Below are 56,407 nucleotides of genomic sequence, written 5' to 3'. Positions count from 1 at the left end.
CTCCGCCGGCCGCTGCGCCAGGCTCGTGCCGGCCTGACCCTTCCAGCCGGCGGCCTCCAGGGCGACGTGGGCGTCGAGGGCGGGGCCGAGGGATTCGGGCGCGGCGAGGATCTCGAAGGTCACGGGCCCCGCCGCCTCGAGGCGCGCGCGGGCGCGGCGGAGCTTGCGGCGGCGCTGCCCGGAGAGGTGCCCGAGATAGGAGGCCCGCGCCTCCGGCCCGCGGCCGGTCAGGTCGAGCAGGCCGCGGTCGTGCGGCCAGTACGCGGCGCGGCGCCCGCCACACGCCGTCAGGAGTTCAGGCAGGGGGCCGTCGGTCGGAGCGTTCGGCAGGAGGAGGCGCGGCGGCAGGCCGAGGGCGCCCGGCGCGGCGAGCAGCCCCGCCAGGGCGGCCTCCGGGGCGGCGCCGTCGAGGAGCGGCGCCCCGAACGGGGCGTAGCCGTGGGTCCAGCCCACGAGCAGCGGCAGCGGCACGCCCCAGCGGCGGTGCGACGGCCGGAACGGCCAGGCGGCGAGGAGCCGGGCCCCGGGCGCCTCGGGGGGCCGGTCGGCGACGAGGAGGAGCCGGACGCCCGCCCCGAAGGCGTCGCGGGCCGCCAGGGCGTAGCCCGCCTCGTAGAACGGGTTGCGCACCAGGCTCGCCCGACCCAGGGCCCGCCAGGCCGGGACCCAGGGCGCCGCCCCGTCGAGGGGTCGGACCGCCGCCACGAGCCCGCCGGGAAGCGCGGCCGTGTCCGATGGGGTGTCCGACGCGGGGCCTGCCATCGCGGGACCGTCAGGCCGCGAGACGGTGACGGATCGCGCCGGCGAAGCCGAGCACGTCGTAGCGCCACGCCGTCACCCCGGCGGCGGCGGTGAGCAGGACGAGGCGCAGGGCCTGTCCCGGCGGCAACAGGCCGCCGGGGACCAGGGCGATGCCGGCATTCACCGCGCCGCAGGCCAGCGCGATCCCGGCGATGCCGGCCATGTCGGCGAGCGGCAGCGGCATCGTCGTGCCGGTCCGCCGGGCGCCGAGCACCAGCACGAGGCAGGCCGCGCTCTGGCCGCCCGCGAAGGCGAGGGCCGCCCCGGCGGCGCCGAAGCGCGGGATCAGCAGGAGCGACAGCGCGGCGACGGTGGCGAGGGTCGCGAACGCGGCGGCCGCCTCCAGGCCGCTGGAGCGGGCGAAGTAGATCACCTGCCCGAAATAGTAGGCGCGGAACATCATCAGGATGCTGGCCAGGATCAGCACCGGGGCGAGTTCCCGCGCCTCGGCCCGGTAGTCGGGCCCGAGCAGCACCGCCACGACCAAATCGTCGAAGCACAGGAAGAACACGGCCCCGAAGGCCGCGATCAGCGTCATGGCCCGGGCGGCGTCGCGCAGCACCCCGGAGGCCGCCGCCATCCCGCCCACCCGCGCCTCGCGCTTGGCGATCGAGATCAGCGACAGGGCGATCGCCTCGCCGAACACGATGAAGCTCTGCTTCAGGAAGTCGGCCAGGGCCCCGTAGGCGCCGAGCCCCGCCGGCCCCACCGTCTTGGCGATGATCAGCCGGTCGAGGCTCTGGGCGAGCGCCGCCGTCCCGAAGGAGAGGACGAGCGGCCAGCCGTAGGCGAACAGCCGCAGCGCCTCCGCGCGGCTGCCGCGGCCGGGCATCATCGGGGCGATCGTGGCCGCGGCCGGCAGGGAGGCCAGGGCGTTCGCGGCTGCCACCGCGAAGGCGAGGTGCAGGGGATCCTGCGAGAGGTGCAGCGCCAGGCTGCCGAGGGCCAGGATCAGGACGGCGCGGCTCATCACCGAGGCCGCCACCGCCCCGGCCCGCAGGCGGGTGCGGGCGATCTCGGTGGAGCCCTCGAACAGGGTGGTCCCGAAGGCCAGCGCCAGGATCGCGGCCGCCATCCGCGCCGGCATCAGGCCGAGGGCGGCGGCGAGCGCGCTGCCGAGCCCGGCGAGGAGCAGCGTGCCGCCCAGGATCCGCACCACGGTGCCGACCTGCGCGGGCTCGCGCGCCTCGTCGTAGAGGGCGAAGAACGCGAATTTCGGCCACTGGCAGGTCGCCCCGTAGAGCACCAGCGCCCAGGACAGGACGTACAGGTAGGTGCCGTAGCTCTCCACCGGCGCGAGCCGCGTGAACACCGCCACGGAGGCCATGTTCAGGGCGGCCGCGAAGCCCCGCGAGCCGACATAGATCAGGCTGTGCCGGGCGATCATGTCCTAGAACCGGTCAGACGCACCACGACCTCGCACCACGCTGGGACAGACCGGCCCGTGGCGGGAGGTAACGCAGGGACGGCGCGCATGACAGCCCGGGCTTCGCAGGCGGCGTGCCGCCGGCCCCGGCCCTCAGCCCTCGCCCCGCGGGCGGATCAGCGACGTGCCGGTCATCTCGGCCGGCTGGTCCAGTCCCATCAGGTCGAGGAGCGTCGGCGCCACGTCGGCCAGCCGTCCGTCGGCCAGGGTCACGCCGTCGACGCCGACGAGCGCGGCGGGCACCGGGTTGAGGGTGTGGGCGGTGTGCGGCTCGCCGGTCTCGGGATCGCGCATCATCTCGCAATTGCCGTGGTCGGCGGTCACCAGCAGCGCCCCGCCCTGGGCCGTCACCGCCTCGACGACGCGGCCGAGGCAGGTGTCGACGGTCTCCACCGCCTTCACGGCGGCCGCGAGGCTGCCGGTATGGCCGACCATGTCGGGGTTGGCGAAGTTCAGGATGATGAGGTCGTAGCGCCCGGAGCCGATCGCCTCCACGGCGCGGTCGGTGAGTTCGGGCGCCGACATCTCCGGCTGCAGGTCGTAGGTCGCGACCTTCGGCGAGGGCACGAGGATCGCGTCCTGCCCCGCGAAGGGCTCCTCGCGGCCGCCGTTCATGAAGTAGGTGACGTGCGGGTACTTCTCGGTCTCGGCCATGCGCAGCTGCGCGCGCCCGGCCCGGGCCACGGTCTCGCCGAGGCCGTTGGGCAGGTCGAGGGCCCCGAACAGGGTCTCGGCGAAGGCGTCGATCTCGACGCTGTACTGGACGATCCCCAGGGCGGCGGCGAACCGGACCGTGCGCGCGCGCTCGAAGCCCGCGAAGGCCGGGTCGAGCAGCGCCTCCAGGATCTGCCGGGTCCGGTCGGCGCGGAAGTTGAAGCTCAGGATGCCGTCGCCGTCCCGCATGCCGGCGTAGTCGCCGATGATCGCGGGCCGCATGAACTCGTCGGACACGTCCTGCGCGTAGGACGCGGCGACCGCCTGCCCGGCCCGCTCGAACCGGGTCCCGCGCGCCTCCGTGAGGGCGTCGTAGGCCGTCTGGACCCGCTCCCAGCGCCGGTCGCGGTCCATGCCGAAGTAGCGGCCGCACAGCGTCGCGATGCGGGCGCCCTTCGGGAGGGCGGCCGCGACGTCGGCGATGCAGGTGGCGGCCGAGCGGGGCGGCATGTCGCGCCCGTCGGTGAAGCCGTGGAGCCGGACCGGGATGCCGGCCGTCGTCAGCGCGCGCGCCAGCGCGACGGCGTGGTCCTGGTGCGCGTGGACGCCGCCGGGCGAGAGCAGGCCGACGAGGTGGCAGGTCCCCCCCGACGCGCGCAGCGCCTCGATGAACCGGACCAGGGCCGGGTTCCGGGCGAGGGAGCCGTCGGCGACCGCCGCGTCGATCCGCGGCAGGTCCTGCAGGACGACGCGGCCCGCGCCGATGTTGAGGTGGCCGACCTCGGAATTGCCCATCTGCCCCTTGGGCAGGCCGACATCGGCGCCGAAGGTCGTCAGCCGCGACCGGGGGCGCTCCCGCATCAGACCGTCGAAGACCGGCGTCCTGGCCTGGTGGACGGCGTTGTCGGCCACCGCGTCCCGCAGACCCCAGCCGTCGAGGATCACGAGCATCACGGGACGCGGGGTACTGTCGGGCACGGTCACAACTCTCCTGGGCTGCCCCGCGCGGCGCGCGGCCGGTCTCCGGGCCCTGACGCGGCCGGATCGTTGCGCGTGTCGATAATCGCCTTGGTCGCGCGAGACCACCGCCCCGAAGGGCTAATGGGCGACGGATGCGAGAGAGCGTCGGGCTTCTGACATGCCCCGGCCGCGCTCCGCACATGGCGGGGCGCGGCTGGCGGGGCGCGGCCGGAAAGGCGCGGCCGACGGGGACTCAGGCGGTCAGTTGACGCGCGCCGCGTCGGATCCCGGCGGGAGGCCGAGCAGGCGGCGCTTCCTTCGCAGGGCGGCCCGGAGCAGCGTCCGCCGGTAGCCCGGATAGGACAGGAACCCCGCCGCCCAGGACAGGTGCATGGTCACGGCCGCCGGGCCGCTCATGACCAGGACGGGTTCCCGCGCCTTCAGCGCCAGGGCGAGGCCGCTCAGGACGCAGCCCCCGGCATAGAGCAGCAGCGGGATCAGCAGGGCGGGCATCAGGGCCGCCAGCGGCAGGGCCGCGACGGCGTAGAGCAGGACCAGGGCCGGCAGGATCTGGCGGGCGCGCGGTAGGCTGGCGTGCTTCTCGAGGGTCCGCGCGCAGCCGCGCCCGTAGTGGAGGTACTGCCGGGCGAGGCTGCGGAGGCAGGCGCGCGGGAAGTACGTGATGGCGAGCTCGGCGGCGAGGTAGATCCGCCCGCCCGCCGCGCAGAGCCGCCGGTCGAGTTCGGCATCCTCGTTGTGGGTGAAGGTCTCGTCGTAGCCGCCGACCCGCAGGAACTCGCGCCGGTCGAAGGCCGCGTGGTGGCCGTGGGCGACGTAGCCCGAGATGCCGCCCTGCCGGTGGGCCGAGCCGCCGTTGCCGAGGCGGCTGTTCTGCGCCGCCGCGATCGCCCTCTGCAGCGGCGTGACCCCGACGGTCCGCAGCGGCACGACCACAGAGACGGCCTGGCGCAGGCGCATCGTGCCGACGAGGTTCTGCACGAATCCCTTCGGATAGACGGCGTGGCAATCGGCGCGGACAAGGTAGGCGGAGGCGGGATGCGCGAGTCGCGCGGCGAGGTTGATCGCCGCCGCCTGGATGCGGCGCTCGTTGTGGACGAGCCGGATGCGGGGGTCGCGGGCGCTCAGGGTAGCGACGATCGCGCAGGTGTCGTCGCGACTGCCGCCGTCCAGCACCAGCAGCTCGCAGGCGATGGCGTCCCGGTCGGGCAGCACCGACGCGATGGCGTCGGCGATGTGCGCGGCCTCGTTCAGGGCCGGCATGGCGATCGTCACGAGCGGAGCGCCGGCGGCGCTCACGGGGTCCTGCATGGCGGTTCTCCCGAAACCTGGTCCCGGTCGCCGGCCGATGAGGGCCGGTCGTCCCGGACGGGGACCGACGCCGCGTGCGGCGCGCCCCCGAGGTCTCATTTGTCGTGATTGGCTACGATTACGGTCGTTGATCACAACCACCACTTCAGTCGGCCGGACCGATACGACGAAAGGTGTAATTCGGACCGCCGCACCGCGATGATAGCCCGTTCCGGCGGGACGACCGGGCGGCACGACTTCCGATTCGCACCGGGTCCCCGAGCTCGACCACGGGCTCAGAGCGTCATGCGGGACCGCCTCGAATGATGAAATCTTTGGATGCGCTTGCCCTCGGCACGTCGGAACGCGGGCCGACCGAACAGCGGACCGACCCGTCGACGCTGCGGGTGACCGAGATCGCGCCCGACGACCGGATCGTCGCCTTCGACGCGGTCGGCCTCTGGCAGTATCGCGACCTGCTGCGCGTCCTGATCCTGCGGGACCTGAAGGTGCTCTACCGGCAGACCGCCATGGGCGCCTCCTGGGCGATTGCGCAGCCGCTCTTCACCGTCCTGATCTTCACGGTGATCTTCGGCCACTTCGCCAAGATCCCCACCGACGGCGCCCCCTACGCACTCTTCGCCGGCAGCGCGGTCGTCCTGTGGACGTACTTCTCCGAGGCGGTGCGGCGCAGCGCCAACGGCCTCGTGGCGGAGGCCGAGCTGATCCGGAAGATCTACTTCCCGCGGCTGGTCATCCCGCTGGCGACGGTGGTGTCGCCGATGGTCGACTTCGCCATCGCGCTCGGCGTGCTGCTGGCCCTGATGGCCTGGTACGGGGCGGTGCCGGACTGGCACCTCGTGCTGGCCGTCCCGACCCTGATCGTGACGGCGATGCTCGCCCTCGGCGTGAGTCTCTGGCTCGGGCCGATCAACGTCCGCTTCCGGGACATCAAGCACACGCTGCCGTTCGTGATCCAGATCTGGATGTACGCCTCGCCGATCGTCTACGCGTCGAGCATCGTGCCCGCCTCGGTGCGCTGGATCTACGCGCTCAACCCGATGGTCGGCCTGATCGAGGCGTTCCGGTTCGCCATCCTGGGCGGCACGCCGCCCGACGCCTTCGCGGTCGCCGTCTCGGTCACGGCCGCCTTCGCCCTGCTCATCAGCGGACTGATCTTCTTCCAGCGCATGGAGCGCTCCTTCGCGGATGTAATCTGATGTCGATGGCAATCAGCGTTCAGGATATCGGCAAGCAGTACTGGCGCGCCCCCCGCGCCGCGCACCAGAACTCGCTGCGCGACGCGCTCAGCGAGGGCGTCCGCGGCCTGGTGACCCGCCGCGCGGCGGCGCGCCCGTCGCAGGAGAGCTTCTGGGCGCTGAAGGAGGTCAGCTTCGGCATCCGGCACGGCGAGAATGTCGGCATCATCGGCCTCAACGGCGCCGGCAAGAGCACGCTCCTCAAGCTCCTGTCGCGGATCGCCGCGCCGACCACCGGCCGGATCCGCCTCGAGGGCCGGGTCGGGGCCCTGCTCGAGGTCGGCACCGGTTTCCACCGGGAGCTGACCGGCCGCGAGAACATCTTCCTCTACGGCTCGATCCTCGGGATGGACCGCCGGGAGATCGCCGCGAAGTTCGACGCGATCGTCGCCTTCTCGGAGATCGGCGACTTCATCGACATGCCGGTGAAGCGCTACTCCAGCGGCATGTATGTCCGGCTGGCCTTCTCGGTCGCCGCGCATCTCGAGCCCGACATCCTGCTCCTCGACGAGGTGCTGGCGGTGGGCGACTACACCTTCCAGCGCAAGTGCATGGACTTCGCCCGGCGCCTCCAGGGCAAGGGTTCGACGATCCTGCTGGTCTCGCACAACATGTTCAGCATCAAGACCATGTGCGAGCGGGTGATCTACATCAAGGGCGGCCGCGTCGCCTATGACGGCCCCACCGACGAGGGCCTGACCCACTACGAGCGGGACAGCTACCTCGCCGACACCGCGTGGTTCCGCCCCGACACCGGCGACCTGCCGGTCCGGATCAGCGACGTGACGATCGCCGACGAATCCGGCGCGCCGCGAACGCTGTTCCGCCACGGCGAGCGGATGCGGATCCGAGCCCGCTACAGCGCCGCCGAGCCGATCGCCGACCCGCACGTCCTGTTCTCGATCACCCGGTCCGACGAGCTGCTCTGCTGCAATTTCAGCACCCAGGCGGACGGCACCGGCCTGACCGCCCTCGCGGGCGAGGGCGAGGTGGAGCTGCTGACGCCGCCGCTGACCCTGACCGCCGACACCTACACGGTCTCGATGGTGGTCCGGCAGCGCGGCTTCGAGCGGCTCCTCGCGGCCAAGATCGGCGGCCGCTTCCATATCGAGCACCCCGTCTTCGCGCCGGACGTCTTCGGCGTGTTCCACGAGGCGGGGACCTGGACAACGAACGGCGCCGCGTCGCAGCGCTGAGGCCCGGAGGGCGTGATGGTCAAAGGCGCGTTTGAACCCGTCCGTGACAGCGACGGCGAAACCGCGGGCGGGACGGCGTCCCGCGCCGGGCGGATCCGGTCGAACTTCGCGGCCTTCGATGCCCGGGTGCGGCACGCGGAGCGTCTCGCGGCGGCCGGCGATCAGGCCGGCGCGGCCGTCGAGACCGCCATCGCGGCGACCCTGGCGGCGCACCGGCACTGCGGTGTGTTCGCGAGCCCGCGCCTCGAACGGTTGATGACCGGGATCGGCCGGACCCTCGACGGCGGCGGCCCGGACGGCGCGCGGGCCGACGGGGCTCCGTACCGGCGCGTCCTCCACGTCTGCACGCAGCTCGCCCCGGTGGGCGGCCTCACCAAGATGCTCGCGCTCTGGATCGGCGCCGACCGCGACCGGGTCAACGGCGTCGCCCTGACCCAGCATCGCGGCCCGGTCGACGGGCGGATCACGGCCGCGGTGCGCGAGAGCGGCGGCGGGATCCACCACCTGAACCACCACAAGGGCGACAAGCTCGCCTGGGCGCGGGAGCTGCGCCAGATCGCGCGCGGCTACGACGTCGTCGTCCTGCACATCCACTGCGAGGACGTGGTCCCGCTGATCGCCTTCGCGGATCCGGCGAAGAGCCCGCCGGTCCTGCTCCTCAACCACGCCGACCACCTGTTCTGGATCGGGACGCGGATCAGTCACGCGGTGATCAACCTGCGCGAGGCCGCGCGCCGGCTCGCCGTCACGCGGCGCGGCGTCGATCCGGCCCGCAGCCTCCTGCTGCCGACCCTGATCACCCTGCCCGAGCGCCAGCGCGCCCGCAGCGCGGCCAAGCAGGCCCTGGGCGTCCCGGAGGACAGTGTCCTCCTGGTCTCGGTGGCCCGGGGGGCCAAGTACCGCAACGTCGGGCCGGTCACCTACGCGGATCGCCACGTCGACCTCCTCGCGGCGCATCCGCGGGCCCGGCTCATCGTGGTCGGCCCCGGCGAGCGGGCCGACTGGGAACGGGCCCGGGCCGCCACCGGCGGGCGCATCACGGCCCATCCCGAGCTGTCGGACCCGCGGGTCTTCTTCGAGGCGGCCGACATCTACGTCGATTCCTACCCGTTCGTGTCGTCGACCTCGATGCTGGAGGCCGCCGCCTACGGGCTGCCGCTGGTCACGCGGTTCGAGGCGCCCGCGGCGGCGGAGATCGTGGCGATCAACCATCCGGGGCTCGACGTCACGGCCCGGGTCGCCCACGACCAGGCCGCCTACGAGGCCCACCTCACGGCGCTCATCACCGACGCCGCGGCGCGGGACGCCGCGGGCGCCGAGAGCGCCGCCGCGGTCGCGGGCCTCTACGCGCCGACCGCCTGGCTGGCGGGACTCGACGCGATCTACGCGCAGGCGCTGGCCCTGCCCCGCCTGCCCCCGGAGGCCGGCGCGCCCGGCCCGGCCGAGGCGCCCCATCTCGGCGAGCCCGACCTGCGCCACCAGGACATGTTCGGCTCGGACTTCCCCGTGTCGGAGATGACCAAGAACTACATCGGCATGCTGCCGCTGCGCCAGCGTGTCGCCTCCTGGCTGGCCCTGCGCCGCGCCGGCGACTTCTCCGGCCTCTGGGAGCAGGTGCGGCTTCTCCTCCCGGAATGGCTGGTCCGCAACGTGAAGGACCGGTTCGGCCCGATGCGGCTCCGGGCGCAGATCCCCGGCGCCTGAGGCCGCCCCCGGGCCCGGGTGGCCGCGGATCGGTCACGCCGGACGGCGCGCGCGTCGCGGGAGGCCGGGTCGCCCGCCCGCGCCTCCACAGCCCTCACCGGTCCGCGTGACGAAGGCCCGCGCGCCGCCGCAGGGGCGGCGGAGCCGCCAGGACCGCGCGGAATCCTGGGCGGCCCGCCGAACACCACAGGGACAGCGCGAGCGCGCTCCGCGGCGCGGGCCCCGGGAGGGTCCGCGCCGCGGAGCGACAGCCTTGTCGGGCTCAGCGCGTCTTCGGCTCGGCCGTCAGCGGCCGGGCGGCCGGCCCGGTGGCCAGCGCCAGCAGGGCCGCGCGCACGCGCGTCGGCCGGAAGGCCTGCCGGATCGCCCGGTGCGGCATCAGGCGGACAGCCGTGAGGAACGCCCCCGCGGCGGCGCGGCGATCGCCGCGGGCCATGTGGGCCTCGGTGGCGTCCAGCAGGGCGTCGTAGTAGCCCTGCACAGTCCCGAAATAGAGCCGCAGGGCCGCGAGACGCGAGACGCCGAGCGCCGGCGCGTGGCGTCGGAAGACGAGGCGGGTGAAGTGGATCCGGCGGGCGATCAGGCGGTCGAAGGTCCCGGCCGGACGCTGCCTGAAATGCACGCAGGGCGCGGCGACGAAGCCGACGCCGTGGCCGCGGACGGCACGCAGCTGCCAGTCCCAGTCCTGATCGCCGAGCAGGGCCTCGTCGAACAGGCCGATCGCGTCCACGACGGTCCGGCGCACCACCGTCGCCCCGATCTGCGGGAAGTAGCCGCTCAGCATGCGGCGCAGCAGCGCGCCCTTGTCGGACGGAAGTTCCGGCGGCCAGGGGCCGTAGGTCGGCACGAGGTCGTGGTCGGCGGTGACGATCTGCCCGAACACGACCCCGAGTTCCGGATCGGCCTCGAACAGGCGCAGATGCTCCCGGATATGCGCCGGCTGCCAGACGTCGTCGTCGTCGAGGAACGCCACGTAGGGCGCGCTCGCCCGGGTCAGGCCGGCATTGCGGGCCGCGCCGGCGCCGGGCCTGTCGACGGGGACGTGGATCGCGCCGAACGCGGCGGCGACCTCGGCGGCGGGGCCCGCCGCGCCGTTGTCGCCGACGATGATCTCGAAGGCGAGGTCGGGGCCTTCCAGGGCGCGGATGCTCGCCAGGGCCTCGCGCAGGAAGGCGGGCCGGTTGCAGGTGGGCACCACGACGGAGACGCGGCGCTGCGCGGGTCGGTTCATACCCACTCCTCCCAGGCGTCGTAGGCGCCCCGGAGCAGGGCACCGAAGACCAGATCGTTGTCGAACTGCGTGACGAAGCTGCGCGCCACCGTTCCGGCGGGACGGGTCTCCACCGCCTGTGCGTAGACGATCCGGTAGCCCGCCTCCCGGGCCGCGTGGGCGGCCGCCCGCGTCCAGTTCGCCGACTGCCCCAGGGGTATCGCGAAGGAGTCGGGCAGGAGGCCGAGGCGGGCCCCGATGGCGCGCCGGGATTCCTCCAGCTCCTCGGCCGCCTCTTCCGCGCTGAGGCGCCCGAAATCCGGGTGGGTCACGGAATGGCTGCCGATCTCGACCCCGTTGGCCGCGAGCGCCTCGATGGCGCGCCAGCCCAGGATGCCCGGCGGCGCGCTCTCGGGCCGGTCGAGCCAGCCCGACACGATGAACAGGGTCCAGGGGATCCCGAGATCGCTGAGGACCGGCGCCGCCCCGCTGAGGACGCTGCGCCAGCCGTCGTCGAAGGTGATGGCGAGGTCCCGCGCGCCGCCGCGCCCTTCGGCGATCGTGGCCGCCGGCACGAAGCGGTAGCCGAGGCTGAGGGCGCGCTCGAGCTGGTGGCGGAAGCGCGCGGGAGAGACGTCGTTGACGCCGCATTCCGACTGGCCGACCGAGTGGTAGCAGAGGATGCGGCCGCCCGGCGCCGGGCGCCGGATCCGGGCGAGGGCGAGCGTCGTGCGCTCGCAGGCCATCCGGGCGGCGGCGACGCGCGGGCGCGTCAGGCCGACCGTCCGGGCGAGGCTCTTGACCGGTGCGGGGATCATCGCAGGGCGTCGCGCAGGCCGTCGACGACCTGGTCCTGCTCCGCCTCCGTCATCGCCGCGTAGAGCGGCAGCAGGATCGCGTGGTCGCGCGCCCGCTCGGATTCGGGCAGGGCGAACCGCCGCGGCGCCTCCGCGTAGGGCGGCTCCAGATGCGCGCACATGATGCCCCGGCGGGTGGCGATGCCCCGGTCGAGCATCGCCTGCATGACCGCCTGCTGGTCCGCGTCGTCCGGGAGGCGGACGCAGTAGCTCTGCCAGTTGCTGCGCAGCCCCATCGGCTCGGGCGGCGGCGTCACCCCGGGGAGATCGGCCAGCCGCGCGCGGTAGCCGTCGGCGAGGGCGCGGCGCCGGGCGATCAGGTCGGGCAGTCGCTTCAGCTGCTCCCGGCCGATGGCCGCCTGCACGTCCGTCATCCGGTAGTTGAAGCCCGCGATGGAGTACGCCTCGACCACCACCTTGGCGCTGCCGTGGCGGGCGATGTCGGAGACGCTCATCCCGTGCTGGCGCAGCAGCCGGAAGGTCCGGTCCCACGCGGCGTTGGCGGTGGTGATCATGCCGCCGTCGCCGGTGGTCAGCACCTTGCGCGGGTGGAACGAGAAGCAGGCGATGTCGCCCGCCGGGCTGCCGATCGGCCGCCAGACGTCGCCCTGGAGCCGCTCGGAGCCGATGGCGCAGGCGGCGTCCTCGATCACCGGGATGCCGGAGCGGCGCCCGATCGCGGCGATCGCCTCCAGGTCGCAGGGCATGCCCATCTGGTGGACGCAGACGATCGCCTTCGTCTTCTCGGTGATCGCCGCCGCGGCGGCGTCCGGGGCCATGTTGTAGGTCGCCGGGTCGATGTCGACGAAGATCGGCGTCGCCCCGCACTGGGCGATGGCGTTGGCGGTGGCGATGAAGCTGTGGCTCACCGTCACCACCTCGTCGCCGGGGCCGACCCCGACGGCGAGCAGGGCGAGATGCAGCGCGGTGGTGCAGTTCGAGACCGCGCAGGCGTGGGGCGCGCCGACGATCGCGGCGAACTCCGTCTCGAAGGCCGCGACCTGCGGCCCCTGGGTCAGCCATCCGGAGCGGACGACGGCGGCGGCGGCCTCGGCCTCGGGGGCGCCGACTTCGGGCTTGGCGATCGGGATCATGCGAGCGCCCGCCGCAGGTGATCCGAGCGGGACTCGTCCTGCCACCAGGCGACGAGGTCGGCGAGGCCCTCGGCCGCCCCGATCTTCGCCTCGAAGCCGATCAGCTCCTTGGCGAGGCTCGTGTCGCAGAGGCGCCGGGGCACCGGGTTCACGGCCCGCTCGGCCTCGTGGACCAGCGGCGTGCCGTCCCGGCCCATGATCCGGGTGAGGTGGCCGGCGAGGTCGACCAGCGAGGTCTCGACGCCGGTGCCGACGTTGAGCACCACGTCGGTGGCGGGCGAGATCGCCGACAGGATGTTGGCCCGGGCGATGTCGCGGACATGGACGAGGTCCATGGTCTGCAGGCCGTCGCCGAACACGATCGGCGACTGGCCCTCGGCCAGGCGCTGCATCCAGCGGACCATGACCTCGGTGTAGCGGCCGGTCAGGTCCATCCGCGGGCCGTAGGCGTTGAAGTACCGGAGCGCCACGTAGTCGAGCCCGTGCATGTCGTTGAACGAGCGCAGGAGGCCCTCGCCGAAGGACTTGGCGGCGCCGTACAGGGTCCGGTTGTCGTAGGGGTGGTGCTTCTCGGTCGTCGGGAAGACCTCCGCCATCCCGTAGACCGAGGCCGAGGAGGCCATCACGACCTTGGCGACGCCGGCCTCGACGCAGCTCTCCAGCAGGTTGAAGGTCGCGGCGGCCATCACCTCGAAGGCGTGGCGGGGCTCCGCGGCGCACTGCGTGATCCGGAGGGCCGCCTGGTGGAACACCACGTCGGTGCCCTTGACCAGCGTGTCCATCAGGGCGCGGTCGCGGATGTCGCCCTGGACGAGGCGGACGCGGCCGGAGCCGAGGGCGTCCCCGAGATTCTCGGGGCGTCCGCGGATCATGTTGTCGATGGCCACGATCTCGTCGCAGCCGGCTTCGACCAGCAGGTCGATGATGTGGGAGCCGATGAAGCCCGATCCGCCCGTGACCAGGATCCGGGTCCCGCGCAGGTCGCCGCTGAACCGGCTTCCCTTGGTGACCTCACGCAGCTTGGGCATCGGCGACCTCGCAGTAGCTGGCGACGGCCCGGCAGACGGTGTCGATCTGCGCGGACGTCATCTCGGGGAACATCGGGAGGGACAGGGTCCGGGCGGCCAGCCGCTCGGTGACCGGCAGGCGGCCGGCGCCGTCGTCGAGGTGGCTGTAGGCGGGCTGCCGGTGGACCGGGACGGGGTAGTGGATGCCGGTGGCGATGCCGGCCGCGTTGAGGTACTGGCGCAGGCCCTCGCGGTCCGCCGTCGACACGGCGTAGACGTGGAACACGTGGTCGAGGCCGGCGGGGGCCGGAAGCTCCAGGCCGAGGCCCGCGAGCCGCGCCCCGTACTCCGCCGCCACCGCCTGGCGGGCGCGGGTCCAGCCCTCCAGGTGCGGGAGCTTGACCCCCAGCACCGCGCCCTGGACGCCGTCCATGCGCAGGTTGAAGCCGTGGCGGACGTGGTTGTACTTGCCCTGCTGGCCCCAGTCGCGCAGGCAGCGGGCCGCCTCGGCGAGGTCGTCCCGGTCCGTGACGATGGCGCCGCCCTCGCCGTAGGCCCCGAGATTCTTGCCGGGATAGAAGCTGAAGCAGCCGAGATCCCCGATCGTGCCGGCCTTGCGGCCGCCGCGCTCGGCGAGATGCGCCTGGGCGGCGTCCTCGACGAGGGCGATCCCGTGGCGCCGGGCGATGGCGCCGAGCGCGTCGAGATCGGCCATCCGGCCGTGCAGGTGCACCGGCAGGATCGCCTTGGTGCGGGGCGTGATCGCCGCCTCGACCAGGGCCGGGTCCATGGTCCAGCCGACCGGGTCGATGTCGACGAGGACCGGAGTGGCGCCGGCGTACAGCACCGCCGCGACCGTCGCCACGAAGGTCGACGAGACCGTGATCACCTCGTCGCCCGGACTGATGTCGAGGGCGAGGAGGGCGAGGTGCAGGGCCGCGGTGCCGCTGCTGACGGCGACCGCGTGGCGGGCGCCGCAGGCTTCGGCGAAGGCCGCCTCGAAGGCGCTGACCGCCGGGCCGAGGACGAAGTCGCCGCTGCGCAGGACGTTGAGGACCGCGGTCTCGACGTCGCCGCCGATCGCCGCGTACTGCGCCTTGAGGTCGAGGAAGGGGATCACGAGGCCCTCGCAAGTGGCATGAGGTCGATGGGGGTGCCGTTCTGGCGCAGGGAGCGCATGGCGGCTTCGAGCATCTCGACGACGCGCAGGCCGCTGTGGCCATCGGTCATGGGCGCGGTGCCGTTCTCGATGGAGTCGGCGAAGTGCTCGATCTCGACGATCAGCGCCTCGCGGAAGGACAGGTGCGGCGACCACATGTCGCCGGTCCGGTAGGAGACCATCAGCTCGGTGATGTCGTCCGAGCCGCCGCCGACGGTGACGCCGCGGTCGTAGACCTTGACCTTCTCGATCGGGTCGAGGTCGTTGTAGACGATCATCTTCTTGCTGCCGCCGATCAGCGTCTGCCGCACCTTCACGGGCGCGAGCCAGTTGACGTTGATCTGCGCGACGACGCCGCGCGGGTAGAAGACGGTCAGGTGGGCCATGTTCTCGGGGCGGCCGCTGAAATGGCCGGTGCCGCTCGCCGAGATCGCCACCGGGGCGAGGTCCAGGATGTGGTCGAGGATGGCGAGGTCGTGGACCGCCAGGTCCCAGATCACGTTCACGTCGCGCTGGAACAGGCCGAGGTTCACTCGGGTCGAGTCGTAGTAGAACACGTCGCCGATGGCGTCGGTCGTGATGAGTTCATGGATCTTCTCGACCGCGCCCGTGTAGACGAAGGTGTGGTCCACCATCAGCCGCAGGTTGCGCTTGGCCGCCTCCTCGATCAGCAGCCGGGCCTCGAAGGCCGAGGGCGTGATCGGCTTCTCGATGAAGACGTGCTTGCCGGCCCGCAGCGCGTTGATGGCGATCTCGAAGTGCGAGCTCACCGGCGTCGCCACCATGACGGCGTCGATCGCGGGATCGGCCACGAGGTCGCGCCAGTCCTGATGGAGCTGGACGGCGGGGTAGCGCTTGCCGGCCCGGCCGAGCGCGGCGGGCGACTGGTCGGCGATGGCCACCAGCTGGCAGCGCTCGCTCTCCGAGGTGCACCGGGCGAGGTTCGGCCCCCAGTAGCCGTATCCGACGATACCGATCGAGATCATGACTGCATTCCCCTCAAGCAACCTGCAGAGGCTCGGCCGGCTCGGGCCGCGGCGACTGGACGGAACGGGCGCGCGCGGCGCTCTCGGCGCGCTTGGTGCGGGTGTCGCCGACGACCCGCGCGGGGCATCCGGCGACGATGGCGAAGGCCGGGACGTCCCGGGTGACGACGGCACCGGCGCCGACCAGGGCGCCCTCGCCGATGGTGATCCCCGCCACGATGGTGGCGTTGGAGCCGATGGAGGCGCGGGCCTCGACCACGGTCTCGACGAGCTCCCACTCGCCGTCCCGCTTCAGGCTCCCGTCCGCGTTGGTGGCTTCCGGGTAGAGCTCGTTGGTGAAGACCACGCCGTGGCCGACGAACACCTCGGCCCCGATCGAGACGCCCGCGCAGATGAAGCTGTGCGAGGAGATCTTGCAGCGCGGGCCGATCCGGCTGCCGCGCTGGATCTCCACGAAGGGGCCGATGCGCGAACCGCTTTCGATTCGACATCCATAAATATTGACTAGATCCGGGTAGAAGATCCCCACATCCGCCCCAATATCTGCATCGGTAATCGGCATACCCGCAGCTCCTTCCGCCGAACTTCTGTGCGTCAAAACTGCACAGAGCTGCGGACGGCCGGGAACCCAGGCTTTCGATGCGGTTCGTCCGTCGAAAGGCGAACGGCGCCCGTCCGGTGTGACCCCTCCCCGGCCCGGCGCACCGTTCGGGCCAGGGGGCCTACGTCGAAAGGCGAAGCCCCCGCCCCGGCAAGGATGCCCGCGCCCGCCATTTGGAGGAGTCCCGGCTGGCTCGGCCGTTACGCATCATGCCGTCTCAGCCCTCATGAGCCCGTGAGGCCGGCGCGGTCCTGCCGCTCGACCGCCGCGCCCGGGTTCCGAGGGCGAGCCTTAAGGGGACGATGCGTGTCGAAGATGTCGACGAAGACCGCGGGAAGACGCGCAACCACCCGCGCCGGCCGCGCCGGCCTCGCGGCGTGCCTGCTCGCCCTGTCGGCGCTGCCGGCGGCCGCGGAGTACCGCATCGGGCCCGGCGACACGATCGAGGTCACGGCCCTCAGCATCCCGACCTTCAAGCAGGAGGCGACGGTCTCCACCGACGGCACCGTCATGGTCCCGCTGCTCGGGGACGTGCCGGCCGCCGGGCTCACCGTCGCGGAGCTGCGCCAGAGCCTGCAGAAGTCGCTGCCCGCCAAGGCGGTGCGGCAGCGCAATTCCGAGGGCAAGGAATCGATCGCCGTGCTCGAGCCCGACGAGATCGGGGTGCGGATCTCGAAGTACCAGCCGGTCTACCTGAGCGGCGACGTGACCAAGCAGGGCGAGCACCCGTTCCATCCGGGCATGACCGTGCGGCAGGCCATCGCCCTGGCGGGCGGATACAACCTCCTGCGGTTCAGGATGGAGAACCCCGTCGTCGAGACGGCGAACCTGCGCGCCGAGTACGACAGCACCTGGGCGAGCATCCAGCGGGAATCCGCCACGATCTGGCGCCTGAAGGCGGTCGTCGCCGCGTCGCGGGGCGACAAGTCCCCGCCGCCGGCGGACGTCGCCCCGGGCAGCCGCGCGACCCCGGCGCAGAAGCTCGCCGAGCAGCAGCTCCGGGTGCAGATGACCGACATCGCCAAGGAGAAGGACCATCTGCAGCGCTCCCTCAACCGGACGCAGACGCAGTTCACCAGCCTCAGCGATCAGCAGGTCAAGGAGAAGGAGGGCGTCACCGCCGACGCCGAGGATTACGACACCGTGCGGGCGCTCTTCCAGCGCGGCGCCGTGGTCACGACCCGGCTGACCGACGCGCGGCGCGCCGTCCTGCTCTCCTCGACCCGCGCGCTGCAGACGACGGTCCAGCTCACCCAGCTCGAGCGCGACAAGAGCGACGTCGCCCGCAAGCTCGAGCGGGTCGACGACGTGCAGGCCATGGACGCCCTGGAGAAGCTCCAGGTCGCGGAGAACAACCTGGCGACGTACCGGTCGCGCCTGAACAGCATCAACGACAAGCTGGTCTATACCGGCGCCCTCCGGGCGCAGCTCCTGTCCGGAAGCCGCGCGCAGGCGGCGATCGCGGTCTTCCGGCAGAGCGGACCGGCCAAGACGCAGATCGACGCCGCCGAGGACACGGAGCTGCTGCCGGGCGACGTCGTGGAGATCGCGCTCAAGCCGGATCCCGCCATGCGGGGCGTCGGCGACGGGGCCGGCCAGAACTGACCCACCCGCCCCGGCTCGACGCGCCCATCGGGCCGAGCCGGCGTCCCCTTTGACGGATAGCGCCCCGAGGCGGTGACCGCCGCGGTGAGGAGAGATCCATGAACCGACACTCGACCAGCGCGTCCTTCCTGCCGATCGGTGCGACCCGCCCCGGTGGGACCGGAGCCTGGCGCGGCCAGCCCTTCTCGCCCGAGACGGAGTCCCAGGTCTCGATCCTGACCATCGCGCGGCAGAACTGGCGGTCGATCCTGGCCTTCGCGGCCGTCGGGCTGGTCTGCGCCGGGATCTACGTCGCGACGGCGCCGGCCATCTTCACGGCCCGGGCCCGCGTCTACATCGAGAGCCGCTCCAGCCCGGTGACGGCCCGCGACACGCCCAATGCCGGGACGCCGCTCGAGATCGCCGAGGTCGAGAGCCAGGTCGAGTACATCCGCTCGGAGAAGATCGCGCTCGCCGCCGTGCACCGGCTCGACGAGTCGGCCCTGAAGGATCTGGCGGCGCCGACGCACCCGCTCGTCGCGAAGGTCCGGGAGTTCGTGAAGGCCGCCAAGGCGCTGCCCCTCCGGCTGATCGGGGCCGAGCGGCCGGTCCAGGAACCCGCCCCCGTCAGCCCGGACCTGCGCCAGGCGCGGACGCTGCGCGAGAACGTCGAGGCCAGCCGCATCGGCGCCGCCTACGTGATCGAGGTCGGCTACAGCGCGGACAATCCCGCCACGGCGGCCGCCGTCGCGAACGCGGTGGCCGGGGCCTATGTCAGCACCGAGCTGGAGAACCGGGCCCAGGTCTGGAAGGTCGCCGGCGAGTGGATGCTGCCGCGCCTGAAGGAACTCCAGCAGCGCGCCAGCCAGGCCTCGCGCGAGGCCCAGACCTACAAGGCCGAGCACACCATCATCGACCTGGGCAAGCGCGGCCTCGTGGGCGAGCAGCAGGTCGAGGAGCTCAACACCGCGGTGGCCGCAGCCCGGTCCAAGACCGTCGACGCCCGCGCGGTGCGCGACCAGATCCGCGGGCTCCTCGATTCCGACATCGCCGATCCCGGGATCACCGAGGCCTTCAAGGACAGCGTCATCATCCAGCTGCGCCGGCAGTACGTCGACCTCGTGCAGCGCGCCGACGACCTGAAGCGCCGCCTCGGCCCCGACCACGAGGCGGTCCAGGCGATCCAGCGGGACATCCTGGCGGCCAAGCAGTCGCTGCGCACCGAGCTCGAGCGCCTCGCCGTGTCCCTCGACCACGATTACGAGGTCGCCAAGGCGCGCGAGGACAGCATGACGGCGGCCTTCGACGCCCTGATCTCGAAGACGCTGATCATGAGCAACGCCCGGGTCAAGGCGCGGGAGCTCGACCGCACCGCCGAGACCTACGACCAGATCTACACCAACCTGCTCCAGCGCTACATCGACGCCGTCAACCAGCAATCCTATCCGCAGCCCTCCGCCCACGTGATCACGCCCGCGACCGTGCCGGAATCCCCGAGCGCGCCCCGCGGCAGCCTGATCATGCTGCTCGGCCTCCTGGTCGGCACCGGGTTCGGCGTGAGCGGCGCCTTCGCGCGGCACTGGTTCGACCGGACGATCCGCACGCCCCGGCAGCTGACCGGCCACGGCCTGACCTGCCTCGCCGCCCTCCCCGAGCTGCGGCGCGAGCCCGGCTTCCGGGCGGCGCTCGCCCTGGCGCAGGCCCACGCCAACGAGGCGCAGCGTCCGGCCAGCATCGAGGCGTTCCGGGCGAGCGCCGTGCGGTTCATGCCGCAATCGGTGTTCGTCGAGCGCCTGCACAGCCTCAAGGCCCACGTCCTGGGCAGCGACCGCCGCGGCCCGGTCTTCGCGATCGGCGTCACGTCCGTGGGGGCCGGCGCGGGCAAGACCCTGTTCGCGAGCAATTTCGGCCAGCTCCTCGCCCGCGCCCGCGCGAGCTCCGGGCGGGTGCTGATGATCGACGCCGACGTCCGGCAGGGGACGCTCTCGCGGCTCAGCCAGGCCACCGAGCAGCGCGGCCTCCTCGACGTGCTCGCCGGCCGCTGCGGCGCCACCGAGGCGGTCCGCCCCCAGCCCGGCGAGGTCCGCCTGCTCGCCTGCGGCAACCGCCACCCGAACGATCCCCATTTCAGCGATCTGATGACCCCGGAGGGCGTCGCCGCGGTGCTGGGGGACGGACGCCCCGCCCTCGACCGCCCCGCCCTCGACCGCGTCGTCGTCGACCTACCCCCGGTGGACGAGCTCCCCACGCTCCGGCCGCTCCTCGACACGCTCGACGGCCTGATCATCGTGGTGGAGGCGGGCCGGACCAGCATCGACGACGTCGCCACCGCCGTGCACGATCTCGAGTCGAGCGGCAGCACCGTCCTGGGCGTCGTGCTCAACAAGACCAACGACGGCCAGACGGTCCGGCGCGGCGGATTCCGCGGCGCGCTGAGCCGCTGGACCGCGGCCCGGCGCAGCGCCCGCGGCGCGACCCAGGCGGCCTCGTGACCGGCCCGCGCGCCGAAGGTCTCGACCGGGTGGCGGCCTTCGTGCCGGCCCGGGCCGCCCCGACCCCGGCCTTCGCGGTTTCCGCGACCCCGCGCGGCCGCCGCGTCGCCTTCTTCGGGCACGACCGGGCCGAGCCCACGGTCCGGAAGCGGGTCGACGCCATCCGGGACGCCGGGTGGTCGGTCATCGTGTACGCCTTCGAGCGGGACCGCCCCGGCGCGGTGCCGGCCGAGGCCCCGGTGGCCGACGACATCGTCCCCCTCGGCCTGACCGTCGACCGCAACTACGCCCGCCGCCTGCCGCGCCTCGCCGTCGGCATCGCCCGGGCGCTGCGCCGCCGACGCGACCTGCGCGCGGCGGACGTGATCTACGTGCGCAACCTCGACATGGCCCTCGTGGCCTGGACCGCCGCGCGCCTCGCCGGGAGCCGCGCGCGCCTCGTCTACGAGGTGCTCGACATCCAGCGGCTGATGGTGCGGCCGGACGCGCCGGGACGGATCGCCCGCGCGGTCGAGCGCTGGATCCTCGGCCGCAGCGACCTCCTCGTCGTCAGTGCCCCGGACTTCATCGACCGGTACTTCCGGCCGGTCCAGGGCTTCGCCGGCGCGTGGCACCTCCTCGAGAACAAGGTCATGGGCCACCGCCTCGGCGAGGTGACGACCCGGCTCGACCGCACCCGGACGGCGGAACCGCCCTGGGTGATCGGCTGGTTCGGGACGCTGCGCTGCCGCCGGAGCCTGACGATCCTCGCCGCCATCGCGGACGCCCTCGGCGACTCGGTGCGGATCATCCTGGCCGGGCGCCTCTCCGAGGAGGACATCGCCCCGCGCACCCTGGCGGACACGCTGGACGGCCGGCCGAACATGTCGTTCCGCGGCCCCTACGCCAATCCCCGCGACCTTCCGGAGATCTACAGCGGGATCCACTTCAGTTGGGCCGTCGATTACCTCGATGATGGACTGAATTCGGACTGGCTACTGCCGAACCGGCTCTACGAGGGCGGCCTGTGCGGCGCCCTGACGCTGGCGCGCGCCGCGACGGCGACCGGACGCTACGCGGTGTCGGAGCGCCTGGGCTGGGCGTTTCCCGAGCCGCTCGCCGATTCGGTGACGGCGTTCCTGCGGACGCTCACGCCGGAGGCCTACGCGGAGCGACATGCCGGCCTGCTCGGCCGCGACCTCGGCACGTTCGTCGATGTCGGCGGCATGCGCGATCTCCTGGTCCGGCTGGACTAGAGCCGTGCCCGATCGCGTTGCGATCGGGCACGGTTCTAATCCTTTGTCTCGACGCGCTCTCTCACGCCGAACCGGTATCCACTTCGGCGGAGAGCGCTCTCGATCGCCGCCGCGGCGATTCCGGATCCCGGCAGGGATCCGCCAGTGATTCGCCCGTCGCGTCGGACGGCGCGCGGGGCGGCCTCTCCTCCCGCGGAGCGTGCCGTTTGGTACAGCGCCGCACCGATGAAATCAGTACTCGGACCCCAACAGGGTAAACAACCGAGTACGCATGTTGCCTTTTAGCCTCAGTCAGGTACAGCGGGCCCTCATACCTCGAATACTCCCGTCACGAATACCTACATCGCACCGAGATCATTGAATTGCCCTCGAAGTCCCACCGATACGACCACGCAACAAGTAGTTCCGAATAAGACAAAGTTTCGATATTCTTAAAACCGACATCTGAGCGACTACATTCGAAAAGATCTTGAATCGGACCACCACAGACGGCGAATGATCTTGCGAATGCATCTCTCCACCAGCACCGTCGTGCGCAATCAAACAAATCACTATGTACGTACGTAGTGCGCGATGATTGTATTTAGCCCTGCAATTTAAGGGTTAAGATTCAAATAGGGTATTTACAGACGATTTTACGAAAGCTAGCATTGTATCCGTGGTCATCGGCAATCGCCCCAAGGCGACCGGCGCCACCGCGTATCTCAGTGTCACGCCGTCGGCGAGCGCATTGGGTATCCCGTCATCGCTGACATTCGGCTTCCTTCGAAAGGAGGTAATTTTCTATGGCCAGTCTTGGTACTCGAGACGCGCTCACCCTCGTTGAGCGGGACACGGCCGAAAGCCGCCGCGGCTTTTCGGGTGCACATGCCGGTGACAACCCGGTCGTCGTCGAGCAACGGGACCAGTCCCGGGGCCGCGCCAGCCGCATCGTCATCATCGATCGACGCCAGCTCGTCGGCCGATGCCTCGCCGCCTCGCTCAGCGAGGCCGACCGGCAGACGTCGTTCGAAGTCTTCGCGGACATCGAATCGTGGAAGCGGCAGACGCCGTTCGTCGCCGCGAGCGTGGTCGTTCTCTGCCGGCCCGACGGCAACCTGACCGAGACCGAATGGACCGAGATCACGCGGGAACTGGCGTTCCTGCAGGGCGAGGCCGGCGCTCCGCCGGTGGCCGTCATCTCGGACGGCGAGAACCTCGACCAGATCGTGCGGATCATCAAGCTCGGCGTCAAAGGCTACATCCCGACGACGACCTCCGTGGACATCGCCCTGCAGGCGCTCCAGCTCGTGCAGGCCGGCGGCGTCTACATCCCGGCCGAATGCCTCCTCCCCCTGCTGGCCAACATCAAGGTGGACGAGCCGGTCGAAGCCGGGGACGACGACATCTTCTCGCCGCGGCAGCTCTGCGTGGCGCGGGCGCTCCGGAAGGGGACGCCGAACAAGATCATCGCGTACGAACTCAACATGTGCGAGAGCACCGTGAAGGTTCACGTCCGCAACATCATGAAGAAGCTCAAGGCCAAGAACCGGACCGAGGTCGCCTACCTGACCAACAAGTACTTCCTCCGGGAAGATTCCAGCCTGGCGAGCGTGAAGGCTCCGGCGGCCTGATCGCTCGGGCGCCGGCCCCGCCGCGGCGGAGCCGCCCTGGCAGAAATTCGGTCCGGCGCGGCCGGACGGAGCTTCGGGGTCTCCTCGTAGGTCGCCTGCCCGGGCGGCCCGCGAGGGGACCCGTTTCGCGTCCGACCGTCCCGCCAAGCGGTCGGCGGATCGGCGCGGCGCCACCGGCCCGGTCCCGACGCCGCGGATCGGCCTCCCCGTCCTCTCGCCCCGCGCGCCGGCGCGGTCCCCGCGGCCGGAGCGGCCGCGCGCCGGGTCGCTCGTACGGGGGATCGTCCAGCGGATCGGCGGGGCTTCCGTCCGCCGCCCTCATCGGCGCCGGGCGACGACGGGCCCGCATTCCGCGGGCCCGGCCGCGCCTCACGCGGTCCCGGCGACGGCGTCGGCGGGGGGCAGAGCCGGCGGGATCTCGGACTCGTCGCCGGGCTGGTCACCGGGTTCGTCAGGGCGGCCCACGCTGCTGTAGGCGAAGCCGTGCGCCCGGACGTCGGCGGCCCGGTAGACGTTGCGGAGATCCACGAGGACCGGCCGCTGCATCGCCGCCCGCAGCCGGTCGAGGTCGAGGGCCCGGAACGCGTCCCACTCGGTGACGAGGACCAGAGCGTCTGCGCCCTCGGCACAGTGGTAGGCGTCCTCCGCGAAGGCGACGCCGGGCAGGAGCGGGCGCGCCTGCTCCATGCCCTCGGGATCGTAGGCGCGGATTACGGCGCCGGCGTCCTGCAGGCCCGCCACGATCGCCAGCGCGGGCGCGTCGCGCATGTCGTCGGTGTTCGGCTTGAAGGTCAGGCCGAGGAGGGCGATCGTCTTGCCCCGCACCGACCCGCCGCAGGCCTTGATCACCTTGCGCGCCATCGCGCGCTTGCGCTGGTCGTTGACCGCCACCACCGTCTCGACCAGCCGCAGCGGCGTGCCCGCGTCCTGCGCGGTCTTGACCAGCGCCAGCGTGTCCTTGGGGAAGCACGAGCCGCCGTAGCCCGGCCCGGCGTGCAGGAACTTCGACCCGATCCGGTTGTCCAGGCCGATGCCGCGCGCCACCGCCTGCACGTCCGCGCCCACCGCCTCGCACAGGTCCGCCACCTCGTTGATGAACGTGATCTTCGCCGCGAGGAACGCGTTCGCCGCGTACTTGGTCAGCTCGGCCGTCCGGCGGCTCATCGCGACGATCGGCGCGGCGTTGAGGTAGAGCGGGCGGTAGATCTGCTCCATGACCGCCACGGCCCGCGGCTCGTCGGTGCCGACGACGATGCGGTCGGGGCGCTTGAAGTCGGCGATGGCCGCGCCCTCGCGCAGGAACTCGGGGTTCGAGACGACCGCGAACTGCGCCTCGGGGTTGGTCTCGCGGATGATGCGCTCGACCTCGTCGCCGGTGCCCACCGGCACGGTCGACTTGGTCACCACCACCGTGAAGCCGCGCAGCGCGCGCGCGATGCTGCGGGCGGCCGCGTAGACGTAGCTCAGGTCGGCGAAGCCGTCGCCGCGGCGGGAGGGCGTGCCCACCGCGATGAAGACAGCGTCGGCCTGACCGACCGCCGTCTCCAGGTCGGTGATGAAGGACAGGCGGTCCTGGCGGACGTTCTCGGCGACCAGGGCCTCGAGGCCCGGCTCGTAGATCGGCATCCGACCGGCATTCAGCGCGTCGATCCGGCCGCGATTGCTGTCGACGCACACGACCGTGTGGCCGAAATCCGCAAAGCACGCGCCAGAGACCAGACCGACATAGCCCGACCCGACCATCGTGATGTTCATGGAATCCTCGCCGCGATCGCACCGACGCTCGGGTCTACGGCGGCCCGACAGGGCCACCAACATCATATCTTAGGCGTACGCGGCTCTGCCGATCGGGCGTAGCGGCGACGATTCGGCCCGACCGGCCAGACCCCGCCGCGGCCCGTCCCGAACCGGCAGCCGGGCCGCCCCGAACCGCGCCTTACATCGCCATCCGGCCATGGCGGCGGCCGGCCGGCTACGCCATTCGGCTGATCCGGCGGCGCCGGTCGACGATCGCGCGAACATTTTCCCGGCGCATCACCCGAATTGTCAAAGACAGGCTGCTTTTTCCCGACCGCTTTGTCCGGGAGCGCGAACGGCTAAGATGCTAACACCGGTCTATAGAACTGAACTCCCCGAAGAGTTCCGGCGGAGGAGAACCCTGTTGGCTGCGCGTTTCTACTTCGAGATCGCAAATGCCGAGGAGACGATCCACGACCACGTGGGGGTCGAGGCCGCTGGCCTCGAGGAAGCCCTGATCGAGGCGCGTAGCGTGATCGCCGAGATGGCCGACGAGATTACGGGAAACGGCCGGGAGCCGCCCTGGACCCTCCTCGTGCGCAACGAGGAGGGCTGGCTGGTCGGCCGCCTGCCCATCCGGAAGTGACGGCCCGCGCCGCTCGGCCGGCGCGGGGGTGCGGCCATTAAGATATCGTTAACGGATCGTCCGGAGGATCGGCTGAGCCCTCGAACCGTGGCCATCCGGAATGCCCCTCTCCCAGAACGTCCCGCACGCCGCCCGCCAGGCGGACGCGATGGCTGCCCAGATGGCGCTGGCCGCCCACGCGCTGCGGATGCGCGGCGATGTCGGGACTGCCGAGTCGCTCCTCGCGATGGCGCGACACAACCGGATCCTCGCGCTCAAGCTGCGGATCGCGCAGGATCTGGCGCCGGGCCAAGACCGCGCCGAGCGCCGGGCCACCGCCGGCCGTTAACGCCGCGCGCGATCGGCCCGGGACGGTCACGGAGCCCGCGCCGCACGCGACGGGACGCGTCTCACCACCCGAGCCGGGCTCACCCGGACCGGCCTGCCGGCGGTCCGTTGATCACGGTGGCGAGGGTTGCTGGCGGGCGCAGCGCCCGCGCGCATCGTGTCGGCGCTCCGACCGCCCCGCCGGGGACCGGCCCACGGTCGACGGGAATCAATGCAGAATCCACATCACCGATCATCGGCGCGGTTGGCGCCGAATAAAGTCCGTGATAGTGTAAATAACTAACATCCGACAGGAAATTCAGTCGTCGTGTCGCCCCCGGACGCCGGACATTCTGAGGTCAGCACGACCCTGGCGCTGGACATGGTGGGGCGCGCCTACCTGGCCCTGGCGCTCCTCTACGAGACGGCCCATCCGGGAGAGTTCGTCGACGTCCAGCAGAAGATCCGCGCGTTCGTCGAGGACAATTTCCGCATCATCCAGGAGACGAGCCGCGACGAGAGCCTGACAACCGGTACAGTTGACGGCGCCCTTCACCTTGTGAACAGCGTTTTGGTCGAGGTCGAGACCAAGATCGCCACAATGATCCGGCCGACGCGGCAGCTCCGCGGCTAGACGAGACCTTGAATTGCCCCCCGCTATTCAGTGACTGTTGCAGTCGAGCCATGGCGCGCGGATAAACGGCCCCGCGCCATAGGGGATCGAAGATTGCAATGGCTCCCGACGTCGACAGTCTTAAGTGGGCATGTTACCCGGCGGACGGGGCAGCAATAAATTATCAAGCACGATGATGGGCAACGATGATTGCGATCGGGGGGCGCGCAGCGCGGATGTCGCGCTCGAGGTTCTCGTCCGAGCCTATCACGCTCTCGCGGTCGTCTACGAGTTGTCCAGTCCCGGTGCCTACACGGCGCTCCACGGCAAGATGATGCCCTACCTGCTGGACGGCTTCCGTCACGGCACGGCGCCGGACGCCGTCGATCCGGACCTGGACGCGACGGTCTCGACGGCCCTGGAGCGGGTCCGCAGCGCGCTGGACGAGGTCCGGTCCGACGTGGCGGCCGTGCGGGCGCGCAGGGAGGAGCGCGACCGCTGACGCGCCGCTGTCGGCCCGGCCCAGCGCCGGCTCAGCGCGCCGGCTCGAGGCGGCGCTCCGGTCCGAGGAGCAGGCGCGGACCGGTCTCCCGCTCCGGCACGGACGCGGGCACGAGGCGCGCCAGCTTGGCCGCCAGGGTCACCGACAGGATGTGGCGCCACGCCAGGGGCGTGCCGAGCAGCTCCCGCAGGGCCGCCGCGTAGCCCTGGGCGCGCCGCCGGTCGAGGACGCGCCGGTGCTGCCAGCGCCGCGCCGTGGCGACGCGGTGGGCCCGGAGGGCCGCCCGCGCCTCCGGGGCGAGACCCGGCCGGCCCAGCATGGCATCGTCGAAGGCCAGCATCGCCCCGAGGTCGTCCGTCCGGTGCTGCGCGCTCAGCGAGTTCGACCGCTCGACCGCGACGTAGCCGCAGGGCGCGGTCACGGCGAACACCGCCCCGGCCGCCAGCGCCTCGACGTAGAGGGCGTAATCCTCCCCGAGCCGCAGGCGCGCGTCGTAGCGCAGCCCCTGCCGGTCCAGGAAACCCCGCCGCATGATCGGCTTCAGGAAGCCGAGCTCGCGCCGGCTCGCGCCGGGACGGGGGATGTTGCCGCTCACGAAGGCCGCGAGGGTGAGCCGCTGCGGCCGCCCCGGTCCGGTGACGAGGCCGGCGGCGGAGGCCGCCTCGCGGCCGCGGACCATGACGATGTCGTCGGCGATCAGATCCCAGGTCCGGGGCGCGGAGAGGAGCCGGCCGAGCCGGCCCTCGAGGAAGTAGTCGTCGGCGTCGAGGATGCAGAGCAGCGGGGCGCGGGCGGCCGCGATGGCGCGGTTCCGGGCCTCGGCGGGTCCGACATTCTCGGTGAGCCGGATAATCCGCAGGCGGCCGGTACCGTCGTCGGCCGCCGCGGCGGCCGCGCCGGTCGGATCCGCGGAGGCGTCGTCCACCACGATGACCTCGGCGACCTCCGGCTGCCGGAGCGCCGAGGCGACGGCGGTCCCGATCGTGTCCGCGGCGTCCCGGGCCGCGATGATGACGCAGACCTCCGGGACGGGGGACGAGGCCTCTAAGCTGCGCACCGGACGACTCCGCGACTCTCCGGCCGGTCCGCGCCGCGGCCGGTCCGCCGGCACGGTAGGGCGATCCCGGCGCGGCGCGCGAGATCGTCCGAAAGGAGGGGGCCGGCCCCGGGCCGGATCGTCCGAATGATCCCCGGCCGGAGCCGCCCCCGCCGCTACGATGCGCGCCGCCGCGATCCTGCGGCGACTGGTTTGAGGACGTGCGCATGACGATCTGCTCCGGCCCGGGCCGCCGCCTCTGCGTGGCGGCGACGCTTCTCCTGCAGGCCTATCCCGCGAGCGCGGGCGAGACCGCCACGCCGCCGGCCGCGGCCCAGGCCGCCTCTCCCGCCGCGGCCCAGGCTGCCCAGGGCGGCGCATCCTTCGTGGAGCTGTTCAGCACCCTGAACGAACGCCGCTGGTACGTCTCGGACGGCTGGGTCAACGGCGACTGGCAGGGCTGCACGTGGTCGAAGCACCGCGCCCGGATCGCGACGCCCGGCGAACTCTCGCTGTCCCTGACGGACATCACCTACAAGGAGCGCCCCTTCAGCTGCGCCGAGATCCAGACCCGCGAGCGCTACGGCTACGGCACCTACGAGGTCCGGATGCGGGCCGGCACCGGGTCCGGCATGGTCTCGGCGTTCTTCACCTATAACGGCCCCGAGAACGGCGACCGGCGGACGAACGACGAGATCGACTTTGAGTGGCTCGGCAAGGACACGAGCAAGGTCCAGCTCAACTACTTCGTCGGCGGCGTCGGCGAGCACGTCAGCCTCGACGCCCTCGGCTTCGACGCCGCGACCACCACCGCGGACTACGCCTTCGAGTGGCTGCCCGACCGCCTGCGCTGGTACGTCAACGGACGCTTGCTGCGCGAGGTCGTCGGCACGCCCGACCGGCCGCTTCCCTCCCATCCGAGCAAGATCATGCTCAGCGTCTGGTCGGGACAGGGCCCGGACTTCGCGTCGTGGCTCGGACCGACGGAGTATTCGGGACAGCCGGTCACCGCGCTGTTCGAGCGGGTCGCGTTCACCCGGATGGGCGATCCGTGCGGCTTCAAGGAATCGATCGTCTGCCGCTAGCCGCACCGTCGGGCGGACGCCGCACCGGCGACCGCCCCGGGCATCGGACCACACATGACACCGCACCGGGCTCCGGACACCGGAACCGGACCCTGGAACCGGACCCGACTAAATCTTAACGTCTCCGCGCCAGGCTGGGCCCTCGAACGCGCCCGGAGCCACGCGATGCATTGGTCGAGCCTCGTCATCGCCGCGTACGCCGCCGGCTTGGTGGAGTTCTGGCGGCTCTGCCTTCAGGCGCCGGCCGCCGAGGAGGATCCGGCCTGACGTGTCCGCTTCGCCGCGCCGGGCCGCACCGGGCCCGGACGGCTCACCGCTCGTTGGCGATGGGCCGCAGCAGGGCGCCGAGCAGGAAGGCCAGTTGCCCGCAGACCAGCAGCGCCGTCCCGCGCCGCAGGCACGCGCCGGCGCTCAGGTTGTAGACGAGGAGGCCGTAGCCGACCTCGGCCGCGACGATCGGGACGAAGACCAGCAGCCGCCAGACCGAGCCGAAGCGGCCCAGCATCACGCCCAGCAGGGCGTTGAGCATCATGCCCTTCATCGGCGCGCTCCGCGGCGGGCGCGGCGGGCGCGGCGAGGCCGACCGGTCATGGCCCTAGCGGCTGCCGCGCTGGCTCAGCACGGCCGGAACCGTCTTGAGCAGGATGGCGAGGTCGCGGCGGAGGCTCCACTGGCTGGCATAGGCGCAATCGAGGGCGACGCGCTCGGCGTAGCCCGTGTCGCTGCGCCCGGAGACCTGCCAGAGGCCGGTCAGGCCCGGCGGAACGGAGAAGCAGGCGGTGAAGTCGGCGCCGTAGCGCACGACCTCGGCCTGGACGATCGGCCGCGGCCCCACGAGGCTCATCTCGCCGCGCAGCACGTTCCAGAGCTGCGGCAGCTCGTCGAGGGACGTCTTGCGCAGGACATGGCCCAGCGCCGTGACGCGGGGATCGTGGGTGAGCTTGAAGGACGCCTCCCACTCCGCCCGGGCCTCGGGATTCTCGGCGAAATGCCGCGCCAGCACCGCGTCGCCGTCCGCGACCATGGACCGGAACTTCAGGCATCCGAAGGGGCGCCCGTACCGGCCGAGGCGCTTGTGTCGGAAGATCGGCGACCGGCCGTCGCTGCCCCAGATCAGCAGGGCGATGAACAGCAGCAGGGGCAGAAGCAGGAAGAGCGCCGTCAGCGCGATCGTCGCGTCGAGGACGCGCTTCATCGCCCAGCTCGCCCGGAGGCCAGGGCCGGCCTGCCGCGGGGCCGGCAATGTCTTGACCAACGCCTCGTTCAGCGTCTCGACCATATCCTGCGGCGTCGACGACTCGATCGGCGTCGGGGTCCCAGCCGGGCGCAACATGTCGGCTCCTTGACTCGGGGTGAGACGGGATCGGAACTTGCGGAGCGACGTGCGCAGCCGGCCGGTTCGGCCAGCCTCGCCGCAGCCGGCTTCGGCGGCGCTCGGCCGGTCCGAAGGGGCGTCGATCGCAGGCGGAACCCTTGCGACAACACTGGGCCCACGACCGGTTCGGCAACAAGACGGCCGCCGATCCATCAATGGAGGTAAGGCGTTGCTGGTCGTGCTGGTGTTCGCTGCACTGATTGGAGGAGCGATCGGTTTCGCGGTTGTTCTACCGAAGGGGTTCCTGCTCGCGCTGCTGGCCGCCCAGGCCGGGGCGGCCGTCGCCGTCGGCCTCGTCGTCCTGCTCATCCGCCGCCGCTGACGGCCCTACCGGGCGGCGGGACCGCTTTCGGGGAGGTCCCGTCCGCCGATCGAGGTAAGGCCCCCCGCGCGGGGGCCGGTCTAAAACCGGGCTGCCCGGCCCTCCCGGCCGGACCCGGCCGCGCGGGCGCGTTCAGCCCCGGCGCGGCGCGGCCGATCACCGGACAGGACGCGCCGTGGCCCCTTCAGAGCGCCGCATCAACGGGTTCGACGGCCTGCGGGCCCTGGCGTTCCTGATGGTCTTCGTCAGCCACAAGGCGCCGAGCCCGAGGACCGAGGCCCTCGGCACGGCCGGCGTGTGGCTGTTCTTCGTCCTGAGCGGCTTCCTGATCGTCCGGATCCTCGCCGCGGCCCGCACGGCCGTGGAGGCAGGCGCGTCGACCCCGCTCGGCAGCCTCGGGCTGTTCTACCGGAATCGCGTCGCCCGGATCGTGCCGGTCTACTACGTCTTCCTGTTCGTGCTCTACACGGTCCGGCCCGGCGACCCGGCCAGTCTCGGCAACGACGCGTTCAAGCTCGCGACGTGGTTCTACGTCACCAACATCTACATCGAGCTGAACGGCTGGGGCACCGAGCTCGGCCATCTCTGGAGCCTCGCGGTCGAGCAGCAATTCTACCTGCTGTTCGCGCCGGCGGCCCTGTTCCTGCCGCGGCGCCACCTCGGCACGTTGTGCTGGCTCCTGGTCGGGATCAGCGTCCTGGCGCACGGTGCCCTGTGGCGGGCGGGCGCCGCGCCGCGGTGCTTCGACGTCGACACCCTGGCCAATGTCGGACTGATCGCGCTGGGCGGCCTCGCCGGCCTGCGCACCCGGCCGCTCCCGGCCTGGCTCGCCCGCGACGCCGCCCTGGCCGGCGTGCTGGCCCTGTTCGTGGCCCTGCCGCTCCTGATCGCGCCGACCGGCTGGTGGCTCGTTCTCGGCCGCCTCAGCGGCGTCCTGGTGGCGCTGCTGCTACTGCAGGTGGTCGAGGCGCGGGAGGGCCGCGCGGTCGCCCTCCTGGAGATCCCGTGGCTGCGCCGGATCGGCGTGATCAGCTACGCCGCCTACCTGTTCCACGTGCCGCTCCACGCGGAGCGCGTGCTGGCCCTCGTCGGCCTCGACGTCGCCGGACCGCGCTCGGTCTCCATGGCGCTCGACCTGATGCTGACGCTGCTGCTGGCCGAACTGTCGTGGCGGCTCCTGGAGCGGCCCGCACGCCGGCTGCTGCGGGCCCCGCGCCGGCGGGTCGGCGCCTCCGCGCTGGTCGGCCCGTAATCCGCTCGCGCGTCCCCGGCTCAGCCCTTGATCGGCACCCGGCCGACCTCCGCGCCGCTGGCGTCGCGCACGACGAGCGTCCACGCGCCGGCCGGTCCCGCGACCTCCAGTTCACCCGCCATTTCGTCGATCACGCTGCGGGCCTCCGCGAGCGCCTCGGCCAAGTCCGCGGCTTCCACGCCCTGCGCGTCGCGGATCGTCTCCTCGCCGTTCTCGATGTCGAAATAGAAGCGACTGGGCACTCATCTCCTCCCTGATTTCCGCCCTCGGGAGGGCCCTCGGATACTACCTACGTAGTTCGCCCACGTCCGACAATGCTCAGTAGGAGACATAAACCTTAACAAACATCAAAACTGTTTTCGTTGGTTGCGTTGCAATAATGTCGAGATTCCAGCCAAATAATCCATTATAGGTATCGCCGATCACCCTTGCGGCCGCTTCGGCGATGGCGGCGTGCGGTGACGGGTCTCAGGGGCGTTCGACATGGCAGCCTCCGGCGATTCGAGCCTCAAAAAAGATTCTCCTGCCTCGGCGGAGAGAAAACAAAAATTGCGCGCCCACGTCCGGACGATTCTGGCGAAGGGCCTCAGCGTCCGGAATTCCCGCCCCGCGGGCGACACAGCCCCCGACACGCACTGACCTGTTCCGGCCGTCGGGGCCATCCCCCGCAATGGGAGGGGATGGCGGCCGCCCTACGCCCTTTGAGCGTCGTGCGCGCCGATCGCTTCCGGCCAAAGTCGGGGGCGGTCTCGGAGGCCGCGCCCGGCGGCCCAGGAAGCGCGATGGCGGATCAACTCTTGTCCGATGCTCGGGGCACCTTCGTGGACGTCTCGTTCATCATGGCCGCGCACGACGCGGCGCCCTGGATCGAGACGGCCATCCGCTCCGCCCTCGCCCAGACCGGCGTCGCCGTGGAGGTGGTGGCGGTCGATGACGGCTCGCGGGACGGGACCGCCTCCGTGCTGGCGCGCCTGGCGGAAGCCGATCCGCGGGTCCGCGTCATTCCTCTCGCCGATGCCGGACCGGGCACGCCCCGGGGCCCGTCGAGCGCCCGAAACGCGGCGCTGAACGCCGCCCGGGGCCGGTGGATCGCGATCCTCGACGCCGACGACCTGATCCTGCCCGACCGCACCCGGACCCTGCTCGATCTCGCGCTCGCGGCGGATGCCGACATCGTCGCCGACAACCCGATCCCGTTCACCGACATGTTCGACCCGCAGGGTCCGGGGATGCTGGAGGGCGGCCGGGAGCCGTACCTGTTCGAGATCGACCTCGCCAAGTACATCGCCAGCAACCAGCTGCTCAGCCGGGTGACCAAGCTCGGCTACCTCAAGCCCATGATGCGCGCCGAGATCCTGCGCCGGCACGGCATCCGGTACGACGAGGGCGTCCGGATCGGGGAAGATTTCCTGCTGTGCCTGGAAGCCCTCGCGGCGGGGGCGCGGTTCGTGGTCACCACCTACGCGGGCTACGGCTACCGGCGCGGGCCCACCTCCCTGTCGCACCGGCTGCGCCAGGCCGACATCGCGCGCCTCGACGCGGCCTTCGCGGCCCGGGCCGAGCACGGCCGCCTCGCCGAGGCGCGGTCGCGCTCCGCCGAGATCCGCCACGGCAGCCGCGCCTACCGCGACGGCCTCGCGGTGACGCGGCTGATCGCCCAGGTCATCGAGGCGGCCCAGGCCGGCCGCTGGCGCGCGGGCGCGACCCTGGCGCTCCGGCATCCCCGGATCTGGCGGTTCCTGGCCGCGACGCTGCTGGCGGCGGCGGGCAAGCGCCTGCGGCCGCGGCCGCACGCCCACCCGATCGGACAGAGGTAAGACGATGCGCCTGTGCATCTGCATCTGCACCTGCGAGCGGCCCGTGGGGCTGGCGCGCCTGCTCAAGGCCCTTGACCAGCAGCGGCTCGGCAGCCTCGCCGAGACCGCCCTGCGCATCCTGATCATCGACAACGGGCGCAGCCGCGCCGCTGTCCCGGTGGTGGAGGCCTACCGGGCGACCGGCCGCTTCCCCGTCACCTACGCCCGGGAGGAGACCCGCGGCCTCGCCGCGGTCCGCAACCGCAGCCTCGCTGAGGCCTCCGCGGCCGGCGCCGACTGGGTCGCTCTGATCGACGACGACGAGTTTCCCGACCGCGACTGGCTCCACAACCTGCTCGAGACCGCCCTCGCCGCGGGCGTCGCGGCCTGCGTCGGGCCGGTCGTGCCGTTCTTCGACCGGGTTCCGCCCGCCTGGGCGGCCGCCGGGGGCTTCTTCGCCAAGCGCCTGCCGGTCCGCGACGGCTACGTGGAGGACGGCTACACCGCCAACGCGCTCCTGGACCTGCGGGTGATCCGGGCGCTGGGCCTGTCCTTCGACATGCGCTTCAACACGATGGGCGGCGAGGACACGTTCTTCTTCCGGGCCCTGATGCTCGCCGGGTACCGGATCGCCTGGGCCGAGACGGCCGTGGTCTACGACAGCATCCCGACGCACCGGATGCGGGTGCGCTGGCTGCTGGCGCGCTGGTACCGCAGCGGCAGCGTCGAGGCCTATCTCGGCCGGCTCCGCCCGGAAACGGTGGGCGGCCGGCTCGCCAACGCGGGCCGCGGCTTCGTGCGCCTCGGCGGCGGCCTTCTGCGGCTCGGGATCGCCGGCCTGTCCCTCAGGCCGGCGACCCTGATCGGCGGCGGCTACACGCTGTGCCGGGGAGCCGGCCTGCTCGCGGCCGTGATCGGCCTGAGCTACCGGGAATACCACCCGTCGCGCTATCGCTAGCCGCGCCGACCGGGCGCGCCCCGGTGCGGTAGCAGGAAGGGCTGGCCGTCCGGCGGCACCCGCCCGACCGGCCAGCGGACGCCGAAGACCCCGGCGATGAGGTCGTCGGTCAGGACCTCGGCCGGCCGCCCGCCGGCGACCAGCCGGCCCCCGTCCAGCACCAGCAGCCGGTCGGCGTAGGCGGCCGCGAGGTTGAGGTCGTGGAGGATCGCCACCACGGCGACGCCGGTCGCCGCCAGCCCGGCGGCGGCGTCGAGCAGCGCGCCCTGGTGCCGGAGGTCGAGGCTCGCGGTCGGCTCGTCCAGGAACAGCACCTGCCGGTCCGCCACCGTGCGGCCGGCCTCCAGCTGGCAGAGCACGCGGGCGAACTGCACCCGCGCCTGCTCCCCGCCCGAGAGGGTCGGGTAGGCCCGGTCGGCGAGATGCGCCACGTCGGCCCGCGCGAGGGCCCGGGCCAGGATCGCCGCCCGGTCGCGGGCCCCGAGGCCCCGGCCGATGCCGTCGAGGCCGATCCGGGCGACCTCGGCCGCCGCGAACGGGAAGGCGAGGCGCGCCGCCTGCGGCAGCACCGCCCGCGTCGCGGCGAGGCGCCAGGGTGGGATCGTCGCCACGGGCGCACCGTCATAGGCGACGCTGCCCCGGGTCGGGCGAAGGGCGCCGCTGAGCAGGCGGACGAGGGTCGACTTGCCGGCCCCGTTGGGGCCGACGATCACCTGCAGGGTGCCGCCCGCCACCGCCAGGGAGACGTCGCGCACGAGGTCGCGCCCCGCCACCGTGACGGTCAGGTCGCGGGCCGTGAGCAGGGCCGGATCAGACATTGTCAGACATCGTCAGACATCGTCCGGCCGCACCCGGCCGAGAAGCAGCCACAGGAAGACCGGCGCGCCGACCAGCGCCGTGACGATCCCGATCGGCAGCTCGGCGGGCGCGGCGACGCGGCGCGCCACCACGTCGGCGAGGACCAGGAAGGCGCCGCCGAGGAGTGCCGAGGCCGGCAGCAGCAGCCGGTGCCCCGGGCCGATCAGCAGCCGCAGGGCGTGCGGCACCACGAGGCCGACGAAGCCGATCACCCCCGCCGCCGCCACGCTGGCGCCCACCGCGACCGCCACCAGCACGATGCAGGCGCGCTTCAGCCGCTCCACCGGGACGCCGAGATGGAACGCCTCGGCCTCGCCGAGGACGAGGGCGTTCAGGCCGCGGCCGAGGAGCGGGACCGCGGCCAGCACCGGCAGGATCAGCGGCGCCGAGGCCGCGACCTTGGACCAGGTGGCCCCGCCGAGGCTGCCCAGGGACCAGAAGGCGAGATCGCGCAGTTGCCGGTCGTCGCTGACGAAGGTCAGCAGGCCGGTCAGCGCGCCGCTCAGCGCCCCCAGCGCGATCCCCGCGAGCAGCATCGTCGCCACCGCGGTGCGCCCGGACCGGGTGGCGAGGGCGTAGAGGATGAGGGTCGCGCACAGGCCGCCGAGGAAGGCTCCGGCCGGCAGCGCGGCGTAGGGCAGCGGCCCGGGAAGCCCCAGCCCGGCGAGGATCCGGTCGCCCAGGACGATGATCACCGCGGCCGCGAGCCCCGCCCCCGACGAGACCCCGACCAGCGCCGGATCGGCCAGGGGGTTGCGGAACAGCCCCTGCATCAGCGCCCCCGAGACCGCCAGCCCGGCCCCGACCAGCAGCCCCAGCAGGGTACGGGGCAGGCGGATCGAGAGGATCACCAGCCCGTCGCGGGCGCGGGCCGGATCGCTCCCCTCCCCGATCAGGACCGCGAGGACCCGGTCCGGCGGGATGGGGATCGCCCCGAAGCTCACCGAGAGCAGGGCGGCGGCGAGCACCAGGGCCGCCAGGACACCCAGCACCCAGGGCGCCGCGCGGCGGCTCACGCGCCCCGCCCGCCGCCGCGCGGCTCAGTCACGCGGCAGGTCCGGGTAGAGCGCCCGCATCAGGTCGGTGGCGGCCTCCGGCGTGCGCGGCCCGAACCCGAGGAGGTAGAGGCCGTCCATGGCCACCAGCCGCCCCCGCGCCGCCGCCGGCGTCTGGCCGAGGGCCGTGCCGGGGGCGAAGATGCTCTCGGGCTTCGGCGGCTCGGGACCGTTCTGCATCATCACCACCGCGTCGGGGGCGGCGGCCACGATGGCCTCGTCCGTCATCGGCTTGAAGCCCTCCAGGCCCGCGGCCGCGTTGCCGATGCCCGCCAGGGCCAGGATGCCGTCCGCCGAGGAGCCGGTGCCGCCGACGACGGTCCGGCCGCCCTGGATCGACAGGACGACGAGGGCCCGGGCCACCCGGGCGATCCGGGCGCGCCGGGTCGCGAGGTCGGCGAAGCGCGCGCGGACCTCGGTCTCGAGGGCCTCGGCCTCGCGCTCCAGGCCGGCGAGGCGCCCGACCGTCTCGATCTTGTCCAGCACGCCCTCGGGATTCGGCGGCTCTGTCACCGTCTCGACGCGCAGCCCGGCCTCGCGCAGCTGCGCCAGGACGGCCGGCGGCCCGGCCCCCTCGGCGGCGATGATCAGGTCGGGCTGCTGCGCCAGAAGGCCCTCGGCCGAGAGCGCCCGCAGGTAGCCGACACTCGGCTTCTCGCGCAGCGCCTCGGGCGGGTAGAGGCTGGTCGTGTCGACCGCGACGATCCGGCCGCCGGCGCCGAGGCGGTAGAGGATCTCAGTGACGGCCCCGCCCAAGGCGGCGATGCGGGTGGCCGCCTGCGCGGCGGCGGCGCGCGGGGCGAGCGCCCCGGCCGCCGCGGCGGCCAGGAGCGCGCGGCGCGACAGAAGGCCGGGGGCGCTCATCGGGTCAGCATCGGCGCGGCGCCGGCGGTCAACCGCAGGCGACAGGCGTGATCACCGTGGCGGTTGACGATCCCGCCCGCCGCCTCGGTACGCGCGACCGGCCGCGTCGCGCCGGACCCCGCGCGCGTGCCGCCCGGCACGCGGCGATGACCTTCTCCTTCGACACACGACATGGACCGGTCACTCCAGATCTGTTCTTTATAAATTTTCAAATGAGAGGATCGCGACGACAGAAACGCAGCGTATCGGCAATCGATCGCGGACGCCACCCCGCGAAAAGGTCACGGTTTTACTTCGCTGATCGGCCTGAAAAAGGGGCCTATGTCATTTTCCAGGCCAGGATATCGTCGCGCGCGTACCGGCAGCCGATTCCGGGCGGCGGACACTGGTACAGGCGGCTCCGGTCCACGGCTCCGGCGGCCCGCCCGACGGCGTGGCCGGGACGGAACGGGCCTTCGCTGTGCCCGCTCGGGCGGAGCGCGGCACGACGAGGTCCGACCCTCGTCCTGAGGTGACGCGTCGCGGCCTCGGCGGAGAGCTCCTTCGAGGCGGCCGCCGCGCGACCGCACCGCGGGATGGGGGAAGGATCGGACGATCCGGGTCGGCGGGCCTCGGAGCGTCCCCTCCCCGTTCGCTCAGCCGAGGCTGCCGAACCCGGCGGTCTCGCGCGTCCAGGCCAGCGCCTGCTCGCTCAGGGAGAGGCCGAGGCCCGGCCGGGTCGGCACGCGCATGCGGCCGTCCTCCAGCTCCAGCCGCTCGTTGAACAGCGGCTCCAGCCACTCGAAATGCTCGACCCAGGGCTCCCGCTGCAGCGCGGCGGCGAGGTGGATGTGCAGCTCCATCGAGAAGTGCGGCGCGATCGTCAGCCCGGCGAACTCGGCGAGCGCCGCCACCTTGAGGAAGGGCGTGATGCCGCCGACCCGCGGCGCGTCGGGCATCAGGAAGTCGGCGCCGCCCTGGCGGATGAAGTCCCAGTGCTCGGCGACGCTCGTCAGCATCTCGCCGGTGGCGACCGGCGTGTCGAGGGCGGCGGCCAGGGCCGCGTGCCCGGCGGCGTCCAGGCAGTCGAGGGGCTCCTCGATCCAGATCAGGTTGAAGCGCTCGAAGGTCCGGCCCATCCGCATCGCGGTCGGCCGGTCCCATTGCTGGTTGGCGTCGACCATGAGCGGGAAGGCGTCGCCCAGATGCTCGCGCACCCGCGAGACCCGGCGGATATCCTCGGCCCAGTCCGGCTGGCCGACCTTCAGCTTGATGCCGCCGATGCCCTTCGCCCGGGCGCGGTCGGTGTTGACGAGCAGCTCCTCCAGCGGCGTGTGCAGGAAGCCGCCCGAGGTGTTGTAGCAGCGCACCCAGTCGCGCTGCGCCCCGAGGAGCTTGGCGAGCGACAGGCCGGCCCGCCGCGCCTTGAGATCCCACAGGGCCACGTCGAAGGCGCCGATCGCCTGGACGGCGAGGCCGCTGCGGCCGGCCGAGGCGCCGGCCCAGGCGAGCGTGTCCCAGGCCTTGGCGATGTCGCTCGGATCCGCCCCGAGCAGCGCCGGAGCGATCTCGCGGGCATGGGCGAACTGGCCCGGCCCGCCGGCGCGCTTGGAATAGCTGATCCCAAGGCCGCGATGGCCCTCCCGGCTCTCGACCTCGCAGAACAGGATCGCGATCTCGGTCATCGGCTTCTGGCGGCCGGTGAGCACCTTGGCGTCGCTGATCGGGGTCCCCAGCGGCAGGGCGACGGACCGCAGGCGGATCCCGGTGACGGCGTCCTCAGCCATGGCTTCCTCCAGATCTTGTCCGCGCGGGCGCGCTGGAAGCCCCGGAGGCGGTTCTTGGCGGTGCCTCTCGGCGGCGACCGCGACGGCTCTCCCGGGGCCGGGCCCAGGAGTGGCGCAGGCCGGACGGCCTGTCCAACGTCATTGTTGGATCGATCGATGCGCACCTGACATCAATGGCCCCGAGGGGGACGGCCGGTCTCAGCCGGCGGCCGTCGCCGGAGGAAGCCGGAACGCCACCAGGGTCATGTCATCCCGCCGGGCCTCGGTCCCGCGATAGGCGTCGAGATCGGCCTCCAGGGCCGCGGTCTGGGCGGCGAGGGGCAGGTCGGCGTGGCGCAGGAGGCTGTCGGCCACGCCGCGCCGGCCGAGGAGCCGCGGCGCCCGGTCGGCCGCCGCGCGGCCCATCTGGTCGGTGATGCCGTCCGTCATCAGGTAGAAGGTGGCGCCCGCCACCGGAACGGCGATATCCGCGACGACGTCCTCCGGCTGCCCGTCACGGGCGGGGCGCGGGTAGCCGAGCCCTCGGCGGCCGCCGCGGACGCGCTCGGCCACGCCGTCCCGGACCACCGTGAGCGACAGGCCGGCGCCGGCGAAGTGCAGCGTCCCGGCCGCGCGGTCCCAGACGCACAGGCCACAATCGAGCCCGTCATCCGATTCGGCGCCGCGGCCGTCCTGGCGGAGCTGCGTGCGGACCATCGCGTCGAGCCCGGCCAGGATCGCCGCCGGCGCGCGCAGGCCGCGCTCGTGCAGCAGCCGGTCGAGGGCGGTCGCGACGATCAGGGTCAGGAACGCGCCGGGCACGCCGTGGCCGGTGCAGTCGGCCACTGCGATCACGCAGAGGCCGTCGACCTCCTCCAGCCAGAAATAGTCGCCGCCGACGACGTGGAGCGGCTCCCACAGCACCGCGACCTCGACCCCCGCGCCCGCCAGGGCGTTGCGGTCCGGCAGCACCGAATCCTGGATGCGCCGCGCGTAGCCGATGCTCTCGACCACTTGGCGGTTGGCGCGCTCCAGCCTGTCGTGGGCCTGCTCCAGCTCGACGAGGAGCTGCTTGGCGGCGTCGCCGCTCCGCAGGCCCTCGACCATGCGGTTGAAGGCCTGGCTGATGACGTCGATCTCGTTGCTCGGCCGGTAGGCGCCCCCGAGCTCCACGGTCGTCCAGCGCTTGTGCTCGATCTCCCGCATGGCGAGCAGCAGCCGCATCAGCGGCGCCATGACGTGGCGGCGCACGGTGGCGTGCAGGGTGACCACGAAGGCGATCATCAGCCCGACGCTGGCGCCGAGGGCGAGCATCACCTGCCACGCCGCGTCGTCCCGCAGCGCCTTCGTGGAGACCGTGACGGTCAGGCTGCCCGCCGGGCCGGCGCGGCCGGGCACCGACAGGTCGGCCTGGGCCGAGAGGGTGGACCAGCCCCGCGCGGGGGTCGCCGCGCCCGCCGTCCCGACGACGTGGCCCGTGGCGTCGCGCAGGACGGCGTGGGCGAAATCGGGCTCGGCGGCCAGGGCCTTGAGCGGGCCGTCGTAGGCGTCCGGGTCGCGCGCCCAGTCGGGCCGCGCGATCGCCGCGGCGGTGAGCCGGGCGAGGAGATGCGCCCGGCCGCCGTACAGCCGGAGCTGGTCGGTGTAGGTCACCCAGGCGATCCCGAGCTGGGTCAGCAGCAGGAGGGCGCCGATCACCGGGTAGATGCGCAGGAACAGGGTGTGGGACAGGCTGTCGAGGTCGCGGCCTCTGGCCGCCCCGCGCAGGGCGCCGGGCTTCATCAGCTCGTCCGCGGGCGCGCCCGCGGCCAGCACGTCGGCGAAGCCGCGCTTCGACAGGGGATCGCCCCGGCGGATCGGGCCGGCCCCGCGCAGGCCGCCCGCGCGCCCGGCGCCGCCGGCGGCCGGGACCGGATCGATGTCGGCGAAGCCGAGCCGCGCCAGGGCATCCCCGGTCCGCAGCGGTCGTGCGCCGCGGATCCCCCCGGCGGGACGCGGGCTGTCCAGGGCCGTGTCAGGTCCGCTCACGCGACGTCACTCCGTGTCACAGCGGTTCCGCTCCGAGGCCGGGCGCGCGGCGCCTCAGGTCAGGGACGCGCCCGGTTCGGCCGCGCAGCGCACGCAGTCGCGGCCGGCATGCTTGGCGGCGTAGAGCGCCGCGTCGGCCCGCCGGAGCGTCGCCGACATCGACTCGCTCGGGCCGAACGCCGCGAGGCCGATGCTCACCGAGATCGGCAGCGGGCCGTGCTCCAGGCGCACCGGCCGCTGCGCCACCGCGCGGCGGAGCGCCTCGGCGATGACTTGCGCCTCGGCCATCACGGTGCCGGTGACGAGGATGGCGAATTCCTCACCACCCATGCGGCCGATCACGTCGACCGCGCGCAGGCTGTCGCGGCAGGTCTCGACGAAGGCCTTGAGGACCGTGTCGCCCGCGCTGTGGCCGTAGCGGTCGTTGATCAGCTTGAAGCGGTCGAGGTCGAGCATCAGCACGCTGGAGGGCGTGTCGCCCGACTGGGTCCGGGCCCAGACCTCCTCGCAGATCTGCAGGAAGCGGCGGCGCGACAGGGCGTCGGTGAGATGGTCGGTGTCGGCGAGGCGGCGGAGTTCGGCCTCGAGGCGCGCCCGGTGCTCGATCTCCGCCGAGAGGGCGTCGTTGAGGTGTCGCAGGGCGCGCTGCTGCTCGGCCATCCGCTGGTTGACGCGGTGCAGGTCGAGCTGCATCCGGTCGCTCAGCCGCACCAGCCGGCGCTGCTCGTGGTAGCTGCGCCGGTAGGCGCCGGCGAGCTCCCGCACCCCGTCGCCGACCTCGGCGAGGCGGGCCAGCATCACCTCGGATCGGCCGAGAACGGCCTCCTCGGTGTCGAACAGGCTGAAGGCGTCCGCCGGCTCGGACAGGAGATCGTGGGCCGGCGCCCGGTGCGGGCTCACGCGGGGACACTCGCGATCATCTCGAACCGGGCATGCGCGAAGTCGGCCGCGAAATCCTCGCCGGCCTCCTGGATCACGTCGTCGTCGGCGCCGAACATCCAGCGGATCGTCACCGGGCGCCCCTCGGCGGCGGCGTCCTCCAGGGGCATGAACAGGTTCATCAGCGCCTTGGCGCTCGACGAGTTGAAGTAGGCGAGCGCGACGTCGAAGGTGATCGGGCTCGCCTCGGTCGCCGCGAGGTGGCCGCGCAGGGCCTGCAGCAGCGGGCCGAAGAATGCGGCGGCGTCCTCCGGGTAGGATTCGCCGCGCAGGACGAGCCGCCCCGACGCGAAGTCGAAATCGACCTCGGGCGAGCGCTCGGTCCGGGGCAGCGTGATGCGGTCCATGTCCGTGCGATCCTCAGATGAAGGCTTTGAGGCAGAACAGGCTGCGCTCCGCGCCCAGATCCTGGAAGTCGTACTCGACTGGGGCGCTCGACCGGCGGGCGATCTCGATCAGTCCGATGCTGCCGCCAAGGCTGCCCTCGTCCGGCGGCTGGCGCAGCTTCTCGCGGTAGACCTTCCTGAGCTCATCGCTCGACAGGGTGGCGATCTCGTCGAGCCGCTCGCGCAGCCGCGGCACCTCGGTCCTGCCGACCTCGTTGCCGCAGACCACGAAGAACCGCCCCTCCTCGGTGCCGACGGCGATCATGCCGGCGCTGACCCGGGCGGGGCCCGGCGGCTCGGCGGGCGCGACCTTGTCGGCCGAGTAGCGGATCACGTTCTGGGCCTGCTCGACGAAGATCGAGAAGACGCGCTTGGCGACCGCGGCGTCGGTCTCCTCGTGCCGCATGCGCAGCTTCAGCACTTCCCCGAGCGAGAACAGGATGTTCTCCGAGAGATCTCCGCCGAACGACAGGATCACGCCGCTGCGCTTCGACGCCTCGTGGAAGGATCGGAAATCGCTCGCGCGCAAGGAAGCCTCTCGACCGCTTCATCGCGGCAACACACCGCGTGTGTAGGGCCGACATTAATGCGGAAATAATCAAAGATTTCTTACCGGTACTGATCGCTTTCTGAGCAACATTGCCTGTATTGCGAGCAGTGCCGCAAGCTTTACGCTGGATCCTGTCGCGGACCGCGCGGCATCGCGCGCGAGGGTCCGGGCCGCCGGCTTCAGGCGGCCGCGCCCTGGCGGGCGCCCGCGTCCCACTCGGTGCCCCAGTCCTGCACGACGTGGCCGGGCGCGACCTCCCGGTAGAGGCGCTCCGGCGGCACGTAGTCGGGGGTCCGGATCGGGCTGCGGATCTCGTCGTCCGGCAGCGCGTGCCGCTCGCCCCGCCGGGCCGGATCCGGCACGGGCACCGCGGCGAGCAGCTTCTTCGTGTAGGGGTGCCGCGGATCGCCGAAGATCGCGGCCCGGGGGCCGATCTCCACGATCTCGCCGAGATACATCACCGCCACCCGGTGGCTGACCCGCTCGACCACCGCCATGTCGTGCGAGATGAACAGGTAGGCGAGGCCGAACTCCGCCTGCAGGTCGAGCATCAGGTTCACGACCTGCGCCTTCACCGAGACGTCGAGCGCCGAGACCGCCTCGTCGGCGACGATCAGGCGGGGGTTCAGGGCGAGCGCGCGGGCGATGCAGATGCGCTGGCGCTGGCCGCCGGAGAACTCGTGCGGGAAGCGCGCGGCGGTCTCGGGCGGAAGCCCGACCCGGGCGAGCAGGTCCTCCGCCCGCCGCCGGGCCTCGCGGGGCGCGGCGAGGCGGTTGATCAGCAGCGGCTCCGCCACCGCCGCACCGACGCTCAGGCGCGGGTCGAGGCTGGCGAACGGGTCCTGGAAGATCATCTGCATGCGCTGGCGGCGGCCGCGGAGGGTGCCGGCATCGAGGCCCGTGATGTCCTCGCCGTCGAGCAGGACCGAGCCCGAGAGCGGCTCGACGAGGCGCAGGATCGAGCGCCCGGTGGTGGACTTGCCGCAGCCGGATTCGCCGACGAGCGCCAGGGTCTCGCCGGCCGCGAGGCTGAACGAGACCCGCTCCACCGCGTGGACGCGGCCGGTCACGCGGCCGAGCAGTCCGGAGCGGATGTCGAACCGGGTGGTCAGGTCGCGCACCTCCAGAACCGGGCGCTCGGCGGCCCTGACGGTGTCGGGGGTCTCGGGCGTCGGCGCCGCCAGGCCGGTCGCCCGGTCGACAACCGGGAAGCGCATCGGGCGCGCCCGGCCCGCCATGGTCCCGAGGCGCGGGACCGCGGCCAGCAGCGCCCGCGTATAAGGCTCGGTGGGTTCGGAAAAAATCCGCGCGGTCGGGCCGGCCTCCACGGCGCGGCCCCGGTACATCACCACGGTGCGGTCGGCGATCTCGGCGACCACGCCCATGTCGTGGGTGATGAACAGGACCGACATGCCCTCCTCGTCCTGCAGGCTCTTGATGAGGTCGAGGATCTGGGCCTGGATCGTGACGTCGAGCGCCGTGGTCGGCTCGTCGGCGATGAGGAGCTTCGGCCGGCAGGCGAGCGCCATGGCGATCATCACCCGCTGGCGCATGCCGCCGGAGAAGCGGTGCGGGTACTCGTGCAGGCGCGACCGGGCGGCCGGGATCCGGACCTTGTCGAGGAGCCGGAGCGCCTCCGCCTCGGCGGCGGACCGCGACAGGCCCCGGTGCCGGATCAGCGCCTCGGCGATCTGGAAGCCGATGGTCAGGACCGGGTTCAGGGAGGTCATCGGCTCCTGGAAGATCATGGCGATGGAATCGCCGCGCACCCGCCGCATCTCGGCCTCGGGGGCGGCGAGCAGCTCGCGGCCCTCGAAGCGCACGCGCCCGCCGATACGGCTCGCGTCCCGCGGCAGGAGGCGCAGGATCGAGAGGGCGCTGACGCTCTTGCCGGAGCCGGATTCGCCGACGAGGGCCACGGTCTCGCGCGGGCCCACGTCGAACGAGACGCCGTGCACGACCTCGCGCCAGCGCCCGTCCGAGCGGAAGGAGACGGTGAGGTCTGAGACCGAGAGGATCGGGTCCACTGGATCCGTCATCGCTAGAGAACCCGTCGCGGGTCGAGGGCGTCGCGCAGGCCGTCGCCGATGAAGTTGATCGACAGCACCGTCAGGAAGATCGCGCCCCCTGGGAACAGCGCCCAGTGCGGGGCGACGTCGAGATGGTCCTTGGCGTCGAACAGGAGCCGCCCCCAGGTCGGGATGTCGGGCGGGAAGCCGAGCCCCAGGAAGGACAGGGTCGATTCCGCGATAATCGCGGACGAGACCTCGATCGAGGCCGCCACGATCACCGGACCGAGTGCGTTCGGCAGGATGTGGCGGCGCACGAGGTGCCCGGTGGTCGCGCCCTGCGAGCGGGCCGCCTCCACGAACTCCTTCTCGCGCAAGCTCAGGAACTGCGCCCGCACGAGCCGGGCGACCGGCATCCAGCGCAGACCGCCGATCACCGCGACGATCATCAGGAACACGCCGCCCTGGCTGCCGAACACGGCCTTCAGGCTGTCGCGGAACAGGTAGATCACGAGGAGCAGCAGCGGCAGCTGCGGCAGCGACAGGAACAGGTCGGTCAGCCACATCAGCACCGGGTCGAGGAACCGGCGCGACATGCCGGCGAGCGCGCCGACCAGCACCCCGATCAGGCTCGCCACCGCCATGGCGGCGAAGCCGACCGCGAGCGAGATCCGGCCGCCGTAGATCATCCGGGCGAGCAGGTCCTGGCCGAGATCGTCGGTGCCGAACGGGTGGTCCCAGGACGGGCCCTGGAGCTGGGCCGCGAAGTCGATGTCGTCGATGGCGACCGGCCAGAGCAGGCCGCCGAACACCACGCCGGCGACGAGGAGCGCCAGCACGCCGACGCTGGCGAGCGCCAGCCGGTGCCGCCGGAAGCGCCGCCACGTCTCCCGCCCCGGCGAGGCCGGCGCGCGGGCGACGGGCACCGCCTCATCGGAGGGCGATGCGAGGGTCGAGCCAGCCATAGAGCAGGTCCGCGACGAGATTGAACAGGATGACGAGGCCGGCGAACACGAAGGTCACCGCCATCACCACCGGCGTGTCGTTGGACAGCATCGCGTCGATCAGCAGCGAGCCGATGCCGGGGATCCGGAAGATCTGCTCGGTGACGATGGCGCCGCCGAACACCGCGGGGATCTGGAGGGCGACGAGCGTCACCACCGGGATCAGGGCGTTGCGGGCGATGTGCCGGCGGGTCACCGTGCCCTCGGTCAGGCCCTTGGCCCGGGCCGTGGTGACGTAGTCGAGCCGGGCGACGTCCAGCGCCGAGGCGCGCACGTAGCGTGTGTAGGAGGCGGCCTGGAAGAAGCCCAGCACCGCCACCGGCATGATCGCCTGCCGGACATTCGCCCAGACCCAGGGCAGGCCGGAGCCCGGCAGGTCGGCCTGGTAGACGAAGGGCAGCCAGCCGAGCTTGATCGAGAACAGCAGGATGAACAGCAGGCCGGTGAAGAAGGTCGGCAGCGAGAAGCCCACGAAGGCCAGCGTGTTGGCGACCTGGTCGGCGAGCGAGTAGGGCCGGCGGGCGGCGTAGAGGCCCACCGGCACGGCGATCAGCAGCGCCAGCACCTGGGAGGAGCCGACCACGAACAGGGTCGTCGGCAGCCGCTGCAGGATCAGCGTGTCGACGTTCACCCGGCTGGCGAAGGAGAAGCCCCAGTCGCCCTGCAGCATGGCGGTGAGCCAGTGCAGGTAGCGGGTGAGGATCGGGTCATCGAGGCCGAACTTGACGCGGAGCGCCGCCCGCACCTCCGGGGGCACGTTCGGGTTGCTGGCGAGCTCGCCGAACGGGTCGCCCGGCGCGAGCGCCAGGACGGTGAACAGGATCAGGCTGATGCCAAGCAGGCTCGGGATCGCGATCAGGAGCCGTCGCAGGATGTAGGCGCCCATAGCGCGGCGCTCCCGCTCAGGCCTCCCTGTACCAGTCGGGCAGGAACGACAGGTCGTTATCCCAGCCGCTGCGGGGCGCCGTCAGCGTCGCGCCCACCGCCGAGACCTCGGCGCGGTGGATCAGCGGCAGCACGTTCTCGGAGACCGCGAGGTCGTTGCAGGTGATCAGCAGCGCCGCGCGCTTGACCGGGTCGAGCTCGCTCTGGGCGGCGTTGTAGGCCTTGTCGTAGGCGTCGTTGCGCCAGCGCACGACGTTGCGGCCCTGCCACTTGTTGGCCTTCTGGGCCACCTCCCAGGAGGCGTACATGAGCAGCCAGATCGCCGGATCGGCCTGGGTCATGCTGTAGGCGTACATCTCCATGTCGGCGTAGAAATGCGTGCAGGTGTCGGGGTTGGCCGGGTCGGAGGAGAAGAACACCGAGCCGGTCACCGATTTCAGCTCGATCTCGATGCCGGCCTTGGCGGCCGCCTGCTTGATGATCGCCTGCGTCTTCTGGCGCGGGGCGTTGATCGAGGTCTGGAAGACCAGCTTGAGCTTCTTGCCGTCCTTGGCGCGGATGCCGTCCGAGCCCTTCTTCCAGCCGGCCTCGTCGAGGAGCGCGTTGGCCTTGGTCGGGTCGAAGGCGAAGCTCGTGTTCTTCGAGACGAAGCGCTCCGGGCCGTTGACCGTGTTGGCGGTGGGCTTGCCGGTGCGGCCGTAGATGTAGGTCTGGATCGACTTGCGGTCGACCAAGAGGTTCATCGCCTGGCACACCTTCGGGTCGGAGAAGGCGGGGTGCTTGGTGGTGATCGAGGCGCGCTCGCCGTCGACCTCGACGTTCGGGTCGGCGGCGTTGAGGAGCAGGAACTCGAGCTTGCCGCCGTAGACCACGTCGACCCGGCCCTTGCCGCCGGTCTCTAGGCGCTTCAGCACCTCGTCCTCGATCAGCATGTTCCAGGCGTAGTCGTACTCGCCGGTCTGGAGCACGGCGCGGGCGGCCGAGACCGCGTCGCCGCCGCCCTTCATCTCGACCGTGTCGAAATACGGCCGGTTCGGCAGGTGGTAGTCGGGGTTGCGCTCCCCGCGGACGATGTCGCCGGGCCGGAACTCCACGAACCGGTACGGGCCGGTGCCCACCGGGGCGAGGTTCTGCGGCGCGTCCCGGGACTTGGCGCCGCTGTAGGGTCCGAACAGGTGCTTCGGCAGCACCATCCCGACGATGCCCACGTAAGCGTCGCACCAGTAGGGCGTCGGCTTGTCGAACAGCACCCGGACGCTGAGGTCGTCGACCTTCTCGACCTTGCAATCCTTGTAGGAGCCGGCCGTCACCGCGGCGGTGGCGGGGTCGCGGGCGTATTCCCAGGTGAAGACGAGGTCGTCGGCGGTGAGCGGCTTGCCGTCGTGCCACTTGACCCCGGGCTTCAGCGTCCAGACCACCGAGCGGCCGTCGGCGGCGAGCGCCCCGTTCTCCTTCGACGGAATCGAGGCGGCGAGCACCGGCACGAGGTTGCCGTCCGCATCCCAGGCGGCGAGCGGCTCGTAGAAGATCCGCGAGGCGTCCTGGTCCTTGGTGCCGACGGCGAAATGCGGGTTGATCAGCGTCGGCGCCTGCCACCAGAGGAGCTTCAGCGCGCCGCCGCCGCCGGCCTTGGTCGGCTTGTAGCCGGCCCGGATATCGGCCGCCATCGCAACCCCGTTCCCGGCCAGCATCAGCCCGGCCATGGGCGCGGTGAGGCCCACAGCCACCATCCGCTGCACGAAAGCGCGCCGCGACAGGCGGCCGTCCTTCACCTGCCCGATGAGGCCGCGCAGATCCCGCTCGTCCATGTACGCTTTCCCGTTTACCGCCGTGACAGGCACAGCAACATTCCGGCAGCGGCCTTGGCAAGGGGCGGGCCAGTGACGGTTCAATCGGAACGTGTTGACGGACGCTTGGTTCGGGCAGCAGCATGGCCTGGGCGGTGCATGCGGTCAGGCAGCAGCGGGGCGCGCGCCGTATCCGTCCTTGCGAGCGGAGCGAAGCAATCCAGCAGCGCCACGCTTCCCGAGGGCGCGCAACCCTGGGTCGCTTCGCTGCGCTCGCGATGACGGCGCGGAGCCCGCTATGGTGGCGCGACCTCGACGCGCAGCTTTCCCGGAGTGGACTCGATGGACAACCGCAACGCCGTGTGGCGCCACGTCGACGCGCAGTCGGAACGGCTGATCGCCCTGTCCGAGCGGGTCTGGGGCATGCCGGAGGTCTGCTACACGGAAAGCCGCTCCTGCGCCGAGCACGTCGCCGAGCTGCGCCACCAGGGCTTCCGGGTCACCGAGGCGGTCGCCGGCATCCCCACCGCCGTGATGGGCGAGGCGGGAGACGGCGGGCCGGTCATCGCGTTCCTCGGCGAGTACGACGCCCTGCCGGGCCTGTCGCAGGAGGCCGGCGTCGCCGAGCACCGGCCGGTGGAGGCGGGCGGGCACGGCCACGGCTGCGGCCACAACCTCCTCGGCTCGGCGGCTCTGCTCGCCGCCACCGCGCTGAAGGACTGGCTCGCCGAGACCGGGACGCCCGGCCGCGTGCGCTACTACGGCTGCCCGGCGGAGGAAGGTGGCGCCGCCAAGGCCTTCATGGTCCGCGCCGGCGCCTTCGCGGACGCCGACATCGCGATCTCCTGGCATCCGGGCAGCTTCTGGGAGGTGGCACCGCCGGTCGCCCTCGCCAACACCCGGGCCGACTTCGACTTCACCGGCCGCACCGCCCACGCGGCGGCCGCGCCCCATCTCGGGCGCTCGGCGCTCGACGCCGTCGAGCTGATGAGCGTCGGCGTGAACTACATGCGCGAGCACATGCCGCCCGACGCGCGGGTCCACTACGCCTATCTCGACGCCGGCGGCATCGCCCCGAACGTCGTCCAGGCCGGCGCGACGGTGCGCTACTCGATCCGGGCCCGCGACCTGCCCGGCATGCTGGCGCTGGTCGAGCGGGTGAAGAAGATCGCGCAGGGCGCCGCCCTGATGACCGAGACCACCGTCGAGGTGCGGATCGTCAGCGCGGTGTCGAACCTGCTGGGCAACGATCCCCTGGAGCGGGCGCTGCACGGCGTCATGGAGGAGCTCGGGCCGCCGCATTTCGACGAGGCCGACCGGGACTTCGCCGGCAAGATCCGGGCGACGCTCACCGACGGCGACATCGACGCCGTGTTCCGCGCCGTGGGGATGCCGCGCACCGAAGCGCCGCTCGCCGACTTCCTCGTGCCCCTCGACGCGCCGCGCAACCCGGCGGTGGGGTCCACCGACGTCGGCGACGTCAGCTGGGTGGTGCCGACCGTCCAGGCCCACGCGCCCACGGTGGCCATCGGCACGCCGTTCCACACCTGGCAGGTGGTGGCGCAGGGCAAGACCCCCGCGGCCCACAAGGCGATGGTGCAGGTCGCCAAGGCGATGGCCGCCACCGGGGCCCGGGCGGTGACCGACGCGGCCCTGCGCGACGCCGCCAAGGCGGACCTCGCCCGCCGGGTCGGCGCGGCGGGCTACGTCTCGCCGCTGCCGCCGGAGGTCGAGCCGCCGCTCGGCATGTCGCTGGGGCGCTGACCGGGGCCCGTCTCAGAGCGTCCGGGCGCGGAGCGCCGTCACGACGATCTCGGCCAGGATGACGACGCCGAAGATCGCGGCGAGCACCACGGCGACCTGGTCCCAGTAGAGCAGGTTCAGGGCGGTATCGAGCGCGACGCCGATGCCGCCCGCGCCGACCAGCCCGAGCACGGCGGATTCGCGGATGTTGATGTCCCAGCGGAACAGCGCGATCGACCAGAAGGCCGGCTTCACCTGCGGCCAGTAGCCGAGGAGCAGCGTCGACATCCGGCCGGCGCCCGCGGCCTGCAGGGCCTCGATCGAGCCGCGATTGGCCTCCTCCAGCGCCTCGGCGAACAGCTTTCCGGTGAAGCCGACGGAGCGGAGCGCGATCGCCAGGGTCCCGGCCAGCGGCCCCGGGCCGAACACCGCCACGAACAGCAGCGCCCAGACCAGAGAGTTCACCGAGCGCGAGGTCACGAACACGAACTTGGCGAAGAGGTTCAGCGCGCGGTTGGGCGTGACGTTGCGGGCCGCCATCAGCCCGATCGGCACCGCGATCGCGATGGCGATCAGGGTGCCGAGCGTCGCGATGTGGAGCGTCTCCACCAGCGCCCGCAGGGTCGGCCCGACATAGCCGGCATCCATCGGCCACATCCGGCCGAACAGGTCGGCCAGCTGGTCGGGGGCGTCGTAGAGGAATTCCGGGATCACCTCGATGGTGCGCAGGCTCGCCACGAAGGCCGCCACCGCGCACAGCGTGAAGGCGAGCCGCGCCAGCCGCTTCCACAGGGGGAAGCGCTGCCAGCGGCGCGGGTCGGCGGACGCGGGCGCGAGGGCGACGCTCACTGGAACACCTTGCGGGCCCAGCCGGAGACGATCTCGGCCACCATGATCAGGGCGACGATGACGATCAGGATCGCCAGCACCACGTCGAAGTCGAAGCGCTGGTAGGCGGTGAACAGCGTCGCTCCGATGCCGCCGCCGCCGACGATGCCCACCATGGTCGAGTTCCGCAGGTTGGAATCGAGCTGGTAGGTGGCGAAGCCGATGAAGCGCGGCAGCACCTGCGGCTGCACGCCCATGATCAGGGTCGACAGGAAGCCGGCGCCGGTCGCCCGCACCGCCTCGACCTGCTTCAGGGAGATCTCCTCGATCGCCTCGGCGAACAGCTTGGCGATGAAGCCCACCGAGGCGACGATCAGCGCCATGACGCCGGCGAGCGCCCCGAACCCGATCGCCTTCACGAACAGGATCGCCACGATGATCGGGTGGAACGACCGGCAGAGCGCGATCAGGATGCGGGTCGGCCACGTCACCCAGGGCGGCATCAGGTTGCGGGCCGCCAGGAAGCCGATCGGCAGGGCGACCGCGATGCCGACCACCGTGGCGATCACGGCGATCTGCAGGCTCTCGAGGATCCCCGACTGGATCAGCTCCCAGCGGGAGAAGTTCGGCGGGAACATCCGGGCCAGGAACTGCTGCCCGTGGGCGAGGCCGCCGGCGAAGCGCTCGGGCGAGAAGCCGAGCTGGGTCGCCGCGTAGACCGCGTAGACGGCGAGAAGCGCCCAGCCCGCGCGGGCGGTCCAGTTGGGCCGGAACGCGACGCGGTCGGGGGAGGCGTCGGGGGAGGCGTCGGGGGAGGCCGGGCGGGCGGGCGCGCTCATTCGAGCCAATTCTCGCCGCCGTAGATGCCGCGCAGGTCGGCCTCGCTCAGCCGGTCCGGCGGCCCGTCATAGACCACGTGCCCGCCCGACATGCCGACGATCCGGGCGGCGAAGCGCTGGGCGAGCGCCACGTTGTGGATGTTGACCACCACCGGCACGCCGCGCTCGGCCGCGAGCCGGGACAGGATCTCCATGATCTCGACGGAACTCTTCGGGTCGAGGGACGAGGTTGGCTCGTCGGCGAGCACGATCTCGGGCTCCTGCATGATCGCCCGGGCGATGCCGACGCGCTGGCGCTGCCCGCCCGACAGGGCGTCGGCCCGGCGGGTGGCGAAGCCCGACAGGCCGACCGCGTCGAGGAGGTCGAAGGCGCGGGCGATGTCCGCCTCGGGGAAGCGCCGCAGCCACGCGCGCCAGGCCGGCACGTAGCCGAGGCGGCCGCAGAGCAGGTTCTCCATCACCGAGAGGCGCTCGACCAGATTGTACTCCTGGAACACCATCCCGATCCGGCGGCGCGCCCGGCGCAGAGCGGGGCCGGAGAGCCGGGCGAGGTCCTCGCCCCGGAACAGGATCTCCCCCGAGGTCGGCTGGACCAGCCGGTTGATGCAGCGGATCAGGGTGCTCTTGCCGGTACCGGACGGCCCGATGATCGCCGTGAGCCCGGTGCCCGGCACCACGAGGTCGATGCCCTTCAGGACCGGCTGGCCGGCCCGGTACGCCTTGGTCAGTCCCCGGATCACCAGGGCGCGGGGATCACCCTCGAGTCCGGCCGCCACCGCGCGCGCCGCGCTCCCCGCCGTCACGGCCTGCGTCACGGCCTGAGTCACGGCTTGGGCGCGCCCGCGGCCTTCTTGCGCGCCGCCTCGGCCTCGCGGGCGGCCTCGCGCTCGTAGGCGACCTTGTTGTACGGCGTGCCCGATTCCTCCGCGACCTTGCGGACGATCGCCCAGTCCTTGAGGTAGGTGATCGGCGCGAACCGGTCGTCGCCCTCGAAATCCTTCACCATGTCGGGCGGGAAGCGGAAATCGTAGAAGCACTGCTTCAGCTTCTCGGCGAGTTCCGGCTTGAGATCGTGGGCGTAGGCGAAACCCGAGGTCGGGAACTTCTCGCTCGTGTAGATCACCCGGTAATCGTCGCCCTTGATCGTCCCGCGGGCGACCATCCGGTAGAACACGTCGGAGGCCACCGGGGCGGCGTCGTAGTCGCCGGTGCCGACGCCCAGCGCCGACTTGTCGTGGCCGCCCGAGTAGATGAGCTTGTAGTCCTCGCCGGGCTTCAGCCCCTGCTCGGGGAACAGCGCCTTGGGCGCGAGGTTGCCGGAATTCGACGACGGCGCCGTGTGGGCCACGCGCTTGCCCTTGAGGTCGGCCAGCGTCTTGTACGGGCTGCTCGCCTTCACCACGACGATCAGGTTGTAGCCCTCGGCGCCCTTCTCGGTGCCCTTGGCGGCGAACGGGATCGCGCCGGCCATGTTCACCGCGAAGCCGAGGGGCCCGGTCGAGAAGCCCGCCACCGTGAGCCGGCCGGAGCGCATCGCCTCGATCTCGGCGGAGTTCGACTGGACCGGGTAGTAGACGACGCGCTTGCCCGTGCACTGGCTCAGGTAGGTCGTGAACGGCTTGAACGAGTTCTCGTAGACCGCGGGATCCTCCACCGGCGTGTAGGCGAAGACGATGACGCTCGGGTCGCGGGTCTTGGCCGGAACGTCGGCGACGAGATCCTTGTTGGCGTCGCAGTAGGCGTCGTCGAGCTGGCCGCGGTTGGGGCACTCGTCGGCCCTGAGGGGCGAGAGGGAACCGAAGCCGCAGAGCAGCGCCAGGGCTGCGCCGTATCGGGCGATCGTCACGCGCTATCCTCCCTGCGGGGCCGTGCCTCGGGCCGGCGCCGTCATGTCCCGCCCGGTCCGGGCCGAGCTTGAGCCGGCAAAGGTGTAGGCGCCGGCTGACGGGAGACGCAAGGCGCGACAGCGAGCGGACGTTGAGGGAAGCCGCGCGCTGACAGGGGCGTCGTGGCGGCCGTCCGGGCGGCCGTCCGGGCGGCGGCCGGCCTCAGGGCGCGAGCCGCGTGAACACGTAGTCGTGGTCCCGGACATTCGCGCTGTGGCAGGCGAAGCAGGTCTCGTGCTGGGCCGCGTCCGCGGGCTTGCCGTCGACGAAGCGCCCGAACCCCCAGCCGCCCGTCGCCGCGTAGCGCCGCGAATCCTTCACCATGACCTGAACCGTCGTGGCGCCGCCGGGCACGAAGGCCGGCGCGAACTCCGCGGACGGCACCCGCGTCCAGGCGCGCTTCACCAGCACCGTCCCGTCCGGGAACGGCAGGGTGCCCGACCGGTAGGCGTCCAGCGCCCGCGCGTTGCCGAACACGGCGCGCAACTCGTCGAGGGCCCCGGTCTCCTGCGCGACGCCGACGAGCTGCCAGTCGCGGTACCCGTCCGGGACGGTGACGCCGTAGATCGGCGAGGCCGCCGGGGCGGTCCCGGCATCCACGGCGCGCACCGCGGAGCCTCCCAAAATCAGGCCCGCAGCGAGCAGGGCCGGCAGCGCGACAGCCAGGAACCGCATGGCAACCTCCGTCATCGTCTCGGGATGATCGTGTGTTTGGGGATGATCCGGCCGCGCCGGCGCGGTCAGGCCGCGGCCGCGTCGATCACGGCCTGCGCGAAGGCGCGCGGGGCCTCCTGCGGGAGGTTGTGGCCGATCCCGCCGGTGATCAGCCGGTGCGCGTAGCGTTCGGTGAACTTGGCCGCGTAGCTGGCGGGGTCGGGATGCGGGGCGCCGTTCGCGTCGCCCTCCAGGGTGATGGTCGGCACGCCGATCGTGGGCGCCTGCGCGAGGCGGCTCTCCAGCGCGTCGTACCGGCGCTCGCCATCGGCGAGGCCCATCCGCCAGCGGTAATTGTGGATGACGATGCTGACGTGATCCGGGTTGTCGAGGGCCGGGGCGCTCCGCGCGAAGGTTGCGTCGTCGAAGCGCCAGCGCGGCGAGGCGGTCTGCCAGATCAGCTTGGCGAAGTCGGCACGGTAGGCCTCGTAGCCGGCCCGCCCCCGGCTGGTGGCGAAGTAGAACTGGTACCACCAGGACAGCTCGGCCCGCGGCGGCAGCGGCTTCTTGCCGGCCTCCTGGTTGCCGATCAGGTAGCCGCTGACCGCCACCAGCGCCCGGCACCGCTCCGGCCACAGCGCCGCGACGATGTCGGCCGTCCGCGCGCCCCAGTCGAAGCCGCCCAGGACGGCCTGAGGGATCTTCAGTGCGTCCATCAGGGCGATGACGTCCACCGCGAGTGCCGCCTGCTCGCCGTTCCGGACCGTTTCGGACGCCAGGAAACGGGTGGTGCCGTAGCCGCGCAGGTACGGCACGATCACCCGGTACCCGGCCGCCGTGAGGATCGGCACGACCTCCGCGAAGGCGTGGATGTCGTAGGGCCAGCCGTGCAGCAGGATGGCCGCCGGCCCGTCGGCGGGACCGGCCTCGACGTAGCCGACGTCGAGCACGCCGGCCTCGACCTGCTTCAGGACGCCCGGCATGGCGCCGGGGACCGGGGCGCCGGGGGCCGAGCCGCCCTGCGCCCGCGCGGTCCGGCCGAGGCCGAGCTCGGCGAGGGCGGCGGTGGCTACCGCGCTCTTCAGGAGGCGGCGGCGGCTCCAGGCGGATGTGTCGGGATCGGTCTCGCGGGCCATGGACGGCTCCCTCGTCGGAAAGTCTTCGATGGAGCGAAACCTATCCCGATGTTCGACACCGCGCTTTGAGAGGACCTTGAGGACACCTTCAGAGGCCCATGATTTATGCTCGCCCGGGCCCGTGCTAGGGCCTGTCGTCACCTGAACCATCTGGTGCGGCATGCGTTTTGTGCCTCCGGCCTGAGGAGGCACGATGCTGAGCGACGCGCAATGGGCTGTTCTGGAGCCGCTGGTCGAGGCTTGCCGGCCGAAGGCGAAGACACCGCCGCAGGACCTGCGGCGCACACTCTCAGCCATTCTGTGGCGCCATCAGAACGGTGCCAAATGGCGTGCAATCCCGCGCGAGCTGGGGCCGTGGTGGCGAGCCGCGCAGATCTTCATCCGGTGGTCGCGCGGTGGGGTGTGGGAACGTCTGCTCGGCCTCGTGCAGGAGCGCG

Annotated in this window: 52 protein-coding genes (1 of these 52 cut by a window edge); 18 read left to right on the top strand and 34 right to left on the bottom strand. The window is 72.2% G+C overall.

Annotated features, from left to right (window positions below):
• The 4 genes from BMY19_RS09195 to BMY19_RS09180 all read right to left on the bottom strand — a co-directional run.
• Positions 1-762, bottom strand: the 5' portion of a protein-coding gene (locus BMY19_RS09195) for a GNAT family N-acetyltransferase (protein ID WP_100251508.1). Its footprint begins 492 nt before the window's first position; the window shows 762 of its 1,254 coding nt (coding positions 1-762); the start codon lies at positions 760-762; its stop codon lies off the left edge, out of view.
• 10 nt (positions 763-772) lie between these two features.
• Positions 773-2,188: a lipopolysaccharide biosynthesis protein gene (locus BMY19_RS09190; protein WP_091675739.1), complete on the bottom strand. Its 1,416-nt coding sequence runs from the start codon at positions 2,186-2,188 to the stop codon at positions 773-775.
• A gap of 132 nt (positions 2,189-2,320) precedes the next feature.
• On the bottom strand, positions 2,321-3,832 hold the full coding sequence (gene gpmI / locus BMY19_RS09185) for a 2,3-bisphosphoglycerate-independent phosphoglycerate mutase (RefSeq protein ID WP_020091178.1): 1,512 nt from the start codon (positions 3,830-3,832) through the stop codon (positions 2,321-2,323).
• Between the two features lie 270 nt (positions 3,833-4,102).
• A complete protein-coding gene (locus tag BMY19_RS09180; protein ID WP_100251507.1) occupies positions 4,103-5,170 on the bottom strand; it encodes a glycosyltransferase family 2 protein in 1,068 nt (355 codons plus the stop codon).
• 305 nt (positions 5,171-5,475) lie between these two features.
• Here BMY19_RS09180 and BMY19_RS09175 point away from each other — a divergent pair, with 305 nt between their 5' ends.
• The 3 genes from BMY19_RS09175 to BMY19_RS09165 are packed head-to-tail and all read left to right on the top strand — an operon-like array spanning position 5,476 to position 9,308.
• On the top strand, positions 5,476-6,369 hold the full coding sequence (locus tag BMY19_RS09175; protein WP_244534881.1) for an ABC transporter permease: 894 nt from the start codon (positions 5,476-5,478) through the stop codon (positions 6,367-6,369).
• Entirely contained in the window at positions 6,369-7,604 is a 1,236-nt protein-coding gene (locus BMY19_RS09170) for an ABC transporter ATP-binding protein (RefSeq protein ID WP_091675731.1), read from the top strand. Before BMY19_RS09175 ends, BMY19_RS09170 begins: the two co-directional genes overlap by 1 nt.
• Before the next feature lie 15 nt (positions 7,605-7,619).
• Positions 7,620-9,308, top strand: a complete 1,689-nt coding sequence (locus tag BMY19_RS09165; RefSeq protein ID WP_100251506.1) for a glycosyltransferase — start codon at positions 7,620-7,622, stop codon at positions 9,306-9,308.
• A 262-nt stretch (positions 9,309-9,570) separates the two neighbouring features.
• Here the strand turns inward: BMY19_RS09165 and BMY19_RS09160 are convergent, their stop codons facing one another.
• Genes BMY19_RS09160 through BMY19_RS09130 form a run of 7 tightly spaced genes read right to left on the bottom strand, consistent with a single transcriptional unit; the run spans position 9,571 to position 16,183 of the window.
• Complete coding sequence (locus BMY19_RS09160) at positions 9,571-10,539, bottom strand: glycosyltransferase family 2 protein (RefSeq protein WP_100251505.1); 969 nt, start codon at positions 10,537-10,539, stop codon at positions 9,571-9,573.
• A complete protein-coding gene (locus BMY19_RS09155; protein ID WP_100251504.1) occupies positions 10,536-11,336 on the bottom strand; it encodes a polysaccharide deacetylase family protein in 801 nt (266 codons plus the stop codon). Before BMY19_RS09155 ends, BMY19_RS09160 begins: the two co-directional genes overlap by 4 nt.
• On the bottom strand, positions 11,333-12,469 hold the full coding sequence (locus BMY19_RS09150) for a DegT/DnrJ/EryC1/StrS family aminotransferase (protein ID WP_020091185.1): 1,137 nt from the start codon (positions 12,467-12,469) through the stop codon (positions 11,333-11,335). The genes BMY19_RS09155 and BMY19_RS09150 overlap by 4 nt, the downstream gene beginning before the upstream one ends.
• Complete coding sequence (locus tag BMY19_RS09145) at positions 12,466-13,497, bottom strand: NAD-dependent epimerase/dehydratase family protein (RefSeq protein ID WP_056524962.1); 1,032 nt, start codon at positions 13,495-13,497, stop codon at positions 12,466-12,468. The genes BMY19_RS09150 and BMY19_RS09145 overlap by 4 nt, the downstream gene beginning before the upstream one ends.
• Positions 13,481-14,596, bottom strand: a complete 1,116-nt coding sequence (locus BMY19_RS09140) for a DegT/DnrJ/EryC1/StrS family aminotransferase (RefSeq protein ID WP_100251503.1) — start codon at positions 14,594-14,596, stop codon at positions 13,481-13,483. The genes BMY19_RS09145 and BMY19_RS09140 overlap by 17 nt, the downstream gene beginning before the upstream one ends.
• Complete coding sequence (locus tag BMY19_RS09135) at positions 14,593-15,621, bottom strand: Gfo/Idh/MocA family protein (RefSeq protein WP_020091188.1); 1,029 nt, start codon at positions 15,619-15,621, stop codon at positions 14,593-14,595. Before BMY19_RS09135 ends, BMY19_RS09140 begins: the two co-directional genes overlap by 4 nt.
• 13 nt (positions 15,622-15,634) lie before the next feature.
• Positions 15,635-16,183 carry an acyltransferase gene (locus BMY19_RS09130; protein ID WP_026604627.1) on the bottom strand — a complete coding sequence of 183 codons (549 nt, stop codon included), beginning with the start codon at positions 16,181-16,183 and terminating at the stop codon, positions 15,635-15,637.
• 354 nt (positions 16,184-16,537) lie between these two features.
• Here BMY19_RS09130 and BMY19_RS09125 point away from each other — a divergent pair, with 354 nt between their 5' ends.
• From BMY19_RS09125 to BMY19_RS09110, 4 genes are all read left to right on the top strand, one after another.
• A complete protein-coding gene (locus BMY19_RS09125; RefSeq protein WP_091675716.1) occupies positions 16,538-17,827 on the top strand; it encodes a polysaccharide biosynthesis/export family protein in 1,290 nt (429 codons plus the stop codon).
• Positions 17,828-17,925: 98 nt separating this feature from the next.
• Positions 17,926-20,298, top strand: coding sequence for a GumC family protein (locus tag BMY19_RS09120; protein WP_100251502.1), 2,373 nt, complete (start codon positions 17,926-17,928; stop codon positions 20,296-20,298).
• On the top strand, positions 20,295-21,533 hold the full coding sequence (locus BMY19_RS09115; RefSeq protein ID WP_100251501.1) for a glycosyltransferase: 1,239 nt from the start codon (positions 20,295-20,297) through the stop codon (positions 21,531-21,533). The genes BMY19_RS09120 and BMY19_RS09115 overlap by 4 nt, the downstream gene beginning before the upstream one ends.
• A 785-nt stretch (positions 21,534-22,318) precedes the next feature.
• The gene (locus BMY19_RS09110) at positions 22,319-23,146 is read left to right on the top strand and encodes a LuxR C-terminal-related transcriptional regulator (protein ID WP_020091193.1); all 828 of its coding nucleotides are present in this window, start codon (positions 22,319-22,321) and stop codon (positions 23,144-23,146) included.
• Positions 23,147-23,515: 369 nt separating this feature from the next.
• Here BMY19_RS09110 and BMY19_RS09105 read toward each other — a convergent pair whose 3' ends face one another.
• Positions 23,516-24,901: a UDP-glucose dehydrogenase family protein gene (locus BMY19_RS09105; protein ID WP_042672177.1), complete on the bottom strand. Its 1,386-nt coding sequence runs from the start codon at positions 24,899-24,901 to the stop codon at positions 23,516-23,518.
• 406 nt (positions 24,902-25,307) lie between these two features.
• Between BMY19_RS09105 and BMY19_RS09100 the strand changes: the two genes are divergently transcribed.
• The 4 genes from BMY19_RS09100 (at position 25,308) to BMY19_RS09085 (ending at position 26,950) form a co-directional block, all read left to right on the top strand.
• Entirely contained in the window at positions 25,308-25,529 is a 222-nt protein-coding gene (locus tag BMY19_RS09100) for a DUF6894 family protein (RefSeq protein WP_020091195.1), read from the top strand.
• Positions 25,530-25,629: 100 nt separating this feature from the next.
• Positions 25,630-25,857, top strand: a complete 228-nt coding sequence (locus BMY19_RS09095) for a hypothetical protein (RefSeq protein WP_020091196.1) — start codon at positions 25,630-25,632, stop codon at positions 25,855-25,857.
• 306 nt (positions 25,858-26,163) lie between these two features.
• Positions 26,164-26,469 (top strand): hypothetical protein, encoded by a 306-nt coding sequence (locus BMY19_RS09090; protein WP_020091197.1) that lies wholly within the window; start codon positions 26,164-26,166, stop codon positions 26,467-26,469.
• Between the two features lie 172 nt (positions 26,470-26,641).
• Positions 26,642-26,950 (top strand): hypothetical protein, encoded by a 309-nt coding sequence (locus tag BMY19_RS09085; protein ID WP_244534870.1) that lies wholly within the window; start codon positions 26,642-26,644, stop codon positions 26,948-26,950.
• Positions 26,951-26,981: 31 nt separating this feature from the next.
• Here the strand turns inward: BMY19_RS09085 and BMY19_RS09080 are convergent, their stop codons facing one another.
• Positions 26,982-28,007 carry a glycosyltransferase family 2 protein gene (locus tag BMY19_RS09080; protein ID WP_100251500.1) on the bottom strand — a complete coding sequence of 342 codons (1,026 nt, stop codon included), beginning with the start codon at positions 28,005-28,007 and terminating at the stop codon, positions 26,982-26,984.
• Between the two features lie 206 nt (positions 28,008-28,213).
• Here BMY19_RS09080 and BMY19_RS09075 point away from each other — a divergent pair, with 206 nt between their 5' ends.
• Positions 28,214-29,071, top strand: coding sequence for a glycoside hydrolase family 16 protein (locus BMY19_RS09075; RefSeq protein ID WP_100251499.1), 858 nt, complete (start codon positions 28,214-28,216; stop codon positions 29,069-29,071).
• A gap of 310 nt (positions 29,072-29,381) precedes the next feature.
• On the opposite strand, the gene BMY19_RS09070 is transcribed toward BMY19_RS09075, so the two are convergent.
• Positions 29,382-29,612 (bottom strand): hypothetical protein, encoded by a 231-nt coding sequence (locus BMY19_RS09070; protein WP_020091201.1) that lies wholly within the window; start codon positions 29,610-29,612, stop codon positions 29,382-29,384.
• Between the two features lie 54 nt (positions 29,613-29,666).
• A complete protein-coding gene (locus tag BMY19_RS09065; protein WP_100251498.1) occupies positions 29,667-30,404 on the bottom strand; it encodes a sugar transferase in 738 nt (245 codons plus the stop codon).
• A gap of 211 nt (positions 30,405-30,615) precedes the next feature.
• On the opposite strand from BMY19_RS09065, the gene BMY19_RS30840 reads away from it, so the two are divergent.
• Both BMY19_RS30840 and BMY19_RS09060 read left to right on the top strand, forming a co-directional pair.
• A complete protein-coding gene (locus BMY19_RS30840) occupies positions 30,616-30,768 on the top strand; it encodes a hypothetical protein (RefSeq protein ID WP_020091203.1) in 153 nt (50 codons plus the stop codon).
• A gap of 175 nt (positions 30,769-30,943) precedes the next feature.
• On the top strand, positions 30,944-32,020 hold the full coding sequence (locus BMY19_RS09060; protein WP_100251497.1) for an acyltransferase family protein: 1,077 nt from the start codon (positions 30,944-30,946) through the stop codon (positions 32,018-32,020).
• Positions 32,021-32,040: 20 nt separating this feature from the next.
• On the opposite strand, the gene BMY19_RS09055 is transcribed toward BMY19_RS09060, so the two are convergent.
• The gene (locus tag BMY19_RS09055; protein ID WP_042672182.1) at positions 32,041-32,262 is read right to left on the bottom strand and encodes a DUF6894 family protein; all 222 of its coding nucleotides are present in this window, start codon (positions 32,260-32,262) and stop codon (positions 32,041-32,043) included.
• A gap of 555 nt (positions 32,263-32,817) precedes the next feature.
• Between BMY19_RS09055 and BMY19_RS09050 the strand changes: the two genes are divergently transcribed.
• Both BMY19_RS09050 and BMY19_RS09045 read left to right on the top strand, forming a co-directional pair.
• Positions 32,818-33,837: a glycosyltransferase family 2 protein gene (locus BMY19_RS09050; protein WP_234081757.1), complete on the top strand. Its 1,020-nt coding sequence runs from the start codon at positions 32,818-32,820 to the stop codon at positions 33,835-33,837.
• Between the two features lie 4 nt (positions 33,838-33,841).
• Positions 33,842-34,774 carry a glycosyltransferase family 2 protein gene (locus tag BMY19_RS09045; protein ID WP_100251496.1) on the top strand — a complete coding sequence of 311 codons (933 nt, stop codon included), beginning with the start codon at positions 33,842-33,844 and terminating at the stop codon, positions 34,772-34,774.
• Here BMY19_RS09045 and BMY19_RS09040 read toward each other — a convergent pair.
• From BMY19_RS09040 to BMY19_RS08985, 12 genes are all read right to left on the bottom strand, one after another.
• Positions 34,771-35,592, bottom strand: coding sequence for a heme ABC transporter ATP-binding protein (locus BMY19_RS09040; RefSeq protein ID WP_100251495.1), 822 nt, complete (start codon positions 35,590-35,592; stop codon positions 34,771-34,773). The genes BMY19_RS09045 and BMY19_RS09040 overlap by 4 nt on opposite strands.
• 12 nt (positions 35,593-35,604) lie before the next feature.
• Positions 35,605-36,648, bottom strand: coding sequence for a FecCD family ABC transporter permease (locus BMY19_RS09035; RefSeq protein WP_100251494.1), 1,044 nt, complete (start codon positions 36,646-36,648; stop codon positions 35,605-35,607).
• Positions 36,649-36,672: 24 nt separating this feature from the next.
• Complete coding sequence (locus BMY19_RS09030) at positions 36,673-37,551, bottom strand: heme/hemin ABC transporter substrate-binding protein (RefSeq protein WP_100251493.1); 879 nt, start codon at positions 37,549-37,551, stop codon at positions 36,673-36,675.
• A 635-nt stretch (positions 37,552-38,186) separates the two neighbouring features.
• The gene (locus tag BMY19_RS09025; RefSeq protein WP_100251492.1) at positions 38,187-39,317 is read right to left on the bottom strand and encodes an L-talarate/galactarate dehydratase; all 1,131 of its coding nucleotides are present in this window, start codon (positions 39,315-39,317) and stop codon (positions 38,187-38,189) included.
• 198 nt (positions 39,318-39,515) lie between these two features.
• Positions 39,516-41,324: a SpoIIE family protein phosphatase gene (locus tag BMY19_RS09020; protein ID WP_100251491.1), complete on the bottom strand. Its 1,809-nt coding sequence runs from the start codon at positions 41,322-41,324 to the stop codon at positions 39,516-39,518.
• Between the two features lie 54 nt (positions 41,325-41,378).
• Positions 41,379-42,224: a GGDEF domain-containing protein gene (locus BMY19_RS09015; RefSeq protein ID WP_100251490.1), complete on the bottom strand. Its 846-nt coding sequence runs from the start codon at positions 42,222-42,224 to the stop codon at positions 41,379-41,381.
• Positions 42,221-42,610, bottom strand: coding sequence for a DUF1987 domain-containing protein (locus BMY19_RS09010; RefSeq protein WP_012321503.1), 390 nt, complete (start codon positions 42,608-42,610; stop codon positions 42,221-42,223). The genes BMY19_RS09015 and BMY19_RS09010 overlap by 4 nt, the downstream gene beginning before the upstream one ends.
• A gap of 13 nt (positions 42,611-42,623) precedes the next feature.
• Positions 42,624-43,178: a SiaB family protein kinase gene (locus tag BMY19_RS09005; RefSeq protein WP_020091215.1), complete on the bottom strand. Its 555-nt coding sequence runs from the start codon at positions 43,176-43,178 to the stop codon at positions 42,624-42,626.
• Positions 43,179-43,378: 200 nt separating this feature from the next.
• Positions 43,379-45,238, bottom strand: coding sequence for an ABC transporter ATP-binding protein (locus BMY19_RS09000; RefSeq protein ID WP_100251489.1), 1,860 nt, complete (start codon positions 45,236-45,238; stop codon positions 43,379-43,381).
• Between the two features lie 2 nt (positions 45,239-45,240).
• Entirely contained in the window at positions 45,241-46,173 is a 933-nt protein-coding gene (locus tag BMY19_RS08995; protein WP_012321500.1) for an ABC transporter permease, read from the bottom strand.
• The gene (locus BMY19_RS08990; RefSeq protein WP_091927930.1) at positions 46,139-47,098 is read right to left on the bottom strand and encodes an ABC transporter permease; all 960 of its coding nucleotides are present in this window, start codon (positions 47,096-47,098) and stop codon (positions 46,139-46,141) included. The genes BMY19_RS08995 and BMY19_RS08990 overlap by 35 nt, the downstream gene beginning before the upstream one ends.
• A 16-nt stretch (positions 47,099-47,114) precedes the next feature.
• A complete protein-coding gene (locus tag BMY19_RS08985; protein ID WP_100251488.1) occupies positions 47,115-48,905 on the bottom strand; it encodes a peptide ABC transporter substrate-binding protein in 1,791 nt (596 codons plus the stop codon).
• 321 nt (positions 48,906-49,226) lie between these two features.
• On the opposite strand from BMY19_RS08985, the gene BMY19_RS08980 reads away from it, so the two are divergent.
• On the top strand, positions 49,227-50,648 hold the full coding sequence (locus BMY19_RS08980) for a M20 family metallopeptidase (RefSeq protein WP_100251487.1): 1,422 nt from the start codon (positions 49,227-49,229) through the stop codon (positions 50,646-50,648).
• Between the two features lie 12 nt (positions 50,649-50,660).
• Here the strand turns inward: BMY19_RS08980 and phnE (BMY19_RS08975) are convergent, their stop codons facing one another.
• The 6 genes from phnE (BMY19_RS08975) to BMY19_RS08950 all read right to left on the bottom strand — a co-directional run bounded on the left by phnE (BMY19_RS08975) (position 50,661) and on the right by BMY19_RS08950 (position 55,970).
• Positions 50,661-51,476, bottom strand: a complete 816-nt coding sequence (gene phnE, locus BMY19_RS08975) for a phosphonate ABC transporter, permease protein PhnE (RefSeq protein WP_020091220.1) — start codon at positions 51,474-51,476, stop codon at positions 50,661-50,663.
• Positions 51,473-52,294: a phosphonate ABC transporter, permease protein PhnE gene (gene phnE, locus BMY19_RS08970; protein ID WP_100251486.1), complete on the bottom strand. Its 822-nt coding sequence runs from the start codon at positions 52,292-52,294 to the stop codon at positions 51,473-51,475. The genes phnE (BMY19_RS08975) and phnE (BMY19_RS08970) overlap by 4 nt, the downstream gene beginning before the upstream one ends.
• Entirely contained in the window at positions 52,291-53,121 is an 831-nt protein-coding gene (gene phnC, locus BMY19_RS08965) for a phosphonate ABC transporter ATP-binding protein (RefSeq protein WP_244534869.1), read from the bottom strand. The genes phnE (BMY19_RS08970) and phnC overlap by 4 nt, the downstream gene beginning before the upstream one ends.
• Positions 53,118-54,140 (bottom strand): phosphate/phosphite/phosphonate ABC transporter substrate-binding protein, encoded by a 1,023-nt coding sequence (phnD, locus tag BMY19_RS08960; RefSeq protein ID WP_056524895.1) that lies wholly within the window; start codon positions 54,138-54,140, stop codon positions 53,118-53,120. Before phnD ends, phnC begins: the two co-directional genes overlap by 4 nt.
• 202 nt (positions 54,141-54,342) lie before the next feature.
• The gene (locus BMY19_RS08955; RefSeq protein ID WP_100251616.1) at positions 54,343-54,855 is read right to left on the bottom strand and encodes a cytochrome P460 family protein; all 513 of its coding nucleotides are present in this window, start codon (positions 54,853-54,855) and stop codon (positions 54,343-54,345) included.
• Positions 54,856-54,920: 65 nt separating this feature from the next.
• On the bottom strand, positions 54,921-55,970 hold the full coding sequence (locus BMY19_RS08950; RefSeq protein WP_100251485.1) for an alpha/beta fold hydrolase: 1,050 nt from the start codon (positions 55,968-55,970) through the stop codon (positions 54,921-54,923).
• 193 nt (positions 55,971-56,163) lie between these two features.
• Here BMY19_RS08950 and BMY19_RS08945 point away from each other — a divergent pair.
• Positions 56,164-56,407, top strand: a 244-nt coding sequence (locus tag BMY19_RS08945; RefSeq protein WP_139215625.1) for a transposase, incomplete at its 3' end; no start/stop codon positions are given.

Origin of the sequence: Methylobacterium sp. UNC300MFChir4.1 (genome assembly GCF_900110155.1) — a bacterium.
Lineage (GTDB): Bacteria > Pseudomonadota > Alphaproteobacteria > Rhizobiales > Beijerinckiaceae > Methylobacterium.
Note: the sequence above shows the minus strand (reverse complement) of the source record. Positions and strands in the feature narration are given on the sequence as shown.

Bases quoted from the DNA above. Each gene is read 5' to 3' on its own strand.
- BMY19_RS09190 (WP_091675739.1), bottom strand. From the start codon at position 2,188: ATGATCGCCCGGCACAGCCTGATCTATGTCGGCTCGCGGGGCTTCGCG.
- gpmI (WP_020091178.1), bottom strand. From the start codon at position 3,832: ATGCTCGTGATCCTCGACGGCTGGGGTCTGCGGGACGCGGTGGCCGAC.
- BMY19_RS09180 (WP_100251507.1), bottom strand. From the start codon at position 5,170: ATGCAGGACCCCGTGAGCGCCGCCGGCGCTCCGCTCGTGACGATCGCC.
- BMY19_RS09175 (WP_244534881.1), top strand. From the start codon at position 5,476: ATGAAATCTTTGGATGCGCTTGCCCTCGGCACGTCGGAACGCGGGCCG.
- BMY19_RS09170 (WP_091675731.1), top strand. From the start codon at position 6,369: ATGTCGATGGCAATCAGCGTTCAGGATATCGGCAAGCAGTACTGGCGC.
- BMY19_RS09165 (WP_100251506.1), top strand. From the start codon at position 7,620: ATGGTCAAAGGCGCGTTTGAACCCGTCCGTGACAGCGACGGCGAAACC.
- BMY19_RS09160 (WP_100251505.1), bottom strand. From the start codon at position 10,539: ATGAACCGACCCGCGCAGCGCCGCGTCTCCGTCGTGGTGCCCACCTGC.
- BMY19_RS09155 (WP_100251504.1), bottom strand. From the start codon at position 11,336: ATGATCCCCGCACCGGTCAAGAGCCTCGCCCGGACGGTCGGCCTGACG.
- BMY19_RS09150 (WP_020091185.1), bottom strand. From the start codon at position 12,469: ATGATCCCGATCGCCAAGCCCGAAGTCGGCGCCCCCGAGGCCGAGGCC.
- BMY19_RS09145 (WP_056524962.1), bottom strand. From the start codon at position 13,497: ATGCCCAAGCTGCGTGAGGTCACCAAGGGAAGCCGGTTCAGCGGCGAC.
- BMY19_RS09135 (WP_020091188.1), bottom strand. From the start codon at position 15,621: ATGATCTCGATCGGTATCGTCGGATACGGCTACTGGGGGCCGAACCTC.
- BMY19_RS09130 (WP_026604627.1), bottom strand. From the start codon at position 16,183: ATGCCGATTACCGATGCAGATATTGGGGCGGATGTGGGGATCTTCTAC.
- BMY19_RS09125 (WP_091675716.1), top strand. From the start codon at position 16,538: ATGTCGACGAAGACCGCGGGAAGACGCGCAACCACCCGCGCCGGCCGC.
- BMY19_RS09120 (WP_100251502.1), top strand. From the start codon at position 17,926: ATGAACCGACACTCGACCAGCGCGTCCTTCCTGCCGATCGGTGCGACC.
- BMY19_RS09110 (WP_020091193.1), top strand. From the start codon at position 22,319: ATGGCCAGTCTTGGTACTCGAGACGCGCTCACCCTCGTTGAGCGGGAC.
- BMY19_RS09105 (WP_042672177.1), bottom strand. From the start codon at position 24,901: ATGAACATCACGATGGTCGGGTCGGGCTATGTCGGTCTGGTCTCTGGC.
- BMY19_RS09095 (WP_020091196.1), top strand. From the start codon at position 25,630: ATGCCCCTCTCCCAGAACGTCCCGCACGCCGCCCGCCAGGCGGACGCG.
- BMY19_RS09085 (WP_244534870.1), top strand. From the start codon at position 26,642: ATGATGGGCAACGATGATTGCGATCGGGGGGCGCGCAGCGCGGATGTC.
- BMY19_RS09075 (WP_100251499.1), top strand. From the start codon at position 28,214: ATGACGATCTGCTCCGGCCCGGGCCGCCGCCTCTGCGTGGCGGCGACG.
- BMY19_RS09070 (WP_020091201.1), bottom strand. From the start codon at position 29,612: ATGAAGGGCATGATGCTCAACGCCCTGCTGGGCGTGATGCTGGGCCGC.
- BMY19_RS09065 (WP_100251498.1), bottom strand. From the start codon at position 30,404: ATGTTGCGCCCGGCTGGGACCCCGACGCCGATCGAGTCGTCGACGCCG.
- BMY19_RS09045 (WP_100251496.1), top strand. From the start codon at position 33,842: ATGCGCCTGTGCATCTGCATCTGCACCTGCGAGCGGCCCGTGGGGCTG.
- BMY19_RS09040 (WP_100251495.1), bottom strand. From the start codon at position 35,592: ATGTCTGATCCGGCCCTGCTCACGGCCCGCGACCTGACCGTCACGGTG.
- BMY19_RS09030 (WP_100251493.1), bottom strand. From the start codon at position 37,551: ATGAGCGCCCCCGGCCTTCTGTCGCGCCGCGCGCTCCTGGCCGCCGCG.
- BMY19_RS09025 (WP_100251492.1), bottom strand. From the start codon at position 39,317: ATGGCTGAGGACGCCGTCACCGGGATCCGCCTGCGGTCCGTCGCCCTG.
- BMY19_RS09010 (WP_012321503.1), bottom strand. From the start codon at position 42,610: ATGGACCGCATCACGCTGCCCCGGACCGAGCGCTCGCCCGAGGTCGAT.
- BMY19_RS09000 (WP_100251489.1), bottom strand. From the start codon at position 45,238: ATGACGGATCCAGTGGACCCGATCCTCTCGGTCTCAGACCTCACCGTC.
- BMY19_RS08995 (WP_012321500.1), bottom strand. From the start codon at position 46,173: ATGGCTGGCTCGACCCTCGCATCGCCCTCCGATGAGGCGGTGCCCGTC.
- BMY19_RS08990 (WP_091927930.1), bottom strand. From the start codon at position 47,098: ATGGGCGCCTACATCCTGCGACGGCTCCTGATCGCGATCCCGAGCCTG.
- BMY19_RS08985 (WP_100251488.1), bottom strand. From the start codon at position 48,905: ATGGACGAGCGGGATCTGCGCGGCCTCATCGGGCAGGTGAAGGACGGC.
- BMY19_RS08980 (WP_100251487.1), top strand. From the start codon at position 49,227: ATGGACAACCGCAACGCCGTGTGGCGCCACGTCGACGCGCAGTCGGAA.
- phnE (WP_100251486.1), bottom strand. From the start codon at position 52,294: ATGAGCGCGCCCGCCCGCCCGGCCTCCCCCGACGCCTCCCCCGACGCC.
- BMY19_RS08955 (WP_100251616.1), bottom strand. From the start codon at position 54,855: ATGCGGTTCCTGGCTGTCGCGCTGCCGGCCCTGCTCGCTGCGGGCCTG.
- BMY19_RS08950 (WP_100251485.1), bottom strand. From the start codon at position 55,970: ATGGCCCGCGAGACCGATCCCGACACATCCGCCTGGAGCCGCCGCCGC.